Annotated in this window: 52 protein-coding genes (2 of these 52 only partly in view); 41 read left to right on the top strand and 11 right to left on the bottom strand. The window is 45.1% G+C overall.

Annotated features, from left to right (window positions below; genetic code table 11):
• The 5 genes from GGU45_RS11825 to GGU45_RS11805 all read left to right on the top strand — a co-directional run.
• Positions 1-675 carry the 3' portion of a nucleotidyltransferase family protein gene (locus GGU45_RS11825; protein WP_435224954.1) on the top strand. It extends 81 nt beyond the left edge of the window, so only the last 675 of its 756 coding nucleotides appear in the window; its start codon lies beyond the left edge, outside the window; the stop codon is at positions 673-675.
• Positions 676-830: 155 nt separating this feature from the next.
• Complete coding sequence (locus GGU45_RS11820) at positions 831-1,742, top strand: helix-turn-helix domain-containing protein (protein ID WP_435224952.1); 912 nt, start codon at positions 831-833, stop codon at positions 1,740-1,742.
• 80 nt (positions 1,743-1,822) lie between these two features.
• Positions 1,823-3,061 (top strand): multidrug effflux MFS transporter, encoded by a 1,239-nt coding sequence (locus GGU45_RS11815; RefSeq protein ID WP_435224951.1) that lies wholly within the window; start codon positions 1,823-1,825, stop codon positions 3,059-3,061.
• Positions 3,062-3,316: 255 nt separating this feature from the next.
• Positions 3,317-4,318, top strand: coding sequence for an aldo/keto reductase (locus GGU45_RS11810; protein ID WP_435224950.1), 1,002 nt, complete (start codon positions 3,317-3,319; stop codon positions 4,316-4,318).
• Positions 4,319-4,479: 161 nt separating this feature from the next.
• Positions 4,480-6,429, top strand: a complete 1,950-nt coding sequence (locus GGU45_RS11805) for a M1 family metallopeptidase (RefSeq protein WP_435224949.1) — start codon at positions 4,480-4,482, stop codon at positions 6,427-6,429.
• A 275-nt stretch (positions 6,430-6,704) separates the two neighbouring features.
• Here the strand turns inward: GGU45_RS11805 and GGU45_RS11800 are convergent, their stop codons facing one another.
• Positions 6,705-6,863 carry a hypothetical protein gene (locus tag GGU45_RS11800; RefSeq protein WP_435224947.1) on the bottom strand — a complete coding sequence of 53 codons (159 nt, stop codon included), beginning with the start codon at positions 6,861-6,863 and terminating at the stop codon, positions 6,705-6,707.
• Positions 6,864-6,955: 92 nt separating this feature from the next.
• Here GGU45_RS11800 and GGU45_RS11795 point away from each other — a divergent pair, with 92 nt between their 5' ends.
• The 6 genes from GGU45_RS11795 to GGU45_RS11770 all read left to right on the top strand — a co-directional run bounded on the left by GGU45_RS11795 (position 6,956) and on the right by GGU45_RS11770 (position 11,335).
• Complete coding sequence (locus GGU45_RS11795; RefSeq protein WP_435224946.1) at positions 6,956-7,531, top strand: ExbD/TolR family protein; 576 nt, start codon at positions 6,956-6,958, stop codon at positions 7,529-7,531.
• Positions 7,532-7,620: 89 nt separating this feature from the next.
• Complete coding sequence (locus tag GGU45_RS11790) at positions 7,621-8,436, top strand: energy transducer TonB (protein WP_435224945.1); 816 nt, start codon at positions 7,621-7,623, stop codon at positions 8,434-8,436.
• A 461-nt stretch (positions 8,437-8,897) separates the two neighbouring features.
• Positions 8,898-9,557 carry a phosphatidylserine decarboxylase family protein gene (locus GGU45_RS11785; RefSeq protein ID WP_435224943.1) on the top strand — a complete coding sequence of 220 codons (660 nt, stop codon included), beginning with the start codon at positions 8,898-8,900 and terminating at the stop codon, positions 9,555-9,557.
• A 486-nt stretch (positions 9,558-10,043) separates the two neighbouring features.
• Positions 10,044-10,679, top strand: coding sequence for a peroxiredoxin (locus GGU45_RS11780; protein WP_435224941.1), 636 nt, complete (start codon positions 10,044-10,046; stop codon positions 10,677-10,679).
• 11 nt (positions 10,680-10,690) lie between these two features.
• On the top strand, positions 10,691-11,002 hold the full coding sequence (locus GGU45_RS11775; RefSeq protein ID WP_435224939.1) for a thioredoxin family protein: 312 nt from the start codon (positions 10,691-10,693) through the stop codon (positions 11,000-11,002).
• Positions 11,003-11,089: 87 nt separating this feature from the next.
• Positions 11,090-11,335 carry a DUF6952 family protein gene (locus GGU45_RS11770; RefSeq protein ID WP_090389503.1) on the top strand — a complete coding sequence of 82 codons (246 nt, stop codon included), beginning with the start codon at positions 11,090-11,092 and terminating at the stop codon, positions 11,333-11,335.
• Positions 11,336-11,996: 661 nt separating this feature from the next.
• On the opposite strand, the gene GGU45_RS11765 is transcribed toward GGU45_RS11770, so the two are convergent.
• Positions 11,997-12,554: a C40 family peptidase gene (locus GGU45_RS11765; RefSeq protein WP_435224937.1), complete on the bottom strand. Its 558-nt coding sequence runs from the start codon at positions 12,552-12,554 to the stop codon at positions 11,997-11,999.
• Positions 12,555-12,771: 217 nt separating this feature from the next.
• Here GGU45_RS11765 and GGU45_RS11760 point away from each other — a divergent pair, with 217 nt between their 5' ends.
• From GGU45_RS11760 to GGU45_RS11750, 3 genes are read left to right on the top strand one after another with little or no spacing between them, the layout of a single operon-like run.
• Complete coding sequence (locus tag GGU45_RS11760) at positions 12,772-13,215, top strand: nuclear transport factor 2 family protein (RefSeq protein ID WP_435224936.1); 444 nt, start codon at positions 12,772-12,774, stop codon at positions 13,213-13,215.
• 9 nt (positions 13,216-13,224) lie between these two features.
• Positions 13,225-14,484, top strand: a complete 1,260-nt coding sequence (locus GGU45_RS11755; protein WP_435224934.1) for a DUF4861 domain-containing protein — start codon at positions 13,225-13,227, stop codon at positions 14,482-14,484.
• A gap of 35 nt (positions 14,485-14,519) precedes the next feature.
• Positions 14,520-14,651, top strand: a complete 132-nt coding sequence (locus GGU45_RS11750; RefSeq protein WP_435224933.1) for a hypothetical protein — start codon at positions 14,520-14,522, stop codon at positions 14,649-14,651.
• 219 nt (positions 14,652-14,870) lie between these two features.
• On the opposite strand, the gene GGU45_RS11745 is transcribed toward GGU45_RS11750, so the two are convergent.
• The 4 genes from GGU45_RS11745 to GGU45_RS11730 all read right to left on the bottom strand — a co-directional run bounded on the left by GGU45_RS11745 (position 14,871) and on the right by GGU45_RS11730 (position 19,598).
• The gene (locus GGU45_RS11745; RefSeq protein ID WP_435224931.1) at positions 14,871-15,476 is read right to left on the bottom strand and encodes a tetratricopeptide repeat protein; all 606 of its coding nucleotides are present in this window, start codon (positions 15,474-15,476) and stop codon (positions 14,871-14,873) included.
• Complete coding sequence (locus GGU45_RS11740; protein ID WP_435224929.1) at positions 15,473-16,483, bottom strand: VWA domain-containing protein; 1,011 nt, start codon at positions 16,481-16,483, stop codon at positions 15,473-15,475. Before GGU45_RS11740 ends, GGU45_RS11745 begins: the two co-directional genes overlap by 4 nt.
• Positions 16,484-16,883: 400 nt before the next feature.
• Positions 16,884-17,753 carry a penicillin-binding transpeptidase domain-containing protein gene (locus GGU45_RS11735; protein ID WP_435224927.1) on the bottom strand — a complete coding sequence of 290 codons (870 nt, stop codon included), beginning with the start codon at positions 17,751-17,753 and terminating at the stop codon, positions 16,884-16,886.
• A gap of 663 nt (positions 17,754-18,416) precedes the next feature.
• Positions 18,417-19,598: an acyltransferase family protein gene (locus GGU45_RS11730; RefSeq protein WP_435224925.1), complete on the bottom strand. Its 1,182-nt coding sequence runs from the start codon at positions 19,596-19,598 to the stop codon at positions 18,417-18,419.
• A 149-nt stretch (positions 19,599-19,747) separates the two neighbouring features.
• Between GGU45_RS11730 and GGU45_RS11725 the strand changes: the two genes are divergently transcribed.
• The 21 genes from GGU45_RS11725 to GGU45_RS11625 all read left to right on the top strand — a co-directional run bounded on the left by GGU45_RS11725 (position 19,748) and on the right by GGU45_RS11625 (position 44,385).
• A complete protein-coding gene (locus GGU45_RS11725) occupies positions 19,748-20,242 on the top strand; it encodes a UpxY family transcription antiterminator (RefSeq protein WP_435224924.1) in 495 nt (164 codons plus the stop codon).
• A gap of 9 nt (positions 20,243-20,251) precedes the next feature.
• On the top strand, positions 20,252-21,070 hold the full coding sequence (locus GGU45_RS11720; protein ID WP_435224922.1) for a polysaccharide biosynthesis/export family protein: 819 nt from the start codon (positions 20,252-20,254) through the stop codon (positions 21,068-21,070).
• Between the two features lie 38 nt (positions 21,071-21,108).
• Positions 21,109-23,469, top strand: a complete 2,361-nt coding sequence (locus GGU45_RS11715) for a GumC family protein (protein ID WP_435224921.1) — start codon at positions 21,109-21,111, stop codon at positions 23,467-23,469.
• A complete protein-coding gene (locus GGU45_RS11710; protein WP_435224919.1) occupies positions 23,466-24,455 on the top strand; it encodes an SDR family oxidoreductase in 990 nt (329 codons plus the stop codon). The genes GGU45_RS11715 and GGU45_RS11710 overlap by 4 nt, the downstream gene beginning before the upstream one ends.
• A gap of 71 nt (positions 24,456-24,526) precedes the next feature.
• Positions 24,527-25,594, top strand: coding sequence for a dTDP-glucose 4,6-dehydratase (rfbB, locus tag GGU45_RS11705; protein ID WP_435224917.1), 1,068 nt, complete (start codon positions 24,527-24,529; stop codon positions 25,592-25,594).
• 114 nt (positions 25,595-25,708) lie between these two features.
• Complete coding sequence (locus GGU45_RS11700; RefSeq protein ID WP_435224915.1) at positions 25,709-26,011, top strand: GxxExxY protein; 303 nt, start codon at positions 25,709-25,711, stop codon at positions 26,009-26,011.
• 29 nt (positions 26,012-26,040) lie between these two features.
• Complete coding sequence (gene rfbA / locus GGU45_RS11695; protein ID WP_435224914.1) at positions 26,041-26,898, top strand: glucose-1-phosphate thymidylyltransferase RfbA; 858 nt, start codon at positions 26,041-26,043, stop codon at positions 26,896-26,898.
• 540 nt (positions 26,899-27,438) lie between these two features.
• On the top strand, positions 27,439-27,864 hold the full coding sequence (locus tag GGU45_RS11690) for a WxcM-like domain-containing protein (RefSeq protein WP_435224912.1): 426 nt from the start codon (positions 27,439-27,441) through the stop codon (positions 27,862-27,864).
• Between the two features lie 291 nt (positions 27,865-28,155).
• The gene (locus tag GGU45_RS11685) at positions 28,156-28,734 is read left to right on the top strand and encodes an acyltransferase (RefSeq protein WP_435224911.1); all 579 of its coding nucleotides are present in this window, start codon (positions 28,156-28,158) and stop codon (positions 28,732-28,734) included.
• Between the two features lie 4 nt (positions 28,735-28,738).
• Positions 28,739-29,743 (top strand): Gfo/Idh/MocA family protein, encoded by a 1,005-nt coding sequence (locus GGU45_RS11680; RefSeq protein ID WP_435224909.1) that lies wholly within the window; start codon positions 28,739-28,741, stop codon positions 29,741-29,743.
• A 7-nt stretch (positions 29,744-29,750) separates the two neighbouring features.
• Complete coding sequence (locus GGU45_RS11675; RefSeq protein WP_435224908.1) at positions 29,751-30,155, top strand: hypothetical protein; 405 nt, start codon at positions 29,751-29,753, stop codon at positions 30,153-30,155.
• A gap of 37 nt (positions 30,156-30,192) precedes the next feature.
• A complete protein-coding gene (locus GGU45_RS11670; protein ID WP_435224906.1) occupies positions 30,193-31,728 on the top strand; it encodes an oligosaccharide flippase family protein in 1,536 nt (511 codons plus the stop codon).
• Entirely contained in the window at positions 31,718-32,395 is a 678-nt protein-coding gene (locus GGU45_RS11665) for a class I SAM-dependent methyltransferase (protein ID WP_435224905.1), read from the top strand. The genes GGU45_RS11670 and GGU45_RS11665 overlap by 11 nt, the downstream gene beginning before the upstream one ends.
• 119 nt (positions 32,396-32,514) lie before the next feature.
• Positions 32,515-33,474, top strand: a complete 960-nt coding sequence (locus GGU45_RS11660; RefSeq protein WP_435224903.1) for a glycosyltransferase — start codon at positions 32,515-32,517, stop codon at positions 33,472-33,474.
• Between the two features lie 21 nt (positions 33,475-33,495).
• Positions 33,496-34,560 carry a glycosyltransferase gene (locus GGU45_RS11655; RefSeq protein ID WP_435224901.1) on the top strand — a complete coding sequence of 355 codons (1,065 nt, stop codon included), beginning with the start codon at positions 33,496-33,498 and terminating at the stop codon, positions 34,558-34,560.
• A 166-nt stretch (positions 34,561-34,726) separates the two neighbouring features.
• Positions 34,727-35,998 carry a glycosyltransferase family 4 protein gene (locus GGU45_RS11650; RefSeq protein ID WP_435224899.1) on the top strand — a complete coding sequence of 424 codons (1,272 nt, stop codon included), beginning with the start codon at positions 34,727-34,729 and terminating at the stop codon, positions 35,996-35,998.
• Positions 35,999-36,032: 34 nt separating this feature from the next.
• Positions 36,033-37,106 (top strand): glycosyltransferase, encoded by a 1,074-nt coding sequence (locus tag GGU45_RS11645; protein WP_435224898.1) that lies wholly within the window; start codon positions 36,033-36,035, stop codon positions 37,104-37,106.
• A gap of 239 nt (positions 37,107-37,345) precedes the next feature.
• Positions 37,346-39,247, top strand: a complete 1,902-nt coding sequence (gene asnB, locus GGU45_RS11640; RefSeq protein WP_435224896.1) for an asparagine synthase (glutamine-hydrolyzing) — start codon at positions 37,346-37,348, stop codon at positions 39,245-39,247.
• 327 nt (positions 39,248-39,574) lie between these two features.
• Positions 39,575-41,617: a DUF4838 domain-containing protein gene (locus tag GGU45_RS11635; protein ID WP_435224894.1), complete on the top strand. Its 2,043-nt coding sequence runs from the start codon at positions 39,575-39,577 to the stop codon at positions 41,615-41,617.
• Between the two features lie 226 nt (positions 41,618-41,843).
• A complete protein-coding gene (locus GGU45_RS11630; RefSeq protein WP_435224893.1) occupies positions 41,844-42,377 on the top strand; it encodes an HAD family hydrolase in 534 nt (177 codons plus the stop codon).
• A 784-nt stretch (positions 42,378-43,161) separates the two neighbouring features.
• Complete coding sequence (locus GGU45_RS11625; RefSeq protein WP_435224891.1) at positions 43,162-44,385, top strand: glycosyltransferase; 1,224 nt, start codon at positions 43,162-43,164, stop codon at positions 44,383-44,385.
• Between the two features lie 8 nt (positions 44,386-44,393).
• On the opposite strand, the gene GGU45_RS11620 is transcribed toward GGU45_RS11625, so the two are convergent.
• Positions 44,394-45,746, bottom strand: coding sequence for a hypothetical protein (locus GGU45_RS11620; protein WP_435224889.1), 1,353 nt, complete (start codon positions 45,744-45,746; stop codon positions 44,394-44,396).
• A 90-nt stretch (positions 45,747-45,836) separates the two neighbouring features.
• Here GGU45_RS11620 and GGU45_RS11615 point away from each other — a divergent pair, with 90 nt between their 5' ends.
• Positions 45,837-46,817 (top strand): UDP-glucuronic acid decarboxylase family protein, encoded by a 981-nt coding sequence (locus tag GGU45_RS11615; protein ID WP_435224887.1) that lies wholly within the window; start codon positions 45,837-45,839, stop codon positions 46,815-46,817.
• 379 nt (positions 46,818-47,196) lie between these two features.
• Here the strand turns inward: GGU45_RS11615 and GGU45_RS11610 are convergent, their stop codons facing one another.
• The gene (locus GGU45_RS11610) at positions 47,197-47,355 is read right to left on the bottom strand and encodes a hypothetical protein (RefSeq protein ID WP_435224885.1); all 159 of its coding nucleotides are present in this window, start codon (positions 47,353-47,355) and stop codon (positions 47,197-47,199) included.
• Between the two features lie 313 nt (positions 47,356-47,668).
• Between GGU45_RS11610 and GGU45_RS11605 the strand changes: the two genes are divergently transcribed.
• From GGU45_RS11605 to GGU45_RS11595, 3 genes are all read left to right on the top strand, one after another.
• A complete protein-coding gene (locus tag GGU45_RS11605; RefSeq protein ID WP_435224883.1) occupies positions 47,669-48,922 on the top strand; it encodes a glycosyltransferase in 1,254 nt (417 codons plus the stop codon).
• 165 nt (positions 48,923-49,087) lie between these two features.
• A complete protein-coding gene (locus GGU45_RS11600) occupies positions 49,088-49,789 on the top strand; it encodes a tyrosine-protein phosphatase (RefSeq protein WP_435224881.1) in 702 nt (233 codons plus the stop codon).
• Between the two features lie 228 nt (positions 49,790-50,017).
• The gene (locus tag GGU45_RS11595) at positions 50,018-50,518 is read left to right on the top strand and encodes an RNA polymerase sigma factor (RefSeq protein ID WP_435224880.1); all 501 of its coding nucleotides are present in this window, start codon (positions 50,018-50,020) and stop codon (positions 50,516-50,518) included.
• Between the two features lie 196 nt (positions 50,519-50,714).
• Here the strand turns inward: GGU45_RS11595 and GGU45_RS11590 are convergent, their stop codons facing one another.
• A complete protein-coding gene (locus GGU45_RS11590; protein WP_435224878.1) occupies positions 50,715-51,359 on the bottom strand; it encodes an MBL fold metallo-hydrolase in 645 nt (214 codons plus the stop codon).
• A 154-nt stretch (positions 51,360-51,513) separates the two neighbouring features.
• Between GGU45_RS11590 and GGU45_RS11585 the strand changes: the two genes are divergently transcribed.
• Positions 51,514-53,955, top strand: coding sequence for a DUF5686 family protein (locus GGU45_RS11585; protein ID WP_435224876.1), 2,442 nt, complete (start codon positions 51,514-51,516; stop codon positions 53,953-53,955).
• Positions 53,956-54,181: 226 nt separating this feature from the next.
• Here GGU45_RS11585 and rpiA read toward each other — a convergent pair whose 3' ends face one another.
• Complete coding sequence (rpiA, locus tag GGU45_RS11580; RefSeq protein WP_435224874.1) at positions 54,182-54,865, bottom strand: ribose-5-phosphate isomerase RpiA; 684 nt, start codon at positions 54,863-54,865, stop codon at positions 54,182-54,184.
• A gap of 45 nt (positions 54,866-54,910) precedes the next feature.
• Positions 54,911-56,098, bottom strand: a complete 1,188-nt coding sequence (locus GGU45_RS11575) for an aspartate aminotransferase family protein (RefSeq protein ID WP_435224873.1) — start codon at positions 56,096-56,098, stop codon at positions 54,911-54,913.
• Between the two features lie 353 nt (positions 56,099-56,451).
• Here GGU45_RS11575 and GGU45_RS11570 point away from each other — a divergent pair, with 353 nt between their 5' ends.
• Positions 56,452-57,671, top strand: the 5' portion of a protein-coding gene (locus GGU45_RS11570; protein WP_435224871.1) for a cobalamin-dependent protein. Its footprint extends 181 nt past the window's final position; 1,220 of the gene's 1,401 nt are visible here — the first part of the coding sequence; its start codon is at positions 56,452-56,454; the stop codon falls past the right edge of the window.

Here is a 57,671-nt window from a genome sequence, read left to right as displayed (position 1 = left end):
AAGCCCTGGACAAACCAGCATCCGAAGGCGCTGGCCATTATTAACGGAAAAAGCCTGTTGCAGCGCAATATTGAATACCTGCAGCAATATGGGATTACCCGCGTTATTGTGAATGTGCATCATTTTGCAGACCAGATCATTGAGGCGGTAAGAAAGAACAACGGCTGGGGCAGCGAGGTACTGATCAGCGACGAAACCGATGCCGTACTGGAAACAGGCGGCGGCCTTTTAAAAGCAAAAGCGCTTTTTACACCGGGAGAACCGTTTTTAACCTGCAATGCGGATATTCTTACAGACCTGGATATCGATGAACTTATAGCTTTTCACAATGAGCAAAAGCCGTTGATCTCAATGACCGTAAGCCGCCGCAAAACATCGCGCTACCTGCTGTTTGATGGTGAAAATACACTCTGCGGCTGGCAGAATATTGCAACAGGGGAGCAGCGGATCTCAAAACCCGCTGCCTCGTTGCGCCCCCTGGCTTATGATTGTGTAGTGGCTTTTGAATATGAAGTATTCGACCATATTCCTTTTACGGGCAAATTTTCGTTGATTGATCTCTACCTCCACCTGGCAAAATCCAATACCATAAAAGGGATGGAGCATAAAGACGATCGCTGGGTAGATGTAGGCAAGCCCGAGAGCGTGGCGATAGCGGAGGCAATGTTCGCCTGAAGCATAGCTGCATGATTCCAGCCTGCCTGCAGGGCGGTCTGTAAGAAGAACGCCACTGGTAAAACGGGCCACACATACTATGGCGCTACTTTCCCCGAAAAACAGGGAAGGCTATAACCGTAATAGTATTTATTTGATTTCTGTAACTTTGGTTTATGGAAAAACCGGAAACTATTGAAGCGTTTTATAAAAGGATCAATCATAATACCTCCAAATTATCGCTGCACAATGTAGGCCTGGGGCTGGGACATTTTAATATCTTTCCCAGGTCATCCTGCTCGCCCCATACCAACTATTCGAGACGCGATTTTTACAAAGTGTCCTATATCATCGGCACCGGTAAATTGTATTACGCCCATCAATGGATCGCTATCGACCGGCCGGCGCTGATGTTTTCCAACCCGCTGGTGCCTTATTCATGGGAAGCCGCATCTCCCGAACAGGCCGGCTGGTTTTGCCTGTTTACGGAGGATTTTATCCGTCATGATGAACGTGTCTCCAATTTGCAGGAGTCGCCCCTGTTCAAAGCCGGCGCCTGCCCGGTTTATTTTTTAAATGAACAACAGCAGGCGGAGATCAGCGGTATCTTCAGAAAGATGGAGCAGGAGATGCATTCGGACTATACGCACAAATTCAGCATGCTCCGCAACTACCTGCACCTGGTTATCCACGAAGCCATGAAATGGTGTGCTACCGATAAATTTGAAAAACCGGTAAATGCCAGTGCGCGTATTACCAACCTTTTTCTGGACTTACTGGAACGTCAGTTTCCCATTGATGCCCCCGACCTGGTATTGCAGCTGCGCGCTCCGCAAAACTATGCACATCAGCTGTCGGTACACGTAAACCATCTCAACCGGTCTGTAAAAGAAGTTACCGGTAAAACAACTTCCGTACATATTTCGGATCGGATCCTGAAAGAAGCGGTGGCCCTTTTACGGCATTCCGACTGGAATATTTCTGAGATTGCCTATAGCCTGGGGTTTGAATACCCGGCGCATTTTACCAATTTTTATAAAAAGAAGACGGGGCAAAGCCCTGCCTCAGTACGGAAGTCGATTGTTTGATTTTCGTAAGTAATGGTTTGATTGGAGTAATCGGCCTGTAACGGAGTCCTCTTAATTTTGTTGGCGAAAAAGAAATTGGTATGCTCCCTACACAGTCCATGATAGCACGTCAGCAACAGCCCGGTTCCGGAAGGTTGCCGCAAAAAAATAAAAAAGCAGCTACACTGGTTGCGTTTTTACTGATTCCCTTGTCGGGGTTAATTACGGATATTTATATTCCATCAATGCCGCACATGGCCTTGGAATTGCATCAGCCGGAGGCATCGGTACAACTTACTCTGAGCCTGTTTCTGGTAAGTTATGGCCTGGCACAGTTTGTGACCGGCAGCCTGATCGACAGCTATGGGCGGTTTCGCCTTACCCTGGTTTCCCTGGCTGTTTTTATTGTCAGCAATATCGTCATCATTTTTACAAAACAGATCGAGCTGATTTATGCCATGCGGATCGTGCAGGGGATCACTACGGGTTTTATAATAGTGGCCAAACGGGCGTTTTTTGTAGATGTATATGAAGGAGAAGAGCGCAGGCACTATCTCAGCCTGATGTCGATCGTATGGTCTTCCGCGCCGGTAATCGCCCCCTTTATTGGCGGGTATTTGCAGCAGTATTTCAACTGGCAGGCCAATTTCTATGTACTCGCCGGTTACGGTTTGCTGATGTTGGTATTGGAATGGACCTTTTCAGGCGAAACGGTACCGGTATACAGGAGCTTTAACTGGAGGGCGGTTTTCCAGGACTACCGGTACATGATGCGCAGCCGGGTGTTTGCTTACGGGTTATTGATCTGCGGGCTCAGCTATGGCACCACCATGATCTTTGGCCTGGCCGGCGCCTTTATCATTGAGCATGAAATGCATTACTCCTCCGTGGTAGCCGGTTATGGCGCATTGGTGATGGGGTTAGCCTGGATGTGCGGTGGGTTTCTGGGTAAAGCCAGTTTAAATAAAGCGTTTTTACCAAAATTAAGAAGAACCAATACTGCACAATTGATAGCAACGCTGGGCATGATCAGTACCGCAATTTGGCTGCACAATCTTTATACCTTGCTGTTCTTTGCTTTTTTGATCCATGTATGTGTCGGATTTATTTTCAATAATTATTTTGCGTATTGTCTGGGGAGGTTTCCGCAAATGGCCGGTCTTGCCAGCGGATTAAGCGGTGGGGCCAACTTTATTATCACGGCCATTACCAGCTATACCATTGTTGGGATATTGCATCCGCAAACACAGCAGGGATTGGGGTACGGTTACCTGGTAATGGGCATTATTGCATTCCTGGTTTTGCAGTTCGTATTAAAAAAAGAAAAGGAGCCGGCTTAAGGCCGCCGCTGTGGCAGTTCCGGTTGCCATTGGGGAATAAAAGCCGCATTGCTACGCCTGCCTGAGCAGAATTCCGGCATGGATTGGGCAGGCTCCGTTTATCGTCCCGGGCATCTGTTCGCCATCGCCGATCCACATCGCACTAACCCACATCTCACTAACAACATTTCACCAAACAACATTTCACTAACAACATTTCACTAACCAACATTTCACTAACCAACTTTTCACTTCTCACAATCTAAACAACAAAACATGCAATACAGAAAATTAGGAGCAACAGGGGAGCGCCTTTCCGCGATCGGGTTGGGTTGTATGGGTATGAGCTTTGCCTACGGCCCCACCGATGATGCCGAGAGCATTGCTACTTTACACAAAGCCCTGGACCTGGGTATTAACTTCTGGGACACAGCAGATATGTATGCCGGCGGCGCCAATGAGCAGCTGATCTCAAAGGTACTGGTGCCTAATCGCGATAAAGTATTTATTGCTACCAAGTTCGGGTTTCGTTTTAAAGGGGGTGTGGCCGGACCCAGCAACGCGGCAGGCACGTATTTTGACGGCCGGCCGGAATGGGTGCGGGAGGCCGTGGATAAGAGCCTGCAGCGACTAAAGATCGATACCATTGACCTGTACTACGCGCATCGCATTGACCCCAATGTACCGGTAGAAGAAATGGTGGGTGCCATGGCCGACCTGGTAAAACAGGGCAAGGTCCGTTACCTGGGGCTCAGTGAAGCCTCTGTGACCTCTATCCGGAAGGCGCATGCGGTGCACCCGATAGTGGCGTTGCAGAGCGAATACTCGCTGCTGTCGAGAGATGTGGAAGGAAATATTCTGGACACCGTGCGCGAGCTGGGAATCAGCCTGGTGCCCTATTCGCCGCTGGCAAGAGGATTGGTGACCAATACACTGGATACAGCCGCACTGGCAGACAATGACTTTAGAAGAACCCTGCCGCGTTACCAGGAGGATGTTGCAGACAACAATAACCGGCTGGTACAGGAATTTGCTGCGTTGGCAAAGGATAAAAGCTGCACCCCGGCACAGCTGGCCCTGGCCTGGGTGCTGGCGCAGGGAAACGATCTGATCCCCATCCCGGGAACCAAGAAAAGAAAATACCTGGAGGAGAACGCAGGTGCTGTCGAAATCGGTTTAACAGCAGGTGAATTGGAAGCCATTCAAACATTGGTAAAAAAATATCCGCATACCGGCGCCCGCTATAGCGAAGGATCCATGAAGCTGGTAAACCAATAGCCCGGCCCCGCCGGCCGCTCCAGACCTATAAGGTTTCTGTATCTTTAACACATGCCTGATCTTCGCCTTTTGTACCATCCTGGAGCGGTTTGTCATATTTTGCTTGCGCAAATGGCAAAAGACTAATTACTTTGCTGTTTTCATCCGGTAAATAATTATATATGAAGAAGAGCTGCCTGCTGGCAATTTTTACAATCATAGCTGTTTCTGTTTGGGCGCAATCAAAGTACAATGCTGCGGAGGCCTTTGCCCCCCTGTTTTACCCCTCAGCAGGAAATGAATACAGGAGCGCCTCGGGCGAACCGGGCCCCCGGTACTGGCAAAACCGAGCTGATTATAATATAGCAAGTACCCTGGATACGGCCGGCCATATTGTTACGGCAAAGGCGGAGATCACTTACACCAATAACAGCCCCGATGCCATGAAGTTTCTCTGGCTGCAGACCGATCAGAACAACTATCGTAAAGACTCCCGGGCATCGGCTACCACTACCGCCTCCGGAGGGCGTTGGGCCAATACGATGTTTACCGAAGGAGATGTCATCAAATCAATGGTCATTGAAGAGGGCGGAAAAAAATATACACCGGAATATACCACCTCCGACACCCGTACCCAGGTATGGCTCAGCAATCCGCTGAAGGCAGCCGGTGGAAAACTGAAACTGACCATCGAATATTCCTTTGTGGTGCCGGAATATGGAAGCGACCGTATGGGAAGAATGGATACCCGGAACGGCTGGATCTATGAAATTGCACAATGGTTCCCGCGCATGGCCGTGTATGACGATATTCAGGGCTGGAATGTACTGCCCTATCTGGGGCAGGGCGAATTTTATCTCGAATATGGAGATATCAGCTTTAGCGTTACGGCCCCGGCAAATATGATTGTAGTAGGGTCGGGGGAGTTGTTGAATCCTGCGGAATGTTTTACGCCGGAAGAGGCCCGGCGGTATGCTGCAGCAAAACTCAGCAATAAAACCGTGCTGATCCGGGGTGCAGAAGAGATTGGTAAAAGCGGAATCAGCACTAAAAAGGGGACCACAACCTGGCGGTTTAAAATTCAGAATACGAGGGATGTTGCCTGGGGTGCGTCCAATGCTTTTGTGCTGGATGGTGCAAAGATCGATCTCCCGGAGGGTAAAAAATCAATGGCCCTCAGCGCCTATCCCGTGGAAAGCATCGGCGCGGATGGCTGGCAGCGCAGTACAGAAATGGTAAAGGGGTGTATCGAATTTTATTCAAAACATTTGTTCGGGTTCCCTTATCCCGCAGCCACCAATGTGGCGGGTATTGTGGGTGGAATGGAATACCCCGGCATTGTGTTCTGCAGCTATAAGTCTAAAGGAAAAGGCCTGTGGGGTGTAACAGATCATGAATTCGGCCATACCTGGTTTCCCATGATCGTTGGCAGCAACGAACGCAAATATGCCTGGATGGACGAAGGTTTTAATACCTTTATCAATGGTTTGTCAAGCGCCGCTTTTAATAACGGGGAGTTTAAAAAACAAAGCTATTTTGATGATCCCGCAATCGATGAAACCGTAAAATCGGTCTTCAGCGACAAGGGCGATATTTTAATGACCGCACCGGATGTGGTACAGCAGGCAAACCTTGGCAACACCGCTTATTTTAAACCATCGCTGATGCTACAGGCTTTGAGAAATGTGGTACTGGGCGAAAAGCGTTTTGATGCCGCTTTCCGGGAGTACATCAGCCGGTGGGCCTTCCGGCATCCCACGCCCTGGGATTTTTTCCGCACGATGGAGAATGTAGGCGGAGAAGACCTGGCCTGGTTCTGGCGGGGATGGGTATTCAACAACTGGAAGATCGATCAATCGGTACGCAGCGTAAAATATAATAACAGCGTGCCCGCAAACGGCGCACAGATCACCATTGAAAACCTGGAACAGATGCCCATGCCGGTAACCATCCTGGTAAAGGAGCACAACGGCAAACAGCAAATCATACAGCTTCCGGTAGAAATATGGCAGCGCGGCGGCTCATATACGTTTAATGTGACCACCACCACGCAGATCATGGAAGTAACCATCGATCCTGATAAAAAAATCCTCGACTGGGATCGTTCCAACAATACCTGGACGGGTAAGTAGGATGTTGCCACAGGCACAGTTCCGAATGTTCGGAACACAGATTTTTTTGGCTGAACTTTTACAACAGAATGCGGGAAGGCACCCGATGCGCCCCATGGCGATCATTGCGGATCCCCGCCCCGCGGGCTTTGCGGTTAAATCCCACGCAGGCTCAGCAAAGGTATTCAGCAACATTGTCGCCCGTTGCTATCGTGTTTAATACGCAGAATCTCAGAATCTCTGTGGCTATAAAAAAGTATTCAGTATTTCAGTGCCTCTGCGGCAACAACCCCCATTTATTTGATCACGATATCATACTGGTGCAGGAGGCCGGTGATATGCGGCAGGCTAAAGAGCGCCTTTTTGATCCGGTTCTTGCCGGGATCTATCGAGTAGTGGAACGCCGTTTGGAGATCCGCTTTTTCATAAACAACATCTTCAAAGTACCGTCTCATGCTTTTTACTCAAAGATAGCTTTTCGAAAAAGGCGGATAAAAATTTTATGGAATTAACGGCGAAGCTGATCTAATAGGTAAACATATTTACTATGAATGGCATGGAAACCGCAACAATGCCGGTCGCCCGAAAACACAGGAGGGGTGTGGCTTTCCGGCATGTTTATCTGAAAATAGATATGACACCCATGGTGGATCTGGGGTTTCTGCTGATCACTTTTTTTATCTATACCTCAGCAATGAGTGATCCTGCTACCATGAACCTGTTTATGCCTAAAGACGGTCCGCCAACCGGTGTTGCCGCTACCGGCGCATTAACAGTACTGATCGGAAACAACGGGGCCGTTGCCTGCTATGAAGACAAACTGAAACCGGATGGAACAAACCTGTACAGCGTTACACCAGCGCAATTGAGGGCCACATTGATGCGCAAAAAGAAAGAAGTGATGGCGCAGTATATACCGGATGCGGCCTGTGAAGCAAAAGCCATCGCTGAAAAGCGTTCGCCGGAAGATTGCCGGCAACACAAACTGATGGTCATGATCAAACCCGGTGAGAACGCCGACTATAAAACGGTTGTAAAGGTGCTGGACGAGATGATCATTAATAAGATTGCACGTTATGCATTGGTAAAACCAGAACCCCATGAACTGAAATATATTCCCTGATTGATTTGTACAGGATCGTGAATCGTATTGCTGAAGCCCGCTGCAGCAACAGGGCCCCTTATGTCTTTAAATAACTAAAACAATAAATTATGGAAACAACAAAAATTCTTTCTGCCTCCTTACTGGATATTTTATTTGACGGCAGAAACAAGGCTTATGGTGCCTACGAGCTGCGCAACACCTATAACCGGCGATTGATAAAAGCCCTGGGGGCAACGGGCTTAATAATTGCTGTATTTATGGGGGCTACCGCTTTGAAGGCAAATGAGCCCAAAAGAATAATGGCCCCGATACTTTCCGGGCCCATTGAGATCACAGAAATAACGGAGCCCAGGAAAGAACCCCTGCCAGCGCCGGAGCCACCCAAGTTGCCGGAGCCCCAAAAAATAGAAACGGCAAAGTTTGTGATCCCGAAGATTGCTCCGGATGAGGAAGTAATAACATCTCCGCCGGCGCAGGATGACCTGGCGGATGTAAAAATCGGTTTGGAAAATGTGAAGGGCGATCGGCTGGGGGATATTGCAGTGCCACCCGCAGGTGTGCCCGATGGCAAGGGAATCCTCGAAATAAAATCTGTTGAGAAAGATAACCTGCCATTTACAAAAGTAGAAAAGGAAGCGGAGTACGATGGCGACTGGACCCGGTTTCTTACAACCAACCTGAGAGGCGAAGTGCCGGTTGACAATGGTGCCGCCGCCGGTAACTACCAGGTTCTTGTTCAGTTTGTCGTAGATGTAAATGGAGCGGTTAGTGATATACAGATTGTGAAAGACCCGGGCTTTGGTATGGGAAGAGAAGCGATCCGGGTGATCAAAAAATCGGGAAAATGGAAACCCGCCGTGCAGAACGGGAGTATGGTAAAAGCCTACCGGAAACAGCCGATCACCTTCCAGGTGCTGGAGTAGTAACAACGGGCTGCACGCGGGCCTGCCCAACTGTTAAAAAAGCGTTATTATGCCGCCTGCAGTTATTCTTTGTACTGCGGGCGGTTATAGGCGGGGAAGCTTTGCTTTAGATGGATATGCAATACCATAAAAGATACCCGGGTTTTGTATATTTAAAAATCAGCAGAGCCGGATATTCATTTTCAATAAGATGCGCGAAGTGTCACAGGTGGTAGATACTGCAGCACAGATGGTTTTCTGCCGGTTTTGAAGAGGCCGGACTTAAAAAAGCCTGGCTCAGACACGGGGATTTGTGGCAAAAAATCTGTGGCAATTTTTTCCTTTGACACAAAATAAATGTCACAACCCGGCTCTCAGCCCCGGTATTGGTGCACGCAAAAAATGTACCTGTTGAGAATATGCATCAATTTGATTCACAAAGCCGCGGGTTTTGCGTAATTTTGCCGCCTAAATAAAAGCAAATGACACTACACAAGGAGGGGAAGGCCACTATTGCCATCAGCACGCTTCTTTTTTTGATCATAAGTTTTGTATTCTGCTACTTCCTGTGCCCTGCCTATCCGGTTATTTTCTGGATACTGGAAATAGCCCTGGTGATCGTGTTCGGACTGATCATCTCATTTTTCCGGATCCCCAGCCGGAACTATACCGCAGATGATGCTGCAGTTATTGCGCCCTGTGATGGTAAAGTTGTAGTAATTGAGGAAGTGGAGGCGGATGAATATTTTAAAGACCGCCGGATCCAGGTTTCTATTTTTATGAGCCCGCTGAATGTGCATGTAAACCGGAACCCGGTTAATGGAACCATCGTGTACAATCAATATCACAAAGGGAAATATTTGGTGGCCTGGCATCCCAAATCCTCTACGGAAAACGAGCGGCATTCCAATGTATACCGGCACCATAATGGTAAGGAAGTGCTCACTAAACAAATTGCCGGCGCACTGGCAAAGCGGATCGTCAACTACAACCAGGTAGGCCAAAGCGTAAAACAGAATGATGAAATGGGATTTATCAAATTTGGATCAAGGGTAGACCTGTTATTACCGCTGGATGCCAAAATTAATGTAAAGATTGGCGATGTGGCCGTGGGCGGCGTTACGGTAGTGGCCCGCTGGTAGTACTGAACGGATCTGGAAAAGATGCCGCCTCAAAAGTCGCTTTACAGCATGATGTCGTTCTGAAGATGTCATCCCGGGCTTGACCCGGGATCTATTCTTGTTTCAGCATCTATTGACGAACAATCATCTTTAGATGCCGAAACAATCCCGAAGGTTTGCATGGGTGTCAGGTTAATTTTGCTAACACGAAAGCTGCAGTGCAGCGTTACTCTTATTAGCAACGAGAACATAGGAATGAATGAAGGTGCAGCGCACCGGTAATATAAACCACCCCCCCAAAAAAAAAAATTCCCGCCGCGCTGCGGCTAACAGCAGCCTCTTTGTATGCAGGGCGTTATTTTACATATCTATAGTATGTTCAAAGTTATAGATTTTATCTATGGTTCATAGATACTATCATTTGACGGGCCCTGGTTTTTGTGATACCTTTGCACCGCAATTGAAAAGCACACAATCATATTTCATAAATTTTTTAAAATAAAAACTATGTCATTAGTAGGAAAGAAGTTCCCCAGTGTGGCCATTGATGCGATGTCGGATATGGGAGATAATTTGAAGATCGATGTGTATAAAGAGGCCGTTGAAAACAAAAAGAAAGTACTGCTGTTCTGGTACCCAAAGGATTTCACCTTTGTTTGCCCCACAGAGTTACACGCCTTTCAGCAGGCCATCCAGGAGTTTGAAAAGAGAAATACGCTGATCATCGGCGCTTCCTGTGATACGGCAGAAGTGCATTTTGCCTGGTTAAACACCCCCAAAGATAACGGTGGTATCGAAGGCGTTACGTATCCCATCCTTGCAGATACGCATCGCTACCTGGCGGGAGAACTGGGTATCCTGGATGCAGATTATGATGTAAACGAAGCAACGGGTGAAGTGAAGCTGAGCGGATCGAATGTGAGCTACCGTGCAACGTACCTTATCGATGAGGATGGTAAGGTCTTTCATGAGAGCGTAAATGATATGCCGCTGGGCCGCAATGTTCAGGAGTACCTCCGTTTAATTGACGCCTATACGCATGTACAACAACATGGTGAAGTTTGCCCCGCTAACTGGGAAGAAGGAAAAGAAGCCATGCATGCAGACCGCGAAGGGGTGGCTGCCTATTTTAGTCACAATTAGAAAAAAAGAGTATGTACGTAGAATTAAGTGAAGATAATTTGCAGCAGCTGGTTGCAGATAATGAAAAGGTAATGGTACAGTATGGTGCCGGGTGGTGCGGCAATTGCCGGATTATGAAACCCAAGTTCAAAAAACTGGCAAGTGAAAATGAAGCCGTTGCATTCATCTATGTAGACGCCGAAAAGCTGCCGGAATCCCGTAAGCTGGCAAAAGTAGATAACCTGCCTACTTTTGCAGCCTTTAAAAACGGCGCTTTATTAAACCAGGTGCAAACCAACCAGACAGCATCTTTAAACGAATTATTTAATGAAACATTCATATAAAAGTTTTCAGTTGTTATAAGCACACTGAAAATTTTTATCCTGATAAGTTCCATTTGGCCACTAAAAGGACAACAAAAAGAGATTCAAATGAAATTACCAATAATTAGAAAGTTATACCAGGCGGCCCCGGCAGAGAAGCTGCAGGCCACGGTAGAGGTGCTGGAAGCTTTTTGCGAGATGAATGTAAAGGATGAAGAGCTGGATGTGGCGGGCGAGCTGATCACCAATCTCTGTGGCGCTATTGAAGTGCATGAACTGGTGAATAGTGGTATGCGGGAATCCGATGCATTGAACACTTTTTCAAAGAAAGTACTGGGCTCTATCGACCGTTAGGAGCTGCAGTTCGTTCATATTAATTCAGGGGCTGTATCAAAAGTCGCTTTACAGCATGATGTCGTTCTGAAGATGTCATCCCAGGCCCGAAGATGTCATCCCGGGCTTGACCCGGGATCTATTCTTGTTTCAGCATCTATTGACGAACAATCATCATTAGATGCCGAAACAATCCCGATCGCCATCCCATTGGCGTCAGGTTAAGGGGATGTAAGCATGCCGGAAAATCTGTGCTATTAAAGACTTTGAGGAGCATAGCCCCGGATCGGTTTTAGAACGTCGTGCTTCAGCGCAACGTTAGCAACGAAAAGGCAGATGTGAGTGCCATAGGCACGGCAGATGTTTCGGGCTGATGGCTCTCAACCCTTCGCCAGGATGGCGAGACGGGTTAAAACCCGCTCTTACAATATTCATCGCCGCTATGCGGCGGGTACAGTTTGCATGCTAACTTGAGGCACATGCGATCGCCATCGGGACAGTATGACAAAATAGAGGCTTTCGATACAGCCTTTTTTTGATGTAAAAGCTGTTTAAAATAGACCGGTATCTATTTTGTTAAAATGGCTGTGCTTCTTAAACGATTTATGAAGACACAAACCTGGCCCGCGGCAATGGCAGAAACCGATCGCAGAAAGGAGCCCTGTATTGACAAGGGGTTTCCTTATTGCAGTACCCGTATGACCTTTACGAACTGCCTTTTATAATAGCCGGAAAATGTGCTGATGATGACGCCGGTACCGCTTCCGGCAGCATGAATAAAGCTGAGCGGTTCCTTGCCAGAAGTGATCATACCGATATGTCCGATCCTGCTGCTGTGCTCACCGCGGAACAGGATCAGGTCTCCGGGCAATGCTTTTTGTATACTTACCGTTTGTCCTACGTGCTCATAGTCGTAAGAACTGCGGGGTGGCTTTACATGGTAATGCCGGAAGAGATAGTAAAGGAACCCCGAACAGTCGAACCCTTTTTGCGGATCAGCGGCGCCGTACTTATAAGGGGTACCTAAAAAAGTTTTTGCATAGCGAACGAGCTCCTCCCGGTTGATGTCCAATGGCTGGTTCATGGAAAGGGCCGCTTTGGGTGCAGCGGCTTCATGGGGCGTTGCCGTGCCGTCCGGAGCGTTCGTCAACAGGTTTGAATGGGAACTCTTTTTTGAAGAAGCACAGGAACCCAATATCAGCAATGCCGCCAGGTATAACAAAAAGGAGGGCTTTTTCATAGGTCAAAGATAGCCCGGTTACAAATGATACAGGGGCATAACATTTTTACGCAATGCGGTGCTCATGGGGTAAAGCCCGGCGCATTGAGCCATAGCATAGACGCAGTATAAAAAGTACCCGGTGGCTTGAGGTTGTCCGCTCCAGGCGTTTTTAAAATAGCAGGGACTTTCGTTTTGGAAAATTATCAGGTATATTTGGGGTTAAATAGTGATCATTATGCAGAAACGATTTTTTGCTTTTTTATTATTCGTTACCCTTGTTCCCGGAATGCGTTTAGCGGCCCAGGGAAAAAATACGCAACAGGTAGAGGCCGCTGTAAAAAAGCTTACCCGGGCGATGTTAGATAGTGATGTACCCGTTTTAAGCGCATTGGCATCGCCGAAACTGACCTATGGTCATTCCAGCGGCAAAGTGCAGGATAAAGCGGAGTTTTTAGCATCGTTCAAAACCGGTGCCAGCGATTTTACAAAAATTGATATCAAAGATCAGACGATCTATTTTGTAAACAACACGGCTATTGTGCGCCACCTGCTGGATGCAGATACCAACGACAATCAGCAGCCGGGGCACACCACCTTAAAAATAATGACCGTTTGGACAAAAGCAGGCAGCAAGTGGCTGCTGATTGCCCGCCAGGCCGTAAAGGCATTGCCCCAATAACCTCCGCTTATGAAAGTGTTTTTTTTAGCAGTAGCCGTTGGGCTGGGAGCAGTCGTTTTTGCACAACCGAAAACCATCGGGGTCATCAACCCCTCCGCTTTAGCGCGAAAAGATGCCTTAGTGGTGTTAAAAAGAGCATGGCTCAAAAAGAAGCTGCCGGCATTAAGTGAGCATCAGTATATTATTGTAACGGATAAAAATATCCCGCAGCTGGTTCAGTTTGACGATATGGATGGCGATGGCGTTTGGGATGAAGCGGTATTATTGCTGAACCTGGCGCCCAAACAAAAAAAACTGCTTTCTGTGGCCGCCAGTGAGCATCCTGCGGCCATCAAAGCCGTTGTCCGCAGCTATGTGCGGCAAAAACACCGGTTGCCGGATAATAGTTTCGGGAATAATATAGAGCGGGATACGATGCCTTATAATAACCTGCCAACAGATTTTTCAAAACAAAAATTGCCCCCTTACCTCACAGAGGGTCCGGCCTGGGAAAATGATAAAGTGGGATTCCGGAAATATTTTGATACAAGAAATTCAAATGATATCTGGGGAAAACGGGTGCCGTACATGGTGTTGGATGAAGTAGGTGCCAACCCGGAAATCAGTTATCATAATTTATCCAGCTGGGGTATGGATATCCTCAAAGTTGGAAAATCGCTGGGAGCCGGCGCACTTGCGCTCCGCGTAAAAACCAACGGAAAAGATTCCCTTGTCCGGTTTGGCCGCAATGTACAACAGCTCGTTTATAAGCAAATAGCCAGCGGACCGTTGCGCGCCATTTTTGAGTTGGTTTACAATAACTGGCAATACCTGCCCGGCGTAGCTCCCATTACCGTTAAAGAGCAGATCAGCATTTGGGGCGGTCAGTACTTTTTTGAAAACAAGGTCACCTTCAGCAGCATACCGGCAAACGCATCACTGGTAACCGGTACAATTGATTTTTACAGCCGGCAGGATCATCAGATCAACCGCCAGGGAATTGCGGGCCTGTATACCTGTGATCAGCAAAGCGAGAACAAAGATCAACTGGGGCTCGCTATCCTGGCGCCCGCAAAAAATGTAAAAGGCTTCGGCCATATCAGTTCTCCGGATGCAGACGTTACCAATGTGTTCACGATAGATCTGAAGGCATCGGCCCGTCAGCCAATCGTATACCGTTATTATGTGGGCTGGCAAATGACAGATCAGGCTTTTGCTACCAGGCAGGGATTCGAAAAAATGCTGTCTGCGGAGGTTGAAAAGTTTGCAAAGCCGTTGGTTATACGATAGTCGGGGGAAATGTGAGAATTTGAAAATTTGAGAATGTGGAAATGCAGTATGGGCAGGCCTTTCAGACCAAAAAGATCTTATCTTTTAATAGCAAACAGGCGCAGCGCGCCGTTAACCCTTATAACTATGAGCGGCCAAAACTGCCCGTAGCCGCAGCGCGGCGATAATTTCATACACCGGGCTTGTACTACCCGCAATGATTACCGGTGCGCTGCACCTTTATCGCTCGTATGGTTGCTTACTAACAGGATCAGCGCTGCGCTGCGGCTTCCGGGGGGCAAAATGAACTTGACGCACATGCGAAACTTCGGGGTTGCAACCTCACATCAAGCGTAAAACAGTAGCTAACTTCAAACGTGAAACCTCAAACATGAAACAGACCTGAATCACCAATCCTTTTCCCTGCTGGTGCCGTATTGCGACTTATCTTCGGAGATCCGCTGCTGGGTGTTCTTTTCTTTATTTTCCAGTTTGTCCAGCTGGTTCTGTGCCTGGTTTTGATTGAGCCGTGATTTTGACTGTTTGGGAGACTCCTCCTTTTTGTTTTGTCCGCCGCCGCCGCCGCTTTGCTTTTTCTTTTCGAGCAATGCCTTCTGAAGGTTTTCACGTGCTTTCAGGTCATTGCTGTTCAGACGCAATGCATTTTTATAGGCTTCAATACTTTCTTCCAGCTTGTTTTGATTGGAGTATACCACGCCGGTATTGTAAAAGGCTGCGGAGCGCAATCCTGCATCCGTGTTGGCCAATGCCGTAGCCTGCGTATAGGTCTTTATAGCGTCCGCATATTTTTTTAAACGGTATAAAGCATTGCCTTTATTGAGCAACGCCACGTATTGGTGCGGTCCGGTAGTCGCCTTGTCATAAGCCTTTACCGCATCATCCATTTTGCCTTCTTTGTAGTAATCGTTTCCCTTTTTTATAAAGCCGCTTCCGTCCTGTGCCAGGAGGGGAAGCGCTATAAGGTTAAACAGGAATATAAAATGCGGTTTCATGTTGATGTTTTTAATCTTTTGCCTTCGGGGAGCAATTGCTCAATAACAAGGAGCAGGACCATGGCTGCGGCAAATACCCAGAAGTAATAAGAAAAGCTCATCAGGTTGATATCGCCCGTTACTTTTTTGTCGATCTGCGACAGCTGCTGGTTAATCTTTTTAACGGCAGCGTCAATATCTGTCAAATGCACGTAAACCCCGTTGGTATTGCCGGCTATCTGCTCCAGCTCCTTCTGGTTAAGTTTTGATACGATGGGCTGGCCCGTTTGGGGGTCCAGCTTATTGCCCCCGGTAGAATCATCGGGTATAAATGTACCTTCGGGCGAACCGATACCCACGGTGCTCACCATCAGTCCCCGCTTTTGCATGTCTTTTGAAAGTTCCAGTGCCTTTTCATCGTGATCTTCGCCATCGGAGATCAGGATCACGGCTTTATATTTGGCCTCTCTTTCGCCGAAGGAGCGGAGGCTTTCCTCCAGTGCATCGCCAATTACCGTGCCCTTTACAGGTACTACATCGGGTGAGGCATCATTCACATACATTTGTGCCGAGCTGTGATCGGCGCTGATGGGCATCTGGATATAGGCTTTTCCGGCAAACCAAACCAGCCCGATCCGGTTATTGGGCATGGCATCCATCATTTTACTGATGAATTGTTTGGCCAGCAGCAACCTGCTGGGCTTTACATCCTGCGCCAGCATGCTTTTACTCAGGTCCAGGGCAAATACCACGTCAATGCCTTCCCTTTTAATACCATCGCTGCCCCCCGGTTTACGCAGGCTCATGGTACACAGTACGCCCATTAAGAAGGCCAGGCATAGTAAAAAAAACTTCAGGTTAAAGCGGAACGGGCTGTATCCGCGGATCATCGATTTTACAAGCGCCGGTTCCCCAATCTTGTTAATGGTGCGCTTTTTCCACCTTTTTACAAGTGAAAACAGGAACACGAACAGCAGTACACCCGCGCTCAGCCAGATAAAATAAATGTATTGGAATTCAAACTTCATTGACTTCGTAAAGTTAACAAGCTCACCGGGTTTAAACGTTAACAATCTGATAAGTTCCAGGTTTAACGTTGGGTTTTCGTTTCTGCCTGAGGTAAGACGTTAGATATTAGATGATAGATACTGGATGCTGGATACTGGATACTGGATGCTGGATGCTGGATACTGGATGTTAGATATTAGACGATAGACATTTTCAGGTTTCAGGTTTCACGTTGGATCCGTTTCCTGCCCGATGATCCATTGCCTATTGCCTATTCACTCATTCGCCTTCCTGCTCCAATGGATTGTCAATCGGAGGAAAGATCATCGGGTAACAACGGACCTTCATTTTCCCATTTCCACAACCTGTCCCGCTCCGCGGGATTCTCACATTCCCACATTTTCAAATTTTCAAATTCGTTTACATTTTCCCCTCAAAAAATCCGAGCTGCTTTAAAATATCTTTGAGCATCTTCAGGCGCACGGTAGACATATCGTAATGCGGGTCGGCCGATTCAACGTTCAGCACAAAGAAATAAGGATGCCGGTTTTCTTCGATCCAGCCAACAATCCAGCCCAGGGCATGTTGCTTTTCGGTAGCGCCCCAGCCGGTTTTATAGGCCAGTTTGTAATTGGCGTTATCTTCAAAAAGCATGGCGTGTTTTACCTTCTCCTGGTAAAGCTTAAAGAAGGGGAGTTCATTAAAATACAGTTTCTTTACCAGCCCCAGATTTTCATCGGGGGTGATTTTCAAGGTATTATCCAGCCAAAAAGTATCAATTGCAGAATGGATCTTAAAGAGGGTATCTTTTTTCCCTGCTCCATAATGAAGCGAGTCGAGCCAGTACTGCATTTTTTCGCTGCCGGTGCGCCGCGCTACCTCCTGGTAATAAGGCACAGCAGAAACCCGGAAGGCCTGGTACATGTTCAGATCCTTATTCCATTCCGGAACCGGACGCTGAACCCCATCCCAGGGAATGACCATACTATCGCTGGAGATGATCCCCGTCTGGAGCCCGATAAGGGAGTTGACAATTTTAAACGTGCTGGCCGGCAGGTAGGCACTATCCCGGTACCGGGCAAGATTGTATACGGTAAAATCGCCCGTACCGTTGTTCAGCAGAGCAAAACTGCCGGTAAGCTGGTTCTCTTCAAAATATTTTTTTAGCGAATTGTCTTGCTTTACATTGTTTTGTGTACAGGAAACGATCAGCAGGACGGCAAAAAATGCAGTGAAGCCTCTTTTTAGGGGGAATGACGTATTTATTTTCCCGGGTTTTAAAAAAATCATGATAAATATTGAGCGGACAAATTGGATCCGCCGCAAAAATAGGTTCTTTTGAGATAGGTTCTTCAGACAGGGTGCTACCGGGTGCATTACATTTTTCTGATTCGTGGAGACACGAATCAGGGCGACAAGCCGTGGTCTCCAATGCGCGTCAGGTTAATTTTTGCCCTGGGAGCTGCAGCGCAGCGCTGATCCTGTTAGTAAACAACAATACGGGTAATAAAGGTGCAGCGCACCGGTAATCATTGCTAACGGGTTCTTCATATTATGGTTTAAAGTTCAAGGTTTAAGGTTTTACGTTGGATCCGGTTTTATTCTCCATGAGCCGTTCATCGTTTCTTGTTTGAGGGTTGGGATTCAATATTAACCGGGGGCTTCGTGTATTGAGATTTCAAGTTTCAGTTTCAGGAATTTCAGGTTTTGTCGCCGTTTAGTGCAGGGATTTTGAGTGATGAGCGGTATTTTGTTTGCAGTATTTTCAATGTATCCAGGCAAAACGACTGACTTTCAATGTGAGTAAAACAGCAGGCTCTCAGTATTAAGCCGGATCTGGTTTTTAACTCCATGAGTTATTGGATTCCTGTTCAAAGAACCAGGAGCAAATGCACCGAAGACCCATTCCCTCATTTCCACATCTTCAAATTTTCAAATTCCAAAATTTGTACCTCAAACTTTTATATATATCTTCTTCTTATCCAGCCAGTAGCAAATAGCCCACATAAAAAGAATAACACAGAGGGCGTATAAAAGCGATCCGTTTTCTTTAGCGCCCGGTGTATGGATCAGCACCCTTGTGTAGAGCCAGTTCCAGGGGGTAACCCCATCTGCTGTTTTAAAGAGGCCGGCCGTTTTGGGAAGAAAAGCGCTCAATGCAAAAATAAACAGGGGGTTTTTGCCAAAAACCTCGAAAAAACGGCCGGGGAAGCCCGTTTTTTTTCTTATTTCGATAAAATAGATCATGGTGGCAATGGTAACGGTTGCCAGCCCGGTGGTGTATATGGTGTAGGAGCTGGTCCATATTTTCTTATTGATGGGAAAGGCCATATCCCAGCAAAAGCCCGTTAGCAGTAATGCCATACCCGCCACAAAAAGTCCGGTCAGCATCTTATACATAGGGTTGGCCGGGCTGTTTTTATCAAGGTCTGCCGGGATGCCGGCGCTGCTGTTGCGGATATACATGCCCACAAAATAGCCCAATACCACCTGAACAATGGCCGGCAGCGTGCTGGCAATACCCTCGGGGTCAAACGGGACCCCTTCGCCTTTATACAAGTGGGCGGTATGCAAAATGATTTTATCTACTTTTTCGGTACCAAACCAGCCGGCCAGGCTATAAGGGTCGGCCGGGTTGCCAATGATGCAAATGGCCCAGTACAGGAGCAGTAATATTACAGAAAGCAGGGCGGCCGCCCGGGGTTTCAGGTAATAGGCGATAACGGAGGCAAAAAAATAACAAACGGCGATGCGTTGTAATACGCCAAAGATCCGCACGCCTTTTTCCGGTCCGGAAATCCAGGGAATCCATTCCAGGGTGCCTTCATTCCAGCGTAAAAAAGGATACCAGTTCAGGAAGAGCCCGATCCCAAAGATCATCAGGGTCCTCTTGATTACTTTTTTCCAGAATACGGCAGGCCCCGCCTCCTGCAGCCGGGGAATTACAAAAGAAAGGGCGTTTCCCACAGCAAATAAAAAAAACGGGAACACCAGGTCGGTAGGGGTAAGCCCATGCCAGGGAGCATGCTCCAGCGGCGCGTAAATATGAGCCCAGCTGCCCGGGTTGTTTACCAGGATCATGAGGCAAACGGTAGCGCCCCTGAAAACATCAAGCGATCGGTATCGGATCTTCATGTTTGGGAAATAAGATGTTAAAGTACGAATTTAGGCGGAATTTTCGCTGTGAACATTGTTACTGTTATATTTGCAGGGATGTTCCTGTACCATTTGAGAAGTCGCCTTTTTTAAAAAATGGGACTGAGGTGGCGAAGCCATGTAATGCAATGAAAGAGAAAAACTGGTATGCAATCTACACGAAGCCCCGCTGGGAGAAAAAAGTATCAAAACTGCTTGCAGACAGGGATATTGTTACCTATTGCCCCTTAAACAAGGTAAAACGCAGGTGGAGCGACCGCATCAAGATGGTGCAGGTGCCCTTGTTACCGTCTTATTTGTTTGTACATATCGACAGTTCGGCGTTTCAAAAAATAAGAGAAACACCGGGGGTCATAAATTTTGTGTATATAGAAGGAAAACCGGCCATTGTAAAAGATTATGAAGTGGTCCGGATCCGGAAATTTTTAAGTGAATTTGAAAATGTGGAGCTGGTGCCCTTCAACCCGCAAAAAAATCAGCGGGTCATGATCAACCAGGGAGTGCTGGTAGAAGAGGCAGGCCGGGTCGTCGATTTAAAAAATAATAAGGTAACAGTGGAGATCGAAAGCCTTAACTATCATTTGGTAGCCTTATTTGATAAATCAAAACTGATCAATAATTAAATCAACTTTATGAAACTTTTTAATAGAGCAATGCTTATCGTGGTGTTGTTTACCGCATCCTGTGTAACCCAGCAGAAAATGCCAAAATACCTGGAGGGGGCAACCAATGAGTCCATTGATAAACAGACTCCATTTCCGGAACTGATCATCCAGAAAAATGACCAGCTGGCTATACAGGTGTATAGTGACTATATACCCAAGGAAGCTAATACAGACCAGTTGTATAACCAGCCCCTGCCCGGTGGCGGCGGAGCAACCGGAGGGGGGGCTACTGCAAGTAATACGAGTACCAGTGGCTACCTGGTGGATGGGGAAGGGAATATCGATTTTCCCCGGCTTGGAAAGATCCATGCAGAGGGGCTTACAAAAAAACAACTGGGAGCCGAGATCAAAAAACGGCTGACAACGCCTGTTGAGCTTTTAAAGAATCCAACCGTGCTGATCCGGTTCCAAACCTATAAGATTATAACCCTCGGCGAGTTTACTACTCCCCAGGTGCTCAATATCCCCACCGAAAAAGTGAATATCTTCGAAGCCATTTCCATGGCCGGCGGCATCACCGAATGGGGTCGCAAAGATGAGGTAAAAGTGATCCGCGAGCAGGATGGCAAACGCGAAATGGGTGTTGTAAATCTTTCTTCGGCCGATGTTTTTGCGTCGCCGTATTATTATCTCCGGCAAAATGATATCCTGCTGGTAGACCCGATAAGCGATAAAGCGAAGGCCAAGGACGAGGCCAGAACCCTGAGCCGGTTTACTTTTGCCACTTCCATCGTTTCCACCGCGGCGGTAATTGTCTCCATCATTTTATCGGTTGGCCGTAAGTAAGCATCAAAAACACATTAACAATTCTGCAGCTTTAAATTATGCAATCCGTTGAGAAAAGAGAAATTTCGGGCAATCTGAGTGCAAGAGAACTGCTTTTTAAGTATATCCGTTTCCTTCCGCTCGTTATTTTTTGTGTAGCCATGGCGTTCTTGCTGGCCTGGCTCTACCTGCGCTACACCCAGGAGCAATACAGCTCCGTTGGAAATATGCTCATTACCACGGAGGAATCCAAAGGCGACAAAGTGGAAGAACTGATAGCCGGTAAAAGCAAAACCACCAACCTGCTTAATGAAATAGAAGTGCTGAAATCGCGCCCGCTGATGACAAGGGTGGTACAGCATCTGGGCCTGCAGATCGGCTATACCCAAAAAGGAAAGGTAAAGGATATGAATGCCTATAAACGGACACCCTTCGCCTTTGTGCCCGTGCAGCTCATCGACTCTTCCCTGTCTTTTTCCGTGGATATCGACTTTGTCAATGGCAGCCAGTTCCGGGTCAATAAAAAAAACACCCTCTATAATTTTGACCAGCTGTTTCAAACCGGTAGTGGTGTGTTTAAGCTGGTAAAGAGCGGGGGACAGGCCGAACCGGGTGCCGAATATACCATTACCTACAGCCAGGAAGACCTGGTGGCGGCAGGCATGATCCGTGACCTGAATGTGCAGCCCAAACAGGCCAATACCGGCATCCTGCTGGTGGAATATCATTCTGCAAACCCCTATCTTTCATCGGATGTGGTAAATACCCTGATGCAGGAATATACCGTCTGGAAAGTAGAGCAGGGCAATACTTCCATGGATCTTACCATCGATTTCATTAATAAGCGTGTGGAGATTGTGCAGCACGATATCGACAGCCTGCAACGCAAGCTGGTGGCCTATCAGAAAAATAACAACCTGGTGGATGCCACGTTGCAGATAACCGCCCTGCTGGGCCGGGCACAGGAGCAGGATGCGGCCAGCCAGGAGCAGCGGATGGCACTGGGCGCGCTTGACGTGCTGGAAAGCAGTATTGTTAGCGGCGGAGCGGGTTCCCTTACGCCTTCCGCCGCGGGAGTCAAAGACCCGGGTTTGAGTGAGTCGCTTACAAAGTTGAATGAAGCACAATTGCAGCGCAAGGCCTTGATAGACGGCAATGTGCCGGTAGATAACCCGCAGGTAAAGCAATTGGACCAAAGCATTGATGCATTGCGCAAAGGGGCATTGGCGAATGTGGAAACGCTTAAAAGCAGTTACAGGAAAAACCTGGGGCTGGTTGTTGCCGAAAAATCAAAAAACACCGGGGGGGCGCTGCAGATGCCCGCCAAGATTACCGAACAGGCAGAAATAGAACGCGAGCTGGCATCCAAGCTGGCCCTGGCCAAGGTGTTGGGAGAAAAACGGGAAGAAGCCGCCATCCAGCGTGCCAGCACCATTTCCAATACAAAGATCATAGAAAAGGCCGAGCCCAATACCGTGCCCGTAAAACCCAACCCGGGAACGGTAAAGCTGGCCGCCCTGCTTTTTGGTCTGGCCATCCCCGCCCTGTTCATTCTATTAAAGGAAGCCTTCAATGACCGGGTAAATACCCGCTTCGATATTGAACGGGCCACCAACGCGCCCATACTGGGAGAAGTTGGTCATTCCAAATCGGATCAGACACTGGTGGTTAGCAAAACAAAAAGGACCTTCATTGCCGAACAGTTTCGCCTGCTGCGCTCCAATCTGCAATACATCACCGGCAATTGGGATAAGGTGGTCATTATGGTGACCTCCTCTTTTGGCGGCGAAGGCAAATCCTTTATCAGCACCAATATGGCGGCCGTTTTCGGGCTTACCGACAAAAAAACCATCGTGCTGGAGTTTGATCTCCGCAAACCCAAGGTATTAAGCGGCCTTGATATGCAGAAACGGCAGGGCATCAGCAATTATATGATCGGCGTTGCGGATCTGGATAGCCTCATCATCCCGGTGGCGGGTGAGGAAAATATGTATGTGCTGCCCTGCGGGCCCATACCACCCAACCCGGCCGAACTGCTGCTGAGCGAAAAGACCGATCAGCTGTTTACCCAGCTCAAAAATAAATTCGATTATATCATTATTGATACGGCGCCCATCGGAATGGTAAGTGATGCACTAACCCTGGCCAAGTATGCCGATTGTACGATCTATGTTACCCGCCAGGGGCATACTTTTAAAAAACAGCTAAGCCTGATCAATGAAATGTATGAAAATAAAAAGATGCCCAATCTTGCCATTGTGCTCAATGATATCAAAATGCCAACAGGCGGCGGGTACTATGGTAACTACGGTTATGGCTATGGCGAAAAGCACGGAGAAGATTATTACCAGGACGATGTATTAGCGGAAGGCGCAGGAAAAAAGAAATGGTTCCGTTGGTTTAAAAAACTTAATGGATGATGAGAATATTGGTTACCGGCGGAGCGGGGTTTATTGGTTCCAACCTGGCCGCAGCTTTATTAAAGGATAGCAGGGTAGGCGCCGTACGGGTGCTGGATAACCTTTCCACGGGCTCAAAGGAAAACCTGGAAGCGCTGTTTCCGGACGGACGGTTTGAGTGGATGGAGGGCGATATAAGAGATTATGATACCTGCTTAAAAGCCTGTAATGATGTTCAGGCTATTTCGCACCAGGCGGCATTGGGCTCAGTGCCCCGGTCTATCGCAGACCCGCTGACTACCAATGCGGTGAATATTACGGGTACCTTAAATGTATTTACAGCAGCTAAAGAGTCGGGCATCAAAAGAATCGTTTATGCCGCCAGTTCCTCTACCTATGGCGATCATCCGGCATTGCCCAAAAAAGAGGAAAACATCGGCAATCCTCTTTCGCCTTATGCCGTAACCAAATACGTAAATGAGCTGTATGCAGGGGTATATGCAGCCTTATATGGATTGGAGCCCATCGGGCTGCGGTATTTTAATATTTTTGGTCCGCGGCAAAATCCACGGGGGCCCTACGCCGCTGTTATTCCCTTATTTGTAAAGGCCCTGCTCAATAATGAAGCCCCGGTAATTAATGGAGACGGGCAGCATAGCCGCGATTTTACCTTTGTTGATAATGCAGTGGCCGCTAATATACAGGCGCTGTTTGCAGCAAACAAAGCAGCGGTAAACCAGGTATACAATATAGCCTGCGGCGCCCAAACCAGCCTGCTGGAATTATTTAACCTTCTTAAAACAGCAGCCGGCTCTGCGCTGATGCCTGATTTTGGCCCGGCCCGGGCAGGAGACGTGCGGCATAGCCTGGCAGATATTTCAAAAGCAAAGGAATTGCTGGGCTATGATCCGTTGGTTCCGGTAAACGAAGGGTTAATGCAAACTTTTGAATGGTACCGGTCCAACAGACGTTTTTTGGGAGCCTGGGGAATGGGGAATAGTCAATAGTCAATGGTCAATAGTCAATAGAGAAATAACGATCTATTGTCAAACATCTAATATCTAACGTCAAACATCTAATGTCTAAAACAATAATCATCACCGGCGGCGCCGGTTTTATAGGATCGCATCTGGTGCGCCTGTTTGTAAACAAATACCCGGAGTACACCATCGTAAACCTGGATGCGTTGACCTATGCGGGTAACCTCGAAAATCTTAAGGATATGGAGGGGCGCCCCAACTATATTTTTGAAAAGGCCAATATTGTAGATGCCGCTGCCGTGCAGGCCCTGTTTCAGAAATACCAGCCGGATGGCGTCATCCACCTGGCAGCAGAAAGCCATGTAGACCGGTCCATTACTTCACCGCTGGATTTTGTATATACCAATGTGGTAGGCACGGTAAACCTGCTCAACGCCGCCAAAGAATTGTGGGGCCCCCTCCCAGCCTCCCCCGCAGGGGGAGGGGCTCGCTTTCACCATGTATCTACCGATGAAGTGTACGGCGCATTGGGCAGCACCGGCTTGTTTACGGAAGACACGAAGTATGATCCCCATTCGCCCTATTCGGCCTCCAAGGCCTCCTCGGATCATTTTGTGTACGCCTATGCAGATACTTACGGGTTGCCGGTTGTATTAACCAATTGCTCCAATAACTACGGGCCCAATCATTTTCCGGAAAAGCTGATCCCGCTGATGATCCATAATATCATCAACAACAAACCCCTGCCGGTGTATGGCGATGGGAATTATACCCGCGACTGGCTTTATGTAATTGACCATGCCCGGGCCATTGATCTTGTATTTCACCAGGGTACTAACGGCGAAAAATACAATGTGGGCGGTTTTAATGAGTGGAAGAATATTGACCTGGTAAAACTTTTGTGCAAGCAAATGGATGAGAAGCTCGGGCATGCGGAAGGCACCAGCGCGCAGCTCATCACCTATGTAAAGGATCGTCCGGGGCACGACCTCCGCTATGCCATTGACGCCACAAAAATCAACCGGGAATTAGGCTGGGCGCCATCGGTTACCTTTGAAGAAGGGCTTTCTAAAACAATTGACTGGTATTTATCCAATACAGAGTGGTTAGAGCATGTAACCAGTGGAGCGTATCAGGAGTATTATGAGCGGCAGTATATGCATTAACCGAATGGAACGAATTGGGCGAATTTATGTCAACCGAGATTTTTTTCAGGGAAGAAAGTTATAAAATTGTGGGTGCTTGTATGAAAGTGCATACTGTTTTGGGCCCCGGGGTTCTTGGAATCTGTTTATTGTGAAGCGCTTGCGAAAGAGTTTGAAAAACAGCAAATACCATTTGAAAAAGAAAAAAGATTAAGCGTGCAATACGAAAATATTGTATTGGATAAAACGTTTAGAGTAGACTTTTTTTGTTACCATGAAATTATGGTTGAGGTGAAAGCCGTTAGTTTTTTACTACCTATAACAGAGCGTCAAACATTGAACTATGTAAAAGCTGCCAACAAAAAATTGGGCATATTAGTCAACTTTGGAGAAGCGTCTCTCAAATATAAACGGATATTAAATCCTGCTTGTTCGTAAAATTCGCACAATTCGTAAAATTTGTATCTATGAAAGGAATCATCTTAGCCGGAGGCTCCGGCACCCGTTTATATCCCATTACAAAAGCGATCAGTAAACAGCTGATGCCGATTTATGATAAGCCGATGATCTATTACCCGCTGTCGGTGTTAATGATGGCGGGCATTCGGGAGGTGCTGATCATTACCACGCCCGAAGATCAGGCCGGCTTCAAACGCCTGCTGGGCGATGGAGCATCCATTGGATGCCGGTTTGAATTTGCGGTGCAGGAGGTTCCCAACGGGCTGGCGCAGGCCTTTGTGATCGGGGCTGATTTTATTGGAGCTGATAAAGTGGCCCTGGTGCTGGGCGATAACATTTTTCATGGAGTGGGTCTGGGCTCGCAGCTCCGTAAGCTTACAGAGGTGGAAGGCGGCTATGTATTTGCCTACCAGGTATCGGACCCGGAGCGGTATGGGGTGGTGGAGTTTGATGAAAACCGGGTAGCCCGGTCAATCGAAGAAAAGCCGGCAGTGCCCAAATCCAACTACGCGGTGCCGGGGCTTTATTTTTACGACAATAGTGTGGTGGATATTGCAAAAAATCTGAAACCCTCGCCCCGCGGAGAGTATGAGATTACGGACGTAAATAAAGAATATTTAAGAAGAGGCCTGCTTCAGGTGGCGGTGCTGGACCGCGGAACAGCCTGGCTGGATACCGGTACCTTTGATTCGCTTACCGATGCCTCCGAGTTTGTACGGGTCATCGAAAAACGGCAGGGACTCAAGATCGGCTGCATTGAGGAGATTGCCTACCGGAACGGTTTTATTGATAAAGCGCAGCTCCTGCAGCTGGCGGGGGAACTGGCTAAGAGCGGCTACGGAGATTATTTGAAGAAGATAAAATAATTTAATAATTTGAAGATTTGAAAATGTGGGAATGTGAATGGTCAATAGTCAATCAATGTCGTTTACTAAAGTCTTGAAACGAAGCGGTGACCCGAAAGAGCTATTTTTTGGAATGAATTTTTCCTTTTAAACGGTGATATTGCTTAGGAAGTTGTCTGCAAGGCAGCAAAAGAAAAAATGAAGTGGAATGGCGGCGGTGACGCCCATTGAGGACTTCAATAATCAGGTAGCACGCGGGCGGAAACGCCAAAGCCTGTAACGCACATTTTTGCGGTCCCGCCGGAAGCTGGAAAGGCAACTACCGTCAAAGAACATCAGGCGGGATTTGCCTTCTTTGCAGACAAGATTTTTTGCCTACTTTTTCATCGACTGGAAAAAGTAGGAAGAAGACTAAAGAAACGGCCCTTTCTTACCAACACAGATTATTTTTAAAAGTACTACACTTCTTGGGTTTCCCTATCTGTAGGTTGGAAATAGCAACCGGGGAACAGACATGCTTAAGGAAACGACATTGGTTTTTAATTTATGATTTGAATCTTAATGAACGTACAATTAATACAGGGAGGCCATCATACAGACCAGCGGGGCACCTTGCTGTATAACAATGGCTTGGATCTGGCGCCGGTAAGGCGGATCTATACCATTGAGCACAGCAGCACCCAACTGATCCGCGGATGGATGGGGCATGAGATCGAAAACCGGTGGTTTACGGTTGTGAGCGGTACGTTCCGGCTAACGGTAAAGCCCGTAACCAATTGGGAGGAGCCGGACCTGGGAGATACCGGAACAGAAACCTTTTTATTAAATGCCAGCAGCCTGGATACACTGCATATTCCCCCGGGGCATATTTTTTGTTTACAGGCCCTGGAGCCGGACTCAAAAATATTGATCATGGCGGATCATCCGGTAGGGACTACCAATGATGAGCACCGGTATCCGGTTCAGAAGGCAAATTTGAAAATTTGAAAATCCCGCGGAGCGGGACAGGTTGTGGGAATGTGAAAATGTGAAAATGAAGGTCTGTTGTTACCCGATGACTTTTCCTCCGATCGGCAATCCACTGGAACAGGAAGGCGAAGGAGTGAATAATCAATGGTCAATAGGCAATGGATCATCGGGCAGGAAACGGATCTGACCTGAAACCTGAAACCTCAAACTTGAAACCTGAAAATGTCTATCGTCTATCATCAAACATCAAACATCTTGCATCTAGTATCTAGTATCTAGCATCTAGTATCTAAATTCTAACGCCCAACAATGTCCCAAGATTATTTCGCACACCCCACCGCCATTATTGATGAGGGTTGTATCATTGGCGCCGGTACAAAAATCTGGCACTTCTCGCATATTATGGCAGGCTGTGTTATTGGTGCGCAGTGCAACCTGGGTCAAAACGTGGTGGTATCGCCCAAAGTGGTGCTGGGCAATAATGTGCGGGTGCAAAACAATGTATCCATTTACGAGGGGGTCATCTGCGAGGACGATGTATTCCTGGGCCCCAGCATGGTATTTACCAATGTGATCAATCCGCGCAGCGCCGTCAGCCGTAAAAATGAATATAAACAGACCTTAGTAAAAAAAGGGGCAACCATTGGGGCCAATGCCACCATTGTATGCGGCAATACAATTGGAGAGTATGCTTTTATTGGTGCCGGCGCCGTGGTTACCAAAGATGTGCCGGCTTATGCATTACTCGTAGGCAATCCCGCCCGCCAAACCGGCTGGATGAGCGAGTACGGGCATAAGCTGAAATTTGATGCCGCCGGCAAAGCCGTTTGCCCGGAGAGCGGTGCGATATACGAGTTCCGAAGCGGTAATTTATATAAAAATTCCTGATCGGGTGACTGGAAAAACAAGATTTGCTGTTGTGGGATATGGTCGCATGGGTAAGAAGCATGTGAGCGTGATTGATGACCATCCGGATTGTGAATTGGCCGCGATTGTCGACACGCATGCACAACAGGGTTTACCCGGCATTCCATTTTATAATGATCTGGATCGTTTTTTAGAGTCATCTGCTGTCGCGGAAACAGACGTAGTAGTCATAGCTACACCCAATGGATTGCACGCCCCCCATGCATTGAAATGTTTGAACGCAAAGAAGCATGTGTTAATCGAAAAGCCAATGGCGTTAAACAGTACAGATGCTGCCGCCATAATAAAGAAGGCAACAGAGGTACAACGGCAGGTATTTGTAATGATGCAGAACCGGTTTAGCCCCGTAAGTGTGTGGCTAAAGGAGCTAGCGGATAGTGGGGTACTGGGGAATATCTACCTGGTGCAGGTAAACTGCTTCTGGAACAGGGATGAACGTTATTATAAAAAGGGCAGCTGGCATGGTACTAAGGATTTAGATGGAGGCGCGCTTTTTACGCAGTTCAGCCATTTTGTCGACCTGTTATATTGGTGTTTTGGCGACATTACCAATATCAGTTCCAACTTCCGGAATTTTGGTCATGAAGGGATGATTGATTTTGAAGATACGGGTATCGCTCATTTTGATTTTGTAAAAGGAGGTGTGGGATGTTTGAGTTATACCACAGCGACATGGGATAAAAACCTGGAAAGCAGTTTTACGGTGATTGCAGAGAATGGGTCGTTGAAGATAGGTGGGCAATATATGGATAAAGTAGATTATTGTCATGTTAAGGATTATTCGGCCCCCAATCCCGATACGCTAGTGACCCACAGTAATCAAACCGCATTCACAGAAACAAGCGTCAATCATCGGAACTTTATCTATGAAATGCTGTATAGCCTGAAAAGTGAGAACCCTATACAGACACTTGCAAATGATGGACAAAAAGTGTTGGGGATGATTGAACGCATGTATTCAGTAATTTGATTTGAAGATGAAAGAACACCCGGACCAGTGGACAGAGGTTATCCGGCCCCAATCGGGTTTGTTGGAGATACCCTTTAAAGAGGTTCGGCGTTACGGGAACCTGCTTGGCCTTCTGGTAAAGAGAGATTTTGTAGCCACGAATAAGCAAGCAATTTTAGGCCCCTTGTGGTTTTTTATACAGTCAATACTTGCAACTGTAATGTTTGTAGTAGTATTTGGTCGTATTGCGGGTGTCAGCGCAGACGGTGTTCCGACCAATCCTATGGCGGTGATTGTAGAAACCTTCCGCTTTAGTTCCCTGGGGGCGGAGCATTCAGCTTGGGAAGGGTGCTCTACATCTTTGCTTTTACCCAGCTCATCTAAAAAGACAGGAAAAAGTTTTATGGACAGTGTGAAGGAGAATGGAAGCTGAGTGTAATGAAAGGAGAAATATTATTTAAAATCGAGAAATGTTGAAAGTAGTACAAAGGATGTTCCAAAATACGACGGTTAAAATGGGACTAATTTTCGCTTCTCGAATGGTTTCTGCACTTTTGGGTATTATTTTGTTGCCAATTTATATTCGATATTTGGGGTCTGAAAGCTATGGATTGGTAGCTTTTTATGCTACATTGGCTGGAACTTTAACAGTTTTGGTGAATGGATTGGGTTCTGCAACCGCACGTGAAATATCTATATTGCATGCAACAGGGGCAGGGGGACGAAAGATGACCAGCCTTCTGTTTAGTTCAGAAATATTACACTGGCTAATTGCACTGGTGTTTGGAGTTTTAATTTTAGCATTTTCAAATCTCATCTCTGTTCACTGGTTGAATGCCAGGAATATTTCGCCGTCAACCCTTAAATATTCAATAATGCTAATGGGGATTTTGTTTACTCTTCAGGTTCCTGCATCTGTTTATGAGGGATCTCTTAACGGAGTTCACAGACAAGGAGAATCCGCAGTTATCAACCTTCTGTTTGCAATCGTAAAATCCGTTGGTGTTATTTTTATTTTAAAATTTATAAAAGCAGACATTATAACTTATTTTTTGTGGCAAGTTATTATAGCTTCTTTGCTAACATTATCCTTGCGAATATTTGCCTATCGTTATATTAATGCCAGTAAGGTGAAAAAGTTTTTTTCGATTGGAATACTAAAGACGGTGAATAAGTTTGCTATGGGAGTAACAGGAATAGCAATTGTTACTTTTTTCATAAACCAGATTGACAAAGTTATCGTTTCTAAATTTTTGTCACTTGAGGTTGTTGGTTATTACAATATTGCCTTCCTTCTTGCGAGTGTTTTGACTATGTTGATAACACCTATTCAAACTATTGTTTTTCCTAAATTTAACGCTTTAGAGGCTCGACATAAAAGCGGTGATTTAAGAAGATTGTACTATAAGACAAGTAAGTGGGTGACCATATTAGTATTGCCAGTTGGTTGCATCCTCATTGCTTTTTCTAATGATCTTTTGTGGTTATGGACTAAAAACGTAAAACTTGTTGAAGAAACTTCACCAATATTGAAAATAGTTGCAGGAGGCACAATCATAAACTCGATTTGTTCGATCTATTATTTTTATACGCTTGCAAAGGGTAATACAAGATTTGGATTTTATCAGAATTTATTTAGTGTATTTCTCATTTTGCCACTTGCCGTTATTCTGACTAAGAACTATGGTGCAATCGGTGCCAGCTTTTGCTGGTTGATTTATAATTCTTTGTTATTACTTATTTCCTTACCATTGTTTCATTACTTTTATTTGAAGAATCAGGTATTCTTTTGGGTAAAGGAAACCCTTATATATCCTGCTTCCCTTTGTTTCCTTTTATTCTTTGGCAGCAAATTTTTATTGAATATATATTATCCCCATTTAGGTATTTTAAAATTGGCGGCATTAATATTTATGTTAGTATGCCTCTATTTTTTGACAATAAGTGAAACTAGAAATTTGATTTTCAAACATCTAAAAAAAAACATCAAATACAGTGAAAGATAAATTTGAGAATTTAAGCGCCGACTATACCGAAAAATCATTTTCCTATTATGGTATAAATAGAAAAGAAATGATTCAATTTATTCCTAAAGAGTTAAACACGTTTTTGGATGTAGGCTGCGGCGAAGGAGCATTTGGGGCACTACTAAAAAAAGTATTCTCAAAATCAAAGATATACGGAATTGAGCCACATTTTAATTCAATGCTGAAAGCCAAGGAAGTGATGGATACGGTAATACATTCATCATTTAATGAAGCAGCGATTAGCCAAGTTCAGGAAAAAATTGATTGTGTCATATTTAACGATGTATTGGAGCATCTTACGGACCCAAAAGAAGCTTTGATTTTGTCAAAGGCCATTCTTTCAAAAGAGGGATTCGTATTAGCTTCAATTCCAAATATTTTATATTTTCCTGTGTTTTTTAACGAAATTATTGCCAAGCAGGATTGGAAATACGCAAACGCTGGAATACTGGATAAGACACATCTAAGATTCTTTACTAAAAAAAGCATCGAAAGGTTATTTGAATCTGCGGGATATGAAATCGTGAAAATTCAAGGTATAAATATGGGATTAACAAGATTATACCGGGTATTAAATTTTTTCTTACTAAATAAGATTCATAATTGGCGTTATTTACAGTTCGCGGTATTGGCAAAACAAAAATAATTGTAACCCTTTTTCTCATTAATTGAGAAAAGCTCAACAACAAGTGATCGGGAAAATGTGTTGCGAATAGCTATTTTGAAATGAGATTTGATTATTAAATGCAGAATATAAAACACAATGTGTCTTCGGAGCTTGTTTCGGTTATCATTCCAAACTACAATCACGAGAAGTTTTTGAAGCAGAGAATTGAAACTGTTCTGAACCAAACATATGAAAATATTGAAGTAATATTACTTGATGATAATTCTTCTGATGGTAGCAGAAGAATTATTGAATCGTACAGAGCGGACCCCAAAATTTCGAATATCATAATTAATAAGACGAATAGCGGTTCGGTATTCAAACAATGGGAGAAAGGAATTGGCATTGCAAAAGGTTGCTACATTTGGATTGCAGAAAGTGATGATTCGGCCGATAAAAATTTTTTAGAAGAACTCGTTGCGGTACATAGGCAGAACAAAAATATTGGGATTGCATATTGTAATTCTTATACGATTGATGGTTACGGTGCAATTTCCGATATTACTATTGGGGAAAACAATAACATTGCTATGAAAACGAGTGTATGGAAGAGCTCCTTCTTCATGAATGGAGAAAGCTTTTTAGAAGATTATTTGTCGCGATGTTGTTGTATAAATAATGTGAGTGCGGTCTTGTTTGAGGCTCGGGCCTTAAAAGAAAGCATAGTAAATATAGGGGAATATCGGTTTGCCGGAGATTGGGCAGTTTATACGAATATTTTGCTGTCTAAAAATATTTATTATTTAAATAGCCCATTGTCTTTTTATAGAAATCATCAAAAAAATACGTCAAAAAAGTCTGAAATTGATAATATAATATATTTTGAAAGATTTGAGATAATTTCTTTGTATTTTAATTGGTTTTTAAGAAGGGGAAAAAGCTTGAATAAGTATGCAAATTCAATTAAGTCTCAGATTTTACCTGTTGTTGTAGCAAAGGAAAAAAGAATCACTATAATCAAAAGATATTGGGAGATAAATTCAAAATTAACAGCCTTGTTGATACTAAGACTGCCGGGTGTTTTTATAAACTTGCTAATAACACGCATTAAAAAATGAGATTTCTAAATTTTTTATGAGATGACCAAAGTAATTTATTTGCATGCTAAAAATTACCATCCTACACATGGTGCTTATGCAAAAGCGGTAAATGCGGATTTTCTTCAGTTTGATAAGTATTGCCGGCATGATAATGTTACAGTAAGATTTAGATTATTGAGAAAATATCTGTCGTATCTGCTTCTGATTATTCGGTTTGACTATAAGAAGTATGGGGTCATCCTAACAGACGAGCCGAATATTATTCCCTGTATTATTAAACGATTATCTCTAAATAGAATAAAACTTGTTGCTACACAGGCTTCTAATTCACCGTACTATTATTTTCAGAATAGGATATCCAATTATAGCAAAATGCTGTTCCGATATGCTGCCCGGCAATATGATGTAATAATATGTATTGGCGATGTTCAATTAAGGGAAATGAAAAGAATTATCGGCAATGATAAAAATCTGTATTGTACATTTAATGGAGTTGCAGACGACCGTTATAGACGATATAGCACTTTTCAGTATAATCCTTATAGCACAGTCGTTTTTTCACTATGCAATTTGTTTGACCGGCGAATTTTTGAGAATAAAGGGGTAGACATAATGCTGAAAGTGATGCAGAAATTACAAGTAAACTGGAGTCTTAAATATGACTATGTGGGAAGGTCATCCGAAGCGCACAGGAGCGAATTTCTAAAGAAGTATCAATTGCAAGATATGCAGGGAGTATTTGTAGGAGAGCAATCAGATCCCTCAGCGTGGTTTGCAAAAAGTCTGATGCTGCTGCATTTGTCGAGAATAGATGCTTTTGCTGTGGCGGTTTGTGAATCGTTTGCAGCAGGGATGCCAGTATTTATAACAGACGATATTGGCTCGCGGATGATGTTCGATACTATGGCGAATAAAGATGATTATATTATTCGACCGGGTCAGGTTGATGAAGCCGTTGAAAAAATAACGAGGTTTTTGGAATTAAGTCCAAAGGAGAAACTGCGTGAATCGGAAAAGTTTAGAGAGATATCAAAAATGTTTACCGAGGAAAAGGCCTGTAATTCTTATAAAAAGATTTTTTTTGGTGCTTTAAATAAAAGTTAGTTAACAAGGTTTTTTTATTTTAAAAAATACAAAAACGTATTGTAATTCTTTATGGTTGTATGTTTCCAACTTTAAAAATTAATTTTGTGTGCACTGATACTTTGTTGTACTGGGAATGTTTGCTTAAATATATGGAATTTACAGCGCAATTAATGAAGTTGAATATATGAAAGTTACAATTTGCGCCTATGATGCATACAGAAACCTTGATGGACCAACCATTTGGCTAAAAAGGCTGGCCCTTTTTCTAAAAGAAAGAAAGGTTGAATGCAGAATTATTTTTTTTGTCAACCGGGGCGACAGAACGCCGTTGTTTGATTTTTTTTTGGAAAATGATTTCGCTTGCACGAAAATTTATTGGGATTTATTTTTAGAAGAAAAAATCCAGGCCGTTTATGAGGATATAAAAATGTATCCCCCTGATGTGTTTATCCCGCAGTATTTTGTTGAGTCGTGCGAGGTTGCGCGTGGCATTAGCCCTTTGGGTATACCTTCCTTAATGATCATTCATAATGATAATGCATACCACTATGACTTAGTTGATGAATTTTTGAACAATAGATCTTTCCCATTTATTGACACGGTTGCCGCTGTTTCTAAATCCATTGAAGAGGTATTGTTGAACAAGAAGCTGAACCACGTTAATATAAGATATTTGACTTATGGAGCGCCGATACCGAAAGCTGTTAAAAACATTGAGCGTAATGATAAATTTAGAATTATATTCACTGGCAGATTTAATGAAGAGCAGAAACGCGTTTCCTTGGTAGCGAAAATGCTTTGCAAGCTTGTTAATGAAATACCTGATGCCGAAGCATACATGTATGGAGATGGGGAATCGCTTCCGGATGTGCTAAAGATAATTGAAACAGAGGGGAAAGGTGCGCCTGTATATTACGGAGGGCTATTGACAAACGATAGAATCCAGGAGGAGTTTTTAAAGAGCCATGTTTATATTTTATTGTCTAACTATGAAGGGCTTCCGGTTTCATTGGTAGAAGCTATGGCAGCAGGTGTTGTTCCTGTTTGTAGCAATATGCGAAGTGGAATTAATCAGGTTATTGTAAATGAACAAAACGGGTTTGTTTTGAATGATGCCGAAACGGAGCTTGTAAGAGTAATTGAAAAATTGAAGTCAGATCCGCAGCTCTGGAGTCGTTGTTCAACTGATGCAAGGTCAACGATAATGGAAATGTATTCGGTAGAGGTGTGTAATGACAAATGGCTGGACTTAATTAAGGAATTAGCCGGGAAAAACAGCTGCAAAGGCAATTTGATAGTACCGGACATCAGTGAGTTGGCGAATAGGACCTATTCAAAAACCTTGACTTTTTCACATACCCGCATAAGCAGAAGCCGTATTAAGAATAAACTCTATCGGGTGAAAAAGGTTTTAGGTTTTGTAAGGCGCAGGATAAAACTTGGGTTTCTTCGATAACGAAACTGATAAATGAGGGAAAATAACAAAGGGGATGCGTAAGATTATTCATGTTATAGAAACCCTGGGCGTGGGTGGTGCAGAAACATTGCTGGTAAATACGGTTAATGCTTTGGAAGGGGTTGAGCAAATAGTGCTCTTTTTAACGTTTCCGGATACATTGCAAGATGCATTTAAAAAGGAGGTTTCTATAATTTGTCTTAATCATAAAAAAGGAATTAGAAGCCTGTGCACTATTGGTAAAATCAGAAATATTGTGCGAAGGGAGCGACCTGATATTGTGCATGCTCATCTGCTGGGGCCGATGCTGTATTGCCGGTTGGCTTTGCCCAAAGGTATAAAGCTGGTTTCCACAATACATTCAATTTTGTCAATTGATGCTTATCGGCACAATCCCTCTATGCGGCGATTAGATAGACTGCTCCATAAAAAAGGTGAGGTAATTATTGGAGTTTCTAAATCGGTACTTGATGATTATGATCATGAAGTTGGGATAAAGGGAGGATCGGCCGTTTTGTATAATTTCGTGAGCGAGGCGTTTTTTGAAGTTCAATGGAATCCTCGCAAAGCCATTGAGTACCCAATAAAGCTAGTTGCAATTGGTAATTTAAGAGCGGCAAAGAACCATCGTTTTTTACTTGATTCATTTGCCAAATTGCCTAAAGGGAAATTTTCATTAGATATCTATGGTGAAGGCCCTTTAAAAGAGGCCCTTCAACGTATTATTGATAAAGAGGAGCTTAATGTTTGTCTTAAAGGAAGCGTCAATGCTGTAGAAAAGGTGTTGTTGAACTATGATGCTTATGTAATGAGTTCAACATTGGAGGGACATAGCATCGCGGTGGCAGAAGCAATGGCAGTAGGGATACCGATGATTTTATCAAAGATCCCAACGTTGGTAGAAGGTTCATTTGGATATGCGAGTTTTTTCGATCTGGACGATTCCCTTAGCTTAACAAAGCTTTTATTAGATTTTGAAGATATATATGAGGATATGAAAAAAAATGCGGCACAAGCAAAAGAGATCGCTTTTATAAATTATCAGAAGGGTGCTTATGTCAAGAAACTGCTGGGCGTCTATACTGATGCTTTAAAAACTGCAAAATAACTACTTCGGTCATACTTATTGATATAGAATAGATTTGAATTTTGAAAGTGAGTTGTTCATAGCGTGAAGAAATGCATTTTAATAACCAGCCGGGTTGGTTTGTCAAGTTCTCTTCTTTGTGATAAGTTTGTACATGAGAATTCTGGGATGACCCGAATGGATAATCTAATCACGGGTCTGAAGATTCTGACACATCTGTTTCTTCCTTCCGATTTTGAATTCTAAATTTATAATTTCCAGTGTGTGGTATTACCGGCTTTGCCGATTTCAATCATAAAAGTTCTGTTGGAGTTCTTCGGCAAATGGCTGCATCCATACCCCACCGGGGGCCGGATGGACAGGCGGAATACTTCGATCAGCAGGGTACTTTTCAACTAGGATTGGGTCATCGGCGCCTGTCGGTCATTGACCTGAGCCATGCGGCAGATCAGCCAATGTGCTATGAAGATCTTGTAATAGTTTTCAACGGCGAGATCTATAATTACAAAGAGATAAAAAAAGAACTGGAAGAAAAGGGACACCGGTTTATCACTTCTTCAGATACCGAAGTGATCCTGCATAGCTGGAAGGAGTGGGGCCCCCGGGCTATTCATAAATGGCACGGAATGTTTGCCATCGTCCTCTATGATAAAGCAAAGCAGGAGCTGATTGGGATCCGTGACCGCGCAGGCGTAAAACCGTTCTATTATTCCTTTCATAAAGGATTGTTGCTGTTTGGATCAGAATTGAAAACATTAATGGCGCATCCCGGATTCAAAAAGGAGTTAGATCAAAACGCGATAGCTTCCTTTCTTCAATATGGGTATGTGCCGGCCCCTTATGCCGTTTTTAAAGACACCTTTAAAATTCCGCCGGGCCATCTGCTGCGCTTTGACCTGAAAACAAAGACGCTCACAACGGAGCAATACTGGAACGTTTACGAATATTATAATAAGCCCAAACTCAGGATTAGTTTGTCCGATGCCATCGAAGAAACGGAGCGGATCCTGGAAAAGGCATTTCAATACCGCATGGTGGCCGATGTACCGGTGGGGGTATTTCTGAGCGGAGGGTTTGATAGTAGTTGTGTTACAGCCCTGCTTCAAAAAAATAGTGCTGCAAAAATAAAAACCTTTACCATCGGCACAACGGATCATCAGATGGATGAAGCGCCTTTTGCAAAACAAATTGCAGAACGCCTTGGAACCGATCATACGGAGTATTATTGCACAGAAAAAGAAGCATTGGCAATCATACCCGAGCTGCCGTTTTATTACGATGAGCCCTTTGCCGATAGTAGCGCTATTCCCACGATCCTTGTGAGCCGGTTGGCTCGTGAACAGGTGACAGTGGCGCTTTCGGCGGATGCGGGTGACGAGATTTTTGCAGGCTATACCCGATATGACTATATCAGCCGTTATCTTAACAAGGCAAACCGCATCCCGGCTCCATTGCGTAAGCTGCTGGCTGGCGGAATGAGCCGGTTGAAGCCGGAGAGAATCCCATTATTGAAAAGTCGTCCGGAGCTTTTTGGTCCGTATGATAAGTTACGCAACCTGCTTGGGGATCCCTCACCTGCGGTGTTGCTGAAAAACCTGAGTATCGCCTATACAGAACAGGATACGCACCAACTGTTCCTTCACAAACCAGCGGGGCTTGTAACCGGTCATAACAGTACGGAACTGCAGGCCGGTAAAGATGATGCGCTGTCCTTTATGATGGCGGTAGACTACCAAACCTATCTGGCAGACGATATCCTTCAAAAAGTAGACCGGGCTTCCATGAGCACCAGTCTTGAGGGACGGGAGCCATTCCTGGATCAGGACATCATTGAATTTGCGGCGCAACTGCCTTCTGAATACAAGTATCACAACGGCATAAAAAAGCATATCCTAAAAGAAATCGTATACAAATACCTGCCCCGGGAGCTGATGGATCGCCCCAAGGCGGGGTTTGGCATCCCCATTACAGACTGGTTGTTGGGAATATTGAGGCCATTGGTGGAGGAATACTTTGACCCGGTGTTTTTAAAAAAGCAAGGACTGTTTCATGTCTTGGCCGTGGAGCGGTTAAAAGATCAGTTCTATGCCGGAAGAAAAGACCTGCATTTAAGGATATGGTATCTGCTGATGTTTCAGATGTGGTATAAAAAATGGATGTAAACGGTGCTCTTGTATTCCTGCAATAAAAATATGATCCGTAAAATTTGCATTCTTGGTTTGTTGTTTTTACTGTTGTTCCCGTATTCCGGCTACGGCCAAACAACTTTTAGAAAAACGGTGATTCAATTCCGGGAAGGGGAGAACGTTGCAATTAAAGATCTCCGGGCCGCCTTGAATGGATACAACGCCGGTTCAATTCGCATTGAAAAGGTTTCTTTAGACGAAAGGACCGGGCAAGCGTTTTATCTGTCTATAAATAAAACGGAGACAACTATAAAATATACAACGCAGAACAGCCTAGAAAATGCGGTATATACTTTCCTGGATTTGACGGGCTTTCATTGGTATGGCCCTGGCAATAACTGGTTTATTAAACCCGCTACCTTAAAATTGCCGGAGGTTCCCGGAAAATGGATGGAACCCAGTTTCAGAAATCGTTCATTTTTTGGAACAGGTGGGCTGGATTTTGGAACCATACAGCCATACGATCCCGGGAATTTATACCAGCAGAAATGGTACGACTGGAAGCGGCGTAACCGGTTCAATGCAGATTTTAGGAACCAGGGACATACAGGCCAGGCCTTTTATCTTGCCAACAAGGATTTGCTGGATGCACATCCTGAATGGTTCTCAGGCGAAAGCGGGAAACTGAACGGGCGTATCCGTATCGATCAGCCGGCCGCAGTGCGTGCTTATAAGGACTGGATAAGGAAAATATACAATGCCGCCACGGGTGAGTTTATTGCGCTGGGTGTTGAGCCTGAAGACGGCAGGGGCGGGGCAGACGACCCTTTACCCGCAAGAATGCCGGCGGTTAAAAATCATGCCGATAAATGGTGGTGGTTGGCTAATGAGGTGGCACGCGATTATCCTGAAAACGATAAACATATTGTAATTACAGCATTGGCATACGGAGATGGCCGGTATAATGCGTTGGCGCCTTCATTTCCGCTACGGAAAAATGTGTACCCGATAATCATCCCTTATGCATTTCAACAAGCCTACCAGCCAGATGAAATGGTAAAAGTGTGGGCAAAACGTGTCAATGGACGTTTAGGAATTTATGATTATTGGAATATTACAGAGTGGAGCCGCGGTATGCCCCAGTTCAATATTTATACAATACAGCCAAAGTTACAGTTCTGGAACAAAAATAAAATAGACGGAGTGAACCTGGAAACTACAGACGCCGCAGGTCCTGTAGGACATGTGCTTTGGCTGGCTGGTCAATTACAATGGGATGTAAATAAAAATTTTGAACAGCTCTACGATCAATACCTGGATGATTGTTTTGGAAAAGCGGGCCCTGCTATGAGAAATATGTTTGATCGATGGAGTAAAAATTACCAGGATGCCGGAGAAGTAAGCCTTAGCCTGAACGATTTGAAATATGCATCTGAAAAAGTGGCGAAGGAAAGTCCTGAAGCCAATCGCATTCTGGAAATGAAGGCGTATGTGCATTTTATGAAATTGTATTATGAGCATGATGGTACGCAGGAAAGTAAGAATAGGTTGTTTAATTATTTATATCGTATCCACCATCTAATGTTGGTTCAAACGGCAGCTTTTGTCGGGCAGAATTATATTTTGCCCCTGGATAAGGGAAATATTGTCCCTGATGGTAAAAATATTAAGCCCGTTACGCATGATGAGATAGAAAGACAGTTTAAGAAAGATCTCCAGGTTGCCCGCCCGGTTTATCAGCTTAGCGCCTTTAATTTTGATCTTGACAAAGTTAAATACGTTGAACCAATAGTAAATACGGTTTGGCGATTTGGCGGCTACCAATGTGTCTTTTACTTCAAAGCGCCATTGTCCGGGAAGATCAGCATAGATGTTGGAGCGGAAACTGAAACTCCATTTGTTTTTTCAGATGAGGACCAGGTATTGATCAGAGAAGATGTTGGAAAGTCGAATAAAGACTACACAGAAACAATAATGGGAAGAAGCTGGGGCATGAAAAAATTTCAGATCCCTGTTGAGAAAGGAAAACGCTACCGCCTGCAAACAAGTTATGGTTTTGCCAGGGTTAAAATGAACACGCCTGGTATCGTACTGTTTAAAAATCCCGGGGCAGAAGATTTCGACAATTACGCTTATCCGGTTCAGTACTTTTATGTACCCAAATCTGCTACAGAAATTATTTACTATGACGCTTTCCCGGGTGGTCAGAATGAAGGCGGATTTTTGGCAGCGCCCGATGGGAAACATATACAAAGAGAACCAACTGGAGATAAAAATACTTATCGTGTTCCGGTACAACCAGCATATAGAGGCAAACTTTGGACCGCAAACTTTGGACATCCTTCCTGGAAGTTTAAAAACATTCCCAATATTACAAGTCTTCAGAAATTTGAGTATCATGAATGATAAACACATGCTGAAGATGAATTAACGATGCGTTGCCCAATAGGGCATAGGACTACGTTTTTGAAGAAAATTATAAAGATTTTAAATGGTTAGGAAGATAATCGTATCGGATATTTGCAATACACTGTATGACTCTAATACAACATTTGATTTTGTCAACTATTGTATCAGGAACGGCTTTTTTAAAAGAAAGCAACGGTTACTTTACTATATGTGTACCCATAAAATGTCGCCTGCTTTTTGGTGCCTGGCTGGTATTCATAAATTCTTTAAGAGAGACCTGATAAAACCAATTGCCATTTTGCTATTTCGGAATAGATCAGAGGATGAGGTGCAGGATTGGGCTGAAAAGTTCTATAATAATTATCTATCAGCAAGGAAGATCGAAAGTACCAATAGCATTCTATTAAACAACCATGATTATGATTTAGTCCTGGCTTCAGCTACCATTGATCCGGTAGCAAAGGTGATTGCCGGCGACTTAAAACCGTTTTGTTATTTTGCAACTAAATTAGAGCGTAAAAATGGGATTTATACCGGGCGCATTCAACGTGAAATATCGGGAAGAAAGCCTGAGGTAATTAATGAATTCTTCAATGGCATGGTTTCGATAGAAACGGCGATGTCCGACAATCATTCAGATTATAATTTATTGCATAGTGCATGCAAAAAAATTGCTGTTTGTTATACCGGAAAGGACGAGAATTTTTGGTCAAAAATGAAAGGAGTTCAAATAATTAAGATATTAAAGAGCGAATGAGGAAACTAATATACTTCTTACCATTTGGATATTTTTTAAGAACCCGTTTGAATAACTTGCAGGCGGTTTTATTTCATTTCTATGCAGAATATTTATTGAACATTCTGCTATTGGTTTTTTATGGAAGAACTTTGCAGGAGGCAATTGCCGATTTTATCTGCGCTTATGTGGCATTTATTTCAATTTACGAGATCGGATACATCTATAATGATTTAATTGCAACAAAGTTCGAAAAAGCTCCCAAGAAGCGATTGGGTAATTACAAACCCTCTAATACGGTGCTGTTCGTATGGGTTGTAACGCGGATTATTGCTTTTTTAGTTGCAACGTTTTATTTGGGAATGCAATACCGGCAAGAATGGTGGTTGTTTTATTTGGCGCTTGTTGCTATATATACCCTTCACAATTTATTGTCGGAGGAGTATAAGCGTGTGTTTAGTTTTTTTTCACTGGCGACTATACGTTTTTACGCGCCTGTGTTCATTTTTATAACGCCCGGGCAACTGCAGCAGTCATTGCCCGCAGTTTTGGTCCATTATGTTTTTTTTCGGACGGTTACCTATATGGATGGTAAGCAAATTTTAATTGTAAGCAACAGGGCCACCTTTTCGTTTAAATTTAACTATTATTTGCTTTTTATTCCTTTGTCTGTTTTGTTTTCTTTTCTGACCGCTACATACGAAATGGTATATATAAATATGTATTTCTTGATTTTTTGGGGAGGATTGCTTTTGCTGTCCCGGAATAACTTGCTTTCGGTAAATAGTATAAACAGAAAATAAATATGGCAAAATCACTTTTTATTTCTTATGATGGTTTAACGGATACGCTTGGACAGTCACAGATATTGCCATATATGACCGGCCTTAGTAAAATAGGTCATCAGGTTACCATACTCAGTTGTGAAAAGAGGGATAAATACAATGAGTTAAAAGATCATATTGAAGCGATTTGCAAAAAAAACAATATTCGATGGGTCCCCATTTTTTTTCACTCCAAACCCAGGATAATAGCCAAGTACTATGATCTTTATAATCTTGAGGCGATGGCAGTGAAATTGTATAAGAAAGAGAAATTCGATATTATTCACAGTAGAAGCTATTTGCCCGGACTCATTGGGAGAAGATTGAAAAAAAAGTTTGGAGTTCGGTTCCTGTTTGATATGCGGAGTTTTTGGGTAGATGAGCGTGTTGATGGAGGATTGTGGAATGTTCAAAAGCAATTGTACAAGTATGCCTATAGACGTTGGAAGGGAAAAGAATCACAGATGATTGCAGATGCGGATCATATTGTTAGCCTGACAGAATCGGCAAAATTGGAGATGAAGCGATGGCAATCCTATCGAAACACCCCCATTTCAGTAATACCCTGTTCGGCAGATTTATCTCTGTTTAGCCCGGTGACCAATACAGAAAGGAATACGGCAAGGAAAATGCTCGAAATCGGGAATGACGTGTTTGTTGTAAGTTATTTGGGATCTCTGGGCACCTGGTATTTGATTGATGAGATGTTTATGTTCTTTGGTGTATTGAAAGAGTATCTCCCTGAATCGAGGTTTGTATTTATTACACCATCTGACCCCGCAATTATTGAAGAGAAAATTCTTGAATTTGGGCTTTCAAAGAGCGATTTTGTTATTAGGTTTGCTCAGAGAAGATCGGTTCCTGTATTAATGAAGGCTTCGGATATTAGTCTCAGTTTTATAAAACCATCCTATTCAAAAATTGCAAGTTCCCCAACCAAGCTTGGAGAGGTATTGGCAATGAATATTCCTGCAATTTGCAATGACATTGGTGATGTCGGAAATATTTTGCAAAATACGAATGGGGGGTATTTGATTGATGAGTTCTCAAACAGTGCATTCAGGAAGGCAGCAGTATATTGTTTGGACCTGCATACTGCCGGTCAGCCAGGGATTAACAGGCCTGCGGTGATTAACTACTATGATTTGGAAAATGCGCTTAATTCTTATGCATCGATTTATGAATCCCTGGTTGAAATTCAATAGTCGCCTGCTCATATATTCAAAATTTTCAAAAGCGGCTTATGTTGGGGATAGGTTTTGTAGTAAATAATCATTAGGCTCATTGCAAAGAAAGGCAGGCAAGGTATTTTGTATCGTGAAAGTGAGCCAAAATTGCCCGTAGAAATGCCCACTGCAAATGCAAAGACGATTGCAAAGATCAGGCAGAATTGGATCGTTGGATCCGTAGAAATTGTGTGCCAGCATTTTCTTAGACCAACAGTAGCAATGATCTTAATGGTAAGCGCCAGGAATAAAAATGCTTCCAAAGCGGAAGCTGCTATGATGAGCTTCCGGGACTCCCACAAATAGGGCCGGAACAGAGTTACGTTTACCGCCAGCGGAAATTTCAGCAGCATGTCCCCGATCCCTTTTATTTCGCCCAGGTCATAAGCAGATCCTTCATCGCCTGAAGAATACCTGATCCAGCCACGGGTATCCTTTGCCGTTTGTTCAATATTGTTCAGCGAGTATCTTCCCAAAACGTCTTCTCCCAACGACGTCATTACATAAGCGGAACCGGCAATAGCAAGGGATAGGACAAGGAATTTTACAAGAAATCTTGCCGCTGCATTTTGCATCCGGCTGGTATAGAGCGAAAGCACCCATATCAGCAGGGCCGGCATAAAGGCCACAAGAATATAGATTTTTATCCGCGCCACTAGCCATACGCTTAAAAGCGTAAGGACTATATTGCCGGCTTTGAAATTTTTTTGAACCAGCATCTGGAATATGCCATAGGTAAGCCAGCCCAGCCCAAAAAGACAAATGGTATCTTTAAAAATACCCGAGCCCCATACAATAACGCTGGGAATAAAAAGAAGGGCAACCCCTACCGGTTTTATAAGATCGGGGTAAACCCGTACAAAAGTGCGGAACAGGGCCCATACCCCGGTAAAAGAAAGTGTTGCAAAAATTACGGCGATTGGCAGATAGGTAGTACCCAGGGGAAGGCCCAAAAAGGCAGCCAGGGCAGCAACGCTATAACTAGAGGAATCCGGGTACCAATATAGCTGGCTAATGTAGCTATAGTAGCCAATTTCATTTTCATTTACCGTGTGGCATAAAAGGTTTACCCACTTAATTGGCGAATCTGCAAATGCGCTGTTAATGATTCGCGCGTCATGAAAATAATTCATTGTATCCCCACCCTGGTAATAGTATTCATATACCATTCCGATAAATAGCGCCCCGGCAATTTTCAGGGTCAATCCAACTATAAAATAAGGCCTGTAGGGGTGCCCCGGGGGGTAGTTGCGATTGCGGAAACGGATGGCAATGCCATAAATAGCCGCTAATACAAAGGGAAGAATTGCGTAATCCAGGAGCGTTATATTGGGAACCATCTGCGGCGGTATTAAGTAAAGGGTAAAAATAAAGCATTCTCTTAAAAGTCCTTCCAATGATTTAGTTTTGTTATTCTTATAATTTTGAATATGAAGCAACGTGTTTTAATCACCGGCGCAGCCGGTTTCCTCGGTTCTCATCTCTGCGACCAGTTTATATCAAAGGGCTACCAGGTAATCGGGATGGATAACCTGATCACCGGCGACCTGAAAAACCTGGAGCATTTATTTCCCAACCCGGATTTTGAATTTTATCATCATGATATTACCAAATACATCCATATCCCGGGCGCTCTGGATTATATTCTGCACTTTGCATCACCGGCCAGCCCGATCGATTACCTCAAAATTCCGATCCAGACGCTGAAAGTAGGGGCCATGGGCACGCATAATTGCCTGGGACTGGCAAAGGATAAAAAAGCGCGGATCCTGGTGGCATCTACCAGCGAAGTATATGGAGACCCGCTGGTGCACCCGCAACCCGAAACCTATTGGGGCAATGTAAATCCGATAGGCCCCCGCGGGGTTTATGATGAGGCCAAACGCTACATGGAGTCCATTACTATGGCGTATCATACTTTTCATAAGGTAGATACGCGGATCGTTCGCATCTTTAATACCTATGGTCCGCGCATGCGCCTCAATGATGGCCGGGCCCTGCCGGCATTTATAGGGCAGGCTTTAAGGGGAGAAGATATTACCGTATTTGGTGAAGGCACGCAAACACGCAGTTTTTGCTATGTATCGGACCTGGTAGAGGGTATTTACCGGCTGTTGCTGAGTAACTATACCGGCCCGGTAAACATCGGGAACCCCAACGAGGTTTCGTTGCGGAGCTTTGCCGAAGAAGTATTGGCATTAACGGGTAATAAAGTAAAGATCGTGAACAGGCCGCTGCCTGTGGACGATCCCAAACAGCGGCAACCGGATATTACCCTGGCAAAAAAGCTGCTGGACTGGTCCCCGGTTGTTTCAAGAGAAGAGGGGCTGAAAAAAACCTACGACTATTTCAAAGAACTTCCGGAAACGGAATGGTACCGGCAGCCAAAGGAATTTGCAAGCAGTAAATAGGCCTGCCGATTAAGTAAGATCAGGGTCATAATTTTCTTTTCCAGCTTTTGCTCCCGTTGTTCATGACAGAAGCGGAAAAGATTGTAACAATTGAAGGGGGTACACACCATTCTTTCAAGCTTCTTTTAGAGTCAGGCGTTAACCGCAAGGTGCGCCAGGAATACGCGAGGTTCGCAACGATATTTAATTGTAACCCATCGTTGCGGGCACGCGTATTCGCTGCGTCCTTTCAGGCTGTATCAAAAATCGCTATTTTGTCATGCCGTCCCGATAGCGATCGCATACGCGTCAGGTTAATTTTTGCCCCGGGAGCTGCAGCGCAGCGCTGATCCTGTTAGTAAACGACCATACGGGTAATAAAGGTGCAGCGCACCGGTAATCATTGCGGTTTGTACAAGCCGTGCACAGGAAATTGCCGCCGCGCTGCGGCTACGGGAGGTTTTGGGCGTTCATCGTTATAAGGGTCAACGGCGCGCTGCGCCTGTTTGCCATTAAATGATGCGATCTTTTTGATCTGAAAGGCGTACTCGTGCCGCATTTTATGGTAATTGACGGCTTCCTAACCTGACGCGCATGCGATAGGGATTGTTTCGGCATCTAAAGATGATTGTTCGTCAATAGATGCTGAAAAAAGAATAGATCCCGGGTCAGGCCCGGGATGACAGCCCCGGTAAAAAAGGATTACAAAAAAAGTTACGCCACCGCTTTAGTAATTTTTCATCATCTTTTCATAAAACTTTCTTACCTTGTGCACCAAGCCCTGTTTGTTCTGAAAGAGAATGAAACAACGGGGCTGTTTTTATTTATAAACTATGATGTTTAATCCTGTGCCGGCGTAAATTTTTGAAAAAATGCCAAAAGTACTGCAAATTCATAATCGCCTTATTGTTGGAGGACCGCTTCAATATGTACTGAATCTCACCAAATTCCTGGAGCCTGATTTTGAGACCCTGCTGGTGGTGGGTGAAAAGGAATACCATGAGCAGGATGCCGGTTTTATGGCGGAAAGAATGGGCATTCAACCGCTCCTGGTTCCGGAAATGGGACGTTCCCTGCACCCGCTGAAGGATTATAAGGCCTATCATAAGATCACGGAGATCATCAAACGGTTTAAGCCGGATATTGTGCATACCCATGCGGCAAAGCCAGGCGCCGTTGGCCGGTTGGCTGCGCATCACATGAAAGTGCCGGTTATTTTGCATACCTATCATGGTCATGTATTTCATTCCTACTTCAACAAAACTAAGACACAGGTTTTTTTAAATATTGAACGCTACCTCGCAAAAAAGAGTACGGCATTGATCGCCATCAGCCCGGAACAAAAGATGGAGCTATCCGGTCAGTACCGGGTAGCCGGCGAAAATAAATTCCGTGTGGTTCCCCTTGGTTTTGAGCTGGATTCGTTTATGGAAAACCAGGAGGAAAAAAGAAAATCCTTTCGTGCCGAGTTTGGGTTAGCCGATGATGAAATAGCGATCGGCATTACGGGGCGGCTGGTGCCGGTAAAAAATCACGACCTCTTCCTCGAAGCATTGGCCTATGTGCTGAAAAACACCACAAAAAAAGTAAAAGCCTTTATTGTCGGGGATGGAACTTCCTGCCCGCATATCCAGGCCAAAGCCACAGCGCTTCATATTCCTTATTGCCGGAGCGGGGAAGTCCGCCAGGATCGCCCGCTGATTTTTACTTCCTGGAGGTCAGATATGGATGCTGTGAATGCCGGCCTTGATATTGTATGCCTCACTTCCTTTAATGAAGGTACGCCCGTAAGCCTGATTGAAGCGCAGGCGGCGGGAAAGCCGGTGGTTTCCACAAATGTTGGAGGCGTAAAAGATACCGTAATAGAAAATGAAACAGCTTTTTTAGCGGATATAAACGACAAACAGGCACTTTTTAGCCGGTTGCTGTCGCTGATAGAGGACAATACATTAAGAGCCGGCATGGGGGCAAAAGGCGCTGGTTTTGTTGCAGAACGGTTTGGTATAAAACGCGTGGCTTCCGACTTCAGGAATCTGTATTATTCGCTGCTCAACGATAAAAAACGGGCGGTACCAGCCTTTACAGACCCCCTGCGGGAGGCGGCCCTGCGTGAGAGCCGCGTATAATATTTATACCGGGCCCCGATATAGCGGGGATAAAAAATGCATTGGTTGACTATAAAAAGCCCGCTGATTTACCCCCGATTTATCGGGGCGAAGTATATCTTTGCTGGCAATTTTCTTAAGTAATATATGTTCGGTCTTTTCTCCAGGAAAAACAGGAAGCTAAAAATGGATTACACGTTAGTGGGAACAGATATGCATTCGCACCTGCTCCCGGGGATCGATGACGGCTCCCCCAACCTGGAAACCTCCATTGCCCTGATCCGGCAGTTTAAAGAACTGGGTTACACAAAACTCATCACCACCCCGCATATACTATGGGACCTGTATAAGAATACACCGGATACGATCCGGTATCAGCTGGATGCGCTCCGGAAGGCATTAGCGGAATACCGGGTGGATATGGAAATGGCGGCGGCGGCGGAATATTTCCTCGACGACCACGTAATGGACCTGCTGCGGAAAAAAGAGCGGCTGCTTACCCTGAAAGATGACCTTGTGCTGACGGAGTTTTCTACCATGCACCAGTCGATGTCTATGAAGAATATCCTGTTCGAAATGCAGATGGCGGGCTACCGTCCCGTGTTGGCGCACCCCGAGCGTTATGCCTACTGGTATAAAAAATGGGACCTTTTTCATGAAATAAAAGAAAACGGGGTACTGTTTCAGCTGAACCTGCTTTCGGTAACAGGCGGCTACGGTACCCGCGTACAGGAGATTGCGCAATACCTGCTAGAGGAGGATTTTTATTCTTTTGTAGGAACCGATCTGCATCATGAAGGACACATGGCCCGGTTACAAACACTGGAGGTCCCCGAAAAACTGCAGGAGTTGCTTACGAGCGGCCGTATATTGAATAGCGATCTTTAGCTGGTGGCGGTTTTCAGCTGTCAGCCATCAGTTTTCAGTTATAAGTTGATCATCAAGTACAAAACCAGGATCTAACGTGGAACTTTGAACCTTAAACCTGGAACCTTCCCCCCAACCCGGCAAAATGTCAGTTACCATCAAACGGTAAACTTTTTGTAATATTCGGTAAGTGGCTTTGCGCTTATCAGGTAAAGCTTTAATTTAGATAAATTTCAAAAAAGGCGGGTTATGGCAAATAAAGAATTTAATGAACTGCTGGTGGGCAATGCGGATTTCCTGAAACCCTTTGCTGTTAATCTTACAAAGAACTCAGAATCAGCCAATGACCTTTACCAGGAGACCCTGTATAAAGCGTTGGCCAATTCGGAAAAGTATCATTCCGGCACCAATATCAAGGCCTGGCTGTTTACCATTATGCGGAATATCTTTATTAATGATTACCGTAGAAATGTAAAACGCAAAACCATTCTTGACAGTACGCCGGAAGATTACCTCATCAATATGAGCCAGGTTTCCGTGGTCAATACGGCAGAGAGCTCTTTAAGGGAAAAAGAGATCAATGCGGCCATTGAGGAGCTGCCCGAAACGTTTAAAATCCCTTTCCGTCTCTATTTTGAAGGCTATAAATACCAGGAAATAGCCGAATACCTGCAGGAGCCCCTCGGCACCATCAAAAGCAGGATCCACTTTGCCCGTAAATTATTGAAAGAGCAGATCCGCAGGTATTAGAATTTGAAGATTTGAGAATGTGAGAATGTGAAAATGAAAATTCCGTTTCTGTTCGATAATCGCATTTCTGTAGAAGATCATAAGATCCGGGAATTGAGTATCTCACACCAGGCAGAAATGAAACTCAACCTGAAACTTTAAACCTGAAACTTTAAACCCGGTCCGTCCGGGCGGGCTGAAACCTGAAACAAAAAAGTTACCCCTCATTCACAAACGGGTTATGTTTTCGTTCATACCCGATACTGGTGCCCGGTCCGTGGCCCGAATAGACCCTGGTATCATCCGGCAGGGTGTATAATTGGGTCCGGATGGAGCGCTCCAATGTATCAAAATCGCCTCCCGGCAGATCGGTACGCCCGATGCTTCCGCTAAAAAGGGTGTCTCCGCTGATGAGGATGCCGTTTTCTTTATTATAGAACGACAGACTGGCCGGCGAATGCCCCGGCGTAAAAAGAAGGGTAAGCACATCACCGCCCAGGGAAATGGTGTTGGTAACATCCAGGAAAACCAGCGGCCCGGTATAGGGCTCCAGGGGAAACCCATACATTTCGGCCACCCGGGGGCCTGATTGTAAAACTACCTGCTCGCCCTGATGAATATGCAGCGGCAGCCCCCAGGTATTATAAACAAACTGGTTGCCCAGGATATGGTCAATATGACAATGGGTATTCAGCAGGTAAACCGGGTTGAGTTTTTTTTCGTCAATAAACCGGGTGAAAGCATCCCGCTCCGTTTCGTTGGAAAACCCGGGGTCTATGATCAGGCATTTCCCCGTTTCATTGTAAAGGATATAGGTGTTTTCCTGAAAAGGGTTAAATACAAAATGATGAACCTGCAACATAATCAATCTTTAATTTACTTTTACAACCGAGCAAACGTACATTAAATTTTTTACCCATGAGGTTGCAGCAAGGAACGGCGAAGAATTTAACGGAAATTATGCGGATGAACAGAACTGAAAGTTTTAAGGTATGGGCATGGTAAGATGGGTTTTAATGTGTTGGTTCCTGTTATTGCAGGGGCCGTTGTATGCGCAGAACAGCTTTTCGGGGGTGGTAAGGGATCGGCACAGCGAAGAACCGGTTCCCTTCGTATCTTTTCAATTTAAAAATACCAATACCGGTTTTATTGCCGACTCCGCCGGGAATTTTCATTTTTCGGGGGATCAATGGCCCTCCGATACGCTGGAAGTATCCAATGTAGGCTATGAAAACCAGATGGTTCCGGTAAGTTCGTTAAAAAAGGCAGCAGTTGTTTACCTGGAACCCAAAACCTATGATGATGGTGTGGTAGTGAGGGCAAAGGTAGATATGGGGCTATGGCTCTGGAAGAATATCGTAAAGCACAAGCCGGAGAATGACCGTTTCCGGAGGTTTGATAATTTCTATTACGAGCTGTATAATAAGCTGGAGATGGACCTCAAAAACATTAAAAGCATTCAGAAAATAGCCAACATCAAACCCTTTAAACCCATGAACGAGCTGATCAGCAAAAACCTGGATAGCTCCGAAGGCGTAAAAGTGTTGCCCACTTATTTGACGGAGTCGATTTCCGACTATTATTTTCAAAAAAAGCCCCTGCGCCGGCGGGAAGAAATAAAGGGTGTTAATACAAATGGGATCAAGAATGAAAGTATGGTGAAATTCCTGGGCGGTATGGATCAGGTCATCAATATTTATAACGATTTCATCAATGTTTTTAATAAGGAATTCATCAGTCCCATCAGCAATAACGGCGATTTTTATTATAAATACAACCTGAGTGATACGCAGCGTATTGGCGGAGTTAAGTACTATCATCTTGTATTTATACCACGGCGCCAGGGGATGAATACCTTTGAAGGTGATTGCTGGGTAGAAGGCGGCAGCTTTGCCGTTCAGAAGATGAACCTGCGGTTAGATAAAAAAGCGGACATCAATTTCCTGGACCGGCTCAGCCTGATACAGGAATACAGGAAGATCAACGACAGCGTCTGGTTTATATCCAAGGATAAGCTGGTGGTCGATTTTTCTCCCTTCAACAACCGGGTGCCGGGGGTCATTGGCCGTAAAACCAGTACCTACCAGCATGTGCTGGTAAATGATACCGCGGTAAGCAACCAATTGCAGCTCAATAAGACACAGGAGGCCATTATTGTAAAAGCCGGCTCCGGGCAAAAAGGCCGGCTGTATTGGGACAGTGCCCGGCACGAGGGGCTTACCGCTACAGAAATGGGGATCATCCGGATGATGGATACCATTGTAAATGCAGCGCCCTTCCAAAAAATAACCCGGCAGGTGGGCTTTCTGGCAACAGGCTATATCAATATCGGCAATGTTGAATTGGGCTCGGCCTACAACTGGTTTACCGGCAACTCCTGGGAAGGGTTCCGGACGCGTTTTGATATTGCCAGTAATAAACATTTTAATAAGAAATTTCGCTGGCATACCTATCTTGCTTATGGTTTTGGCGATAAAAAGCTTAAGGGGGAAGGGGAGCTGTTTTACCTGCCCAAAAAAGACCCCCGGCAGTATTGGTACTTTGATTACAAAAAAGATCTTGATTTTGGGCAGGTGTATTTTGGCGAAATTACCTCCGACAATATTTTTGCTTTTGCAATACGGAAGCCAAATATTCCGCTGAAATTTATCAGGCTGGAAAAATGGCAATTTGAATTTTTTAACGAAACCCGCGGCGGCTTTTCCACCCTGGTTGGGCTCAATTCACGAACCTATACGCCTTTGAAAAACCTGGTGCCGGCCGACTCCTTTGGTACCGGCAGCAACCCGTTAAAGGCCACGGAAATTTCATTGCGGCTGCGCTATGCCTTTCAGGAAAAATTTATTGAATCACATTTTTACAGGACCAGTCTGGGAAGCCCCTATCCGATTGTGGAGGCCACCCTTTCCAGGGGAATTGCCGGATTGCTGGGCGGCCGGTATAATTATACAAAGGTTCAGGGAAGTGTATCGGATAATATTAAAACACCTCCGTTCGGTATCATTACCTACCAGGCCTATGGGGGTAAAACCTTTGGCACATTGCCGTATACATTCCTGAATGTGGCGCCGGGCAATGAAATGTATTATTATAATAAATATGCTTTTAATATGATGAACCGGTATGAGTTTATTCATGACCAGTTCCTGGGGATCAATTTTGAGCATAATATCGGCAACGGTATTTTTAAAGCGATACCCGCGCTGAAGTTCCGGCAGTTTTACACAGTTAAAGCGCTTTGGGGCTCCCTGTCGGATGCCAATAAAACACTGAACTTTAAAGAGGGCCATACCTTTCAGTCGCTGGATGGCAAAACTTATCTTGAAGTGGGAACGGGCATCGATAATATCCTGCATTTTCTTCGCGTGGATTTTATCTGGCGGTTGCTGCCAAAGGATGCGCTCCGCAGTTCCACCGAGAAGTTTGGGGTTTTTGGAAGCATCCGGCTAAACCTGTGACGGGAGCATTTGAAAATTTGAGAATTTGAAGATGTGGAAATGGAGATGTCGTTACGGCTCGATGATCTTTCTTCCGGAAAATAGGAAATGGCAAGTAGCGAGAAGGGAGGAATTGAAACGCATTGCGGAGATCGCGCATCAGGCACGCAAAAGACACTAACGTTGAACCTGAAACTAAACACAGGAGATCAAGTATGAAACCCGGTCCAACGTCAAACATCAAACATCAAACTTCACCCTCCGCCGTAATGATCTCTGTCCCGGTTCCCTTTCCAATAATAATACAATCGGCCAGGCCAATAAACAATCCGTGTTCTACAATGCCGGTGATATGATCCAGCTCCTTTGCTAATGCCGCGGGATCGTTGATCAGGCCAAAGCGGGTGTCCAGGATATAATTGCCCTGGTCCGTAACAAACGGTTTCCCATTTTTATGCCGGAGGGTTCCTTTGCCGCCCAATGTGTTCAGTTTTTGTACAACCGCGCGCATTGCAAAGGGGATAATTTCGACCGGCACGGCAAATGCTCCCAGCTTTTCCACCTGTTTGGATGCATCTGCGATGATGACCTGTTGTTGCGTAATAGAGGCTACAATCTTTTCGCGCAGTAAGGCGCCGCCTCCGCCCTTGATCAGCTGCAGTTGGTTGTTGAATTCATCTGCTCCGTCAATCGTAATATCAATGGCGTCAATATCATTGATGTTGATAAGGGGAATCTGCCATTCTTTTGCCAGTTGCCGGGTAGCTTCGGAGGTAGGAATGGTCCTGATCTGCAGGCCTTCCTCACGCACCATGCGCCCCATTTCCTTAATAGCGAAATAGGCTGTGGAGCCGGTTCCCAGTCCTACTATCTGTCCGCTTTTTACAAATGAAACGGCTTTCAACGCTGCGTTTATTTTTTCCTGTTCCATAATTTTTATAATGTTGGTAAGACCTGACTGGTCCTGCCGGCTTGTTTATTGATTAAGTACATGCATAATGGTGGTACATGCTTTTTTTATTGCTTCTTCTGTTATGGTTAAAGGCGGACAAATCCGGAAGCAGGCCGGAGCAAACAGGAACCAGTCGGTAAAGACACCGGTGCCATTATGCTCCAGTAACCGGTCAATCACCATTTTATTGGTTTCGAAGGAATCAAATTCCACGGCCATCCACAATCCAAAAGAGCGCACCTCTTTTATTGCCGGGTGATGGAGCAGCGAACGGAAGATTTGTTCTTTTTGGGCAACTGCCTGTATCAGGCCCTCATTCAGTAATACTTTCAGCGCCGCATAACCTGCCGCGCAGCAAACAGGATGTCCGCCAAAGGTAGTAATATGTCCCAGTACCGGGTTTTCTGTTAGCGACATCATGATCCTGCGATCGCTGATAAAGGCGCCCAGTGGCATACCGCCGCCCAGCGCTTTGCCCAGTAATAACACATCGGGGACCACATCAAAATGCTCGAAACCCCATAGTTTTCCCGTACGGCCAAAACCGGCCTGTATTTCATCCAGGATCAGCAGGGCGCCGGTTTCTGTACACCGCTGCCGTACTGCCTGCAGCCAGGATTTGTCGGGGGCAAGAATGCCACCTTCGGCCTGTATGGTTTCAAGAAGCACGCAGGCGGTTGAGGTATCGATTTGATCCAGCCAGTCATATTTGTTGTAATCAATATGAAGAATACCGGGCAGCAGGGGCCGGAACGCGTTGCGCCAGTATTCATCGCCCAGCACACTCAATGCCCCCTGGGTAGAACCGTGGTACGAGTTTTTGGCAGCGATGATACGGGTACGGCCGGTATATCTTTTGGCCAGTTTCATGGCGCCTTCAACGGCCTCGGCACCGGAGTTGGTAAAGTATACGGAGTTGAGCGTTTCCGGCAAATGATCGGCAAGGAGCTTTGCATACCGCACCTGGGGACTTTGGACTACTTCTCCATAAACCATTACATGAAGATAATTGTCTAATTGCTTTTTGATAGCATCAATTACCGCCGGATGCCCGTGCCCTGTGTTGGCAACGCTGATGCCTCCAATAAGGTCAATATACTCTTTGCCCTTTTCATCAAAAAGGCTGCAGCCCCTGGCCCTGGCAATTTCAAGTGCCAGCGGAGCGGCAGAGGTTTGCCCCACATGTTGTAAAAAAAGTTCCCGTTGATTCATTGGGACAAAATTACAGGGAATCTGATTTGAAAATTGGAGAATGTGAGAATGTGAAGATTTGAAAATTTGAAAATGGCGATCCGTTACAACAACTCCATATTCTTTACTCCGATAGGGGTTTTCAATCTGTAAAGTGGTCAACAGGCAATGGTGAAGAGGCAATGAAAAATCAAAAATGAACAATGAAAAAACCGGATCCCGGTATTCAACAATCTTCAACCAATTAAAGTGCATCGCGGAAACCCGACATCAGGTATGAAAACAGAACCCAGACACCAACGTGAAACTTTAAACATGAAACGTGAAACCATCTCTCTGAAATCGTACATTTGCTAACAATTGTTCGGTAAAAAATGAAAAAGAATACATTACGTATGGTGACGGCCGCATCGCTGTTTGACGGGCATGATGCTGCCATCAATATCATGCGGAGGATCTTACAATCGAAAGGTGTAGAGATCATCCATCTGGGACATAACCGGGGTGTACAGGAAATTGTAGAGTGTGCCATTGAAGAGGATGTGCATGCCATTGCCATTACCAGCTACCAGGGGGGGCACATTGAATTTTTCAGGTATATGAAGGACCTGCTGGAAGAAGCGGGATGCGGCCATATAAAAATTTTTGGCGGTGGGGGCGGTACCATCCTGCCAAAGGAAATAGAGGCGCTGCATGCTTATGGGATTGCAAAGATCTACAGTCCGGATGATGGCCGGAAACTGGGATTGGAGGGGATGATTGACGACCTGATCCGGATAGCGTCTTCAGAAACATCTATTGCAGCTTTTGATAAGGCCCCGGTTTACTGGAAAGGAGCGCCGCCCCTGGGTGAAGAAAAAGAGATCCGATCCATAGCACGGGCCATTACACTTGCAGAGGCAGGTGCCATCCAAAACGGGCCGCTGGCAGCCGGTACTACAGCTGTAAACACACCGGTTGTTGGTATCACCGGCACCGGCGGCGCGGGCAAATCATCGGTAACTGATGAACTGGCGCGCCGTTTTTTAAATGGATATCCCGGGAAAACAATCGCGGTTATTTCGGTTGATCCCTCCCGGAAGAAAACCGGGGGTGCCCTGCTGGGCGACCGGATCCGGATGAATGCCATTGCGCACCCAAGAGCCTATATGCGCTCCATGGCCACACGCGATGATCATGTGGCATTAAGCGGCGCTGTTCAAAAAGCACTGGATGTTTGTAAGGCCGCCGCTTTTGATTTGATCATTTTAGAAAGTGCGGGCGTTGGGCAAAGCGATGCTTCTATTGTGGACTATGTAGATGTAAGCATGTATGTGATGACGCCCGAATATGGTGCGGCCTCCCAGCTGGAAAAGATCAATATGCTGGATTATGCAGATCTGATCTGTATCAATAAGTTTGATAAGGGGGGAGCTGCAGATGCACTGATGGAAGTAAAAAAGCAATACAAAAGAAATCACCAGTTATGGACGGTAAATGATGAAGACCTGCCGGTTACCGGCACCATTGCCGCCAGGTTTAATGACCCGGGGGTGAACAGCTTGTTTTTGCAGATGATAAGGACGCTGAATAAAAAATGCAAGACAACGTTTGA

It is taken from the genome of Niabella hirudinis (assembly GCF_051201075.1).
GTDB lineage: Bacteria > Bacteroidota > Bacteroidia > Chitinophagales > Chitinophagaceae > Niabella > Niabella hirudinis.
This window is presented reverse-complemented; position numbering and strand designations above follow the sequence as displayed.

Bases quoted from the DNA above. Each gene is read 5' to 3' on its own strand.
- GGU45_RS11820 (WP_435224952.1), top strand. From the start codon at position 831: ATGGAAAAACCGGAAACTATTGAAGCGTTTTATAAAAGGATCAATCAT.
- GGU45_RS11815 (WP_435224951.1), top strand. From the start codon at position 1,823: ATGCTCCCTACACAGTCCATGATAGCACGTCAGCAACAGCCCGGTTCC.
- GGU45_RS11810 (WP_435224950.1), top strand. From the start codon at position 3,317: ATGCAATACAGAAAATTAGGAGCAACAGGGGAGCGCCTTTCCGCGATC.
- GGU45_RS11805 (WP_435224949.1), top strand. From the start codon at position 4,480: ATGAAGAAGAGCTGCCTGCTGGCAATTTTTACAATCATAGCTGTTTCT.
- GGU45_RS11800 (WP_435224947.1), bottom strand. From the start codon at position 6,863: ATGAGACGGTACTTTGAAGATGTTGTTTATGAAAAAGCGGATCTCCAA.
- GGU45_RS11795 (WP_435224946.1), top strand. From the start codon at position 6,956: ATGAATGGCATGGAAACCGCAACAATGCCGGTCGCCCGAAAACACAGG.
- GGU45_RS11790 (WP_435224945.1), top strand. From the start codon at position 7,621: ATGGAAACAACAAAAATTCTTTCTGCCTCCTTACTGGATATTTTATTT.
- GGU45_RS11785 (WP_435224943.1), top strand. From the start codon at position 8,898: ATGACACTACACAAGGAGGGGAAGGCCACTATTGCCATCAGCACGCTT.
- GGU45_RS11780 (WP_435224941.1), top strand. From the start codon at position 10,044: ATGTCATTAGTAGGAAAGAAGTTCCCCAGTGTGGCCATTGATGCGATG.
- GGU45_RS11775 (WP_435224939.1), top strand. From the start codon at position 10,691: ATGTACGTAGAATTAAGTGAAGATAATTTGCAGCAGCTGGTTGCAGAT.
- GGU45_RS11770 (WP_090389503.1), top strand. From the start codon at position 11,090: ATGAAATTACCAATAATTAGAAAGTTATACCAGGCGGCCCCGGCAGAG.
- GGU45_RS11765 (WP_435224937.1), bottom strand. From the start codon at position 12,554: ATGAAAAAGCCCTCCTTTTTGTTATACCTGGCGGCATTGCTGATATTG.
- GGU45_RS11760 (WP_435224936.1), top strand. From the start codon at position 12,772: ATGCAGAAACGATTTTTTGCTTTTTTATTATTCGTTACCCTTGTTCCC.
- GGU45_RS11755 (WP_435224934.1), top strand. From the start codon at position 13,225: ATGAAAGTGTTTTTTTTAGCAGTAGCCGTTGGGCTGGGAGCAGTCGTT.
- GGU45_RS11745 (WP_435224931.1), bottom strand. From the start codon at position 15,476: ATGAAACCGCATTTTATATTCCTGTTTAACCTTATAGCGCTTCCCCTC.
- GGU45_RS11740 (WP_435224929.1), bottom strand. From the start codon at position 16,483: ATGAAGTTTGAATTCCAATACATTTATTTTATCTGGCTGAGCGCGGGT.
- GGU45_RS11735 (WP_435224927.1), bottom strand. From the start codon at position 17,753: ATGATTTTTTTAAAACCCGGGAAAATAAATACGTCATTCCCCCTAAAA.
- GGU45_RS11730 (WP_435224925.1), bottom strand. From the start codon at position 19,598: ATGAAGATCCGATACCGATCGCTTGATGTTTTCAGGGGCGCTACCGTT.
- GGU45_RS11725 (WP_435224924.1), top strand. From the start codon at position 19,748: ATGAAAGAGAAAAACTGGTATGCAATCTACACGAAGCCCCGCTGGGAG.
- GGU45_RS11720 (WP_435224922.1), top strand. From the start codon at position 20,252: ATGAAACTTTTTAATAGAGCAATGCTTATCGTGGTGTTGTTTACCGCA.
- GGU45_RS11715 (WP_435224921.1), top strand. From the start codon at position 21,109: ATGCAATCCGTTGAGAAAAGAGAAATTTCGGGCAATCTGAGTGCAAGA.
- GGU45_RS11710 (WP_435224919.1), top strand. From the start codon at position 23,466: ATGATGAGAATATTGGTTACCGGCGGAGCGGGGTTTATTGGTTCCAAC.
- rfbB (WP_435224917.1), top strand. From the start codon at position 24,527: ATGTCTAAAACAATAATCATCACCGGCGGCGCCGGTTTTATAGGATCG.
- rfbA (WP_435224914.1), top strand. From the start codon at position 26,041: ATGAAAGGAATCATCTTAGCCGGAGGCTCCGGCACCCGTTTATATCCC.
- GGU45_RS11690 (WP_435224912.1), top strand. From the start codon at position 27,439: ATGAACGTACAATTAATACAGGGAGGCCATCATACAGACCAGCGGGGC.
- GGU45_RS11685 (WP_435224911.1), top strand. From the start codon at position 28,156: ATGTCCCAAGATTATTTCGCACACCCCACCGCCATTATTGATGAGGGT.
- GGU45_RS11675 (WP_435224908.1), top strand. From the start codon at position 29,751: ATGAAAGAACACCCGGACCAGTGGACAGAGGTTATCCGGCCCCAATCG.
- GGU45_RS11670 (WP_435224906.1), top strand. From the start codon at position 30,193: ATGTTGAAAGTAGTACAAAGGATGTTCCAAAATACGACGGTTAAAATG.
- GGU45_RS11655 (WP_435224901.1), top strand. From the start codon at position 33,496: ATGACCAAAGTAATTTATTTGCATGCTAAAAATTACCATCCTACACAT.
- GGU45_RS11650 (WP_435224899.1), top strand. From the start codon at position 34,727: ATGAAAGTTACAATTTGCGCCTATGATGCATACAGAAACCTTGATGGA.
- GGU45_RS11645 (WP_435224898.1), top strand. From the start codon at position 36,033: ATGCGTAAGATTATTCATGTTATAGAAACCCTGGGCGTGGGTGGTGCA.
- GGU45_RS11630 (WP_435224893.1), top strand. From the start codon at position 41,844: ATGTCGCCTGCTTTTTGGTGCCTGGCTGGTATTCATAAATTCTTTAAG.
- GGU45_RS11625 (WP_435224891.1), top strand. From the start codon at position 43,162: ATGGCAAAATCACTTTTTATTTCTTATGATGGTTTAACGGATACGCTT.
- GGU45_RS11620 (WP_435224889.1), bottom strand. From the start codon at position 45,746: ATGGTTCCCAATATAACGCTCCTGGATTACGCAATTCTTCCCTTTGTA.
- GGU45_RS11615 (WP_435224887.1), top strand. From the start codon at position 45,837: ATGAAGCAACGTGTTTTAATCACCGGCGCAGCCGGTTTCCTCGGTTCT.
- GGU45_RS11610 (WP_435224885.1), bottom strand. From the start codon at position 47,355: ATGCGGCACGAGTACGCCTTTCAGATCAAAAAGATCGCATCATTTAAT.
- GGU45_RS11605 (WP_435224883.1), top strand. From the start codon at position 47,669: ATGCCAAAAGTACTGCAAATTCATAATCGCCTTATTGTTGGAGGACCG.
- GGU45_RS11600 (WP_435224881.1), top strand. From the start codon at position 49,088: ATGGATTACACGTTAGTGGGAACAGATATGCATTCGCACCTGCTCCCG.
- GGU45_RS11595 (WP_435224880.1), top strand. From the start codon at position 50,018: ATGGCAAATAAAGAATTTAATGAACTGCTGGTGGGCAATGCGGATTTC.
- GGU45_RS11590 (WP_435224878.1), bottom strand. From the start codon at position 51,359: ATGTTGCAGGTTCATCATTTTGTATTTAACCCTTTTCAGGAAAACACC.
- GGU45_RS11585 (WP_435224876.1), top strand. From the start codon at position 51,514: ATGTGTTGGTTCCTGTTATTGCAGGGGCCGTTGTATGCGCAGAACAGC.
- rpiA (WP_435224874.1), bottom strand. From the start codon at position 54,865: ATGGAACAGGAAAAAATAAACGCAGCGTTGAAAGCCGTTTCATTTGTA.
- GGU45_RS11575 (WP_435224873.1), bottom strand. From the start codon at position 56,098: ATGAATCAACGGGAACTTTTTTTACAACATGTGGGGCAAACCTCTGCC.